The sequence below is a fragment of the Leucobacter sp. GX24907 genome (assembly GCF_053567335.1).
On record NZ_JBSGPD010000006.1, the window covers coordinates 229561 to 278719 of the forward strand.

Annotated in this window: 43 protein-coding genes, 1 tRNA gene and 1 other RNA gene (1 of these 45 cut by a window edge); 20 read left to right on the forward strand and 25 right to left on the reverse strand. The window is 64.7% G+C overall.

Features of this window, described 5'->3' with window-relative positions; translation table 11 throughout:
* Both ACUYV6_RS11075 and ACUYV6_RS11080 read left to right on the forward strand, forming a co-directional pair.
* A protein-coding gene (locus ACUYV6_RS11075) for a PhoH family protein (RefSeq protein ID WP_449278728.1) crosses the window boundary here: on the forward strand, positions 1–377 show its final stretch. Its footprint begins 1006 nt before the window's first position; only the last 377 of its 1383 coding nucleotides appear in the window; its start codon lies off the left edge, out of view; its stop codon occupies positions 375–377.
* Between the two features lie 442 nt (positions 378–819).
* The gene (locus ACUYV6_RS11080; protein WP_449278729.1) at positions 820–3474 is read left to right on the forward strand and encodes an ATP-dependent RNA helicase; all 2655 of its coding nucleotides are present in this window, start codon (positions 820–822) and stop codon (positions 3472–3474) included.
* Positions 3475–3669: 195 nt separating this feature from the next.
* Here ACUYV6_RS11080 and ilvC read toward each other — a convergent pair whose 3' ends face one another.
* The 4 genes from ilvC to ilvD form a co-directional block, all read right to left on the reverse strand.
* On the reverse strand, positions 3670–4686 hold the full coding sequence (ilvC, locus tag ACUYV6_RS11085; protein ID WP_449278778.1) for a ketol-acid reductoisomerase: 1017 nt from the start codon (positions 4684–4686) through the stop codon (positions 3670–3672).
* A 138-nt stretch (positions 4687–4824) separates the two neighbouring features.
* Positions 4825–5334: an acetolactate synthase small subunit gene (gene ilvN, locus ACUYV6_RS11090; RefSeq protein ID WP_449278730.1), complete on the reverse strand. Its 510-nt coding sequence runs from the start codon at positions 5332–5334 to the stop codon at positions 4825–4827.
* Positions 5335–5336: 2 nt separating this feature from the next.
* Positions 5337–7130, reverse strand: a complete 1794-nt coding sequence (locus ACUYV6_RS11095) for an acetolactate synthase large subunit (protein ID WP_449278731.1) — start codon at positions 7128–7130, stop codon at positions 5337–5339.
* A gap of 32 nt (positions 7131–7162) precedes the next feature.
* A complete protein-coding gene (gene ilvD / locus ACUYV6_RS11100) occupies positions 7163–8854 on the reverse strand; it encodes a dihydroxy-acid dehydratase (protein WP_449278732.1) in 1692 nt (563 codons plus the stop codon).
* 114 nt (positions 8855–8968) lie between these two features.
* Between ilvD and ACUYV6_RS11105 the strand changes: the two genes are divergently transcribed.
* The 6 genes from ACUYV6_RS11105 to ACUYV6_RS11130 all read left to right on the forward strand — a co-directional run bounded on the left by ACUYV6_RS11105 (position 8969) and on the right by ACUYV6_RS11130 (position 13031).
* A complete protein-coding gene (locus ACUYV6_RS11105; RefSeq protein WP_449278733.1) occupies positions 8969–9190 on the forward strand; it encodes a hypothetical protein in 222 nt (73 codons plus the stop codon).
* A 134-nt stretch (positions 9191–9324) separates the two neighbouring features.
* Positions 9325–10611 (forward strand): Na+/H+ antiporter NhaA, encoded by a 1287-nt coding sequence (gene nhaA, locus ACUYV6_RS11110; RefSeq protein WP_449278734.1) that lies wholly within the window; start codon positions 9325–9327, stop codon positions 10609–10611.
* Positions 10612–10717: 106 nt separating this feature from the next.
* Positions 10718–10790: transfer RNA gene (locus ACUYV6_RS11115), tRNA-Lys, on the forward strand.
* 95 nt (positions 10791–10885) lie between these two features.
* Positions 10886–11698 (forward strand): inositol monophosphatase family protein, encoded by an 813-nt coding sequence (locus tag ACUYV6_RS11120; RefSeq protein ID WP_449278735.1) that lies wholly within the window; start codon positions 10886–10888, stop codon positions 11696–11698.
* Positions 11699–11755: 57 nt separating this feature from the next.
* Positions 11756–12541 (forward strand): hydrogen peroxide-dependent heme synthase, encoded by a 786-nt coding sequence (gene hemQ / locus ACUYV6_RS11125; protein WP_449278736.1) that lies wholly within the window; start codon positions 11756–11758, stop codon positions 12539–12541.
* 100 nt (positions 12542–12641) lie between these two features.
* Positions 12642–13031: a DUF3054 domain-containing protein gene (locus tag ACUYV6_RS11130; protein ID WP_449278737.1), complete on the forward strand. Its 390-nt coding sequence runs from the start codon at positions 12642–12644 to the stop codon at positions 13029–13031.
* Between the two features lie 29 nt (positions 13032–13060).
* On the opposite strand, the gene ykgO is transcribed toward ACUYV6_RS11130, so the two are convergent.
* Entirely contained in the window at positions 13061–13183 is a 123-nt protein-coding gene (gene ykgO / locus ACUYV6_RS11135) for a type B 50S ribosomal protein L36 (RefSeq protein ID WP_449278738.1), read from the reverse strand.
* A gap of 35 nt (positions 13184–13218) precedes the next feature.
* On the opposite strand from ykgO, the gene ACUYV6_RS11140 reads away from it, so the two are divergent.
* Positions 13219–14289, forward strand: coding sequence for a GTP-binding protein (locus tag ACUYV6_RS11140; RefSeq protein WP_449278739.1), 1071 nt, complete (start codon positions 13219–13221; stop codon positions 14287–14289).
* An 8-nt stretch (positions 14290–14297) separates the two neighbouring features.
* Here ACUYV6_RS11140 and ACUYV6_RS11145 read toward each other — a convergent pair whose 3' ends face one another.
* From ACUYV6_RS11145 to ACUYV6_RS11175, 7 genes are all read right to left on the reverse strand, one after another.
* Positions 14298–14945, reverse strand: coding sequence for a DUF6498-containing protein (locus ACUYV6_RS11145; protein ID WP_449278740.1), 648 nt, complete (start codon positions 14943–14945; stop codon positions 14298–14300).
* A 120-nt stretch (positions 14946–15065) separates the two neighbouring features.
* Positions 15066–15438: a transfer-messenger RNA gene (gene ssrA, locus ACUYV6_RS11150) on the reverse strand.
* Between the two features lie 158 nt (positions 15439–15596).
* On the reverse strand, positions 15597–16073 hold the full coding sequence (gene smpB / locus ACUYV6_RS11155; RefSeq protein ID WP_449278741.1) for an SsrA-binding protein SmpB: 477 nt from the start codon (positions 16071–16073) through the stop codon (positions 15597–15599).
* Positions 16074–16153: 80 nt separating this feature from the next.
* Entirely contained in the window at positions 16154–17068 is a 915-nt protein-coding gene (gene ftsX / locus ACUYV6_RS11160) for a permease-like cell division protein FtsX (protein ID WP_449278742.1), read from the reverse strand.
* Positions 17065–18354 carry a cell division ATP-binding protein FtsE gene (ftsE, locus tag ACUYV6_RS11165; protein WP_449278743.1) on the reverse strand — a complete coding sequence of 430 codons (1290 nt, stop codon included), beginning with the start codon at positions 18352–18354 and terminating at the stop codon, positions 17065–17067. The genes ftsX and ftsE overlap by 4 nt, the downstream gene beginning before the upstream one ends.
* Positions 18355–18440: 86 nt before the next feature.
* Positions 18441–19550: a peptide chain release factor 2 gene (prfB, locus tag ACUYV6_RS11170; protein ID WP_449278744.1), complete on the reverse strand. Its 1110-nt coding sequence runs from the start codon at positions 19548–19550 to the stop codon at positions 18441–18443.
* A 47-nt stretch (positions 19551–19597) separates the two neighbouring features.
* Positions 19598–21043, reverse strand: a complete 1446-nt coding sequence (locus tag ACUYV6_RS11175; RefSeq protein ID WP_449278745.1) for an APC family permease — start codon at positions 21041–21043, stop codon at positions 19598–19600.
* Between the two features lie 300 nt (positions 21044–21343).
* Here ACUYV6_RS11175 and ACUYV6_RS11180 point away from each other — a divergent pair, with 300 nt between their 5' ends.
* The 3 genes from ACUYV6_RS11180 (at position 21344) to ACUYV6_RS11190 (ending at position 23854) form a co-directional block, all read left to right on the forward strand.
* Entirely contained in the window at positions 21344–21835 is a 492-nt protein-coding gene (locus tag ACUYV6_RS11180) for an Lrp/AsnC family transcriptional regulator (protein WP_449278746.1), read from the forward strand.
* Positions 21836–21837: 2 nt separating this feature from the next.
* On the forward strand, positions 21838–23232 hold the full coding sequence (locus tag ACUYV6_RS11185) for an aspartate aminotransferase family protein (protein ID WP_449278747.1): 1395 nt from the start codon (positions 21838–21840) through the stop codon (positions 23230–23232).
* 82 nt (positions 23233–23314) lie between these two features.
* Entirely contained in the window at positions 23315–23854 is a 540-nt protein-coding gene (locus ACUYV6_RS11190; RefSeq protein WP_449278748.1) for a hypothetical protein, read from the forward strand.
* Positions 23855–23952: 98 nt separating this feature from the next.
* Here the strand turns inward: ACUYV6_RS11190 and rpsO are convergent, their stop codons facing one another.
* Positions 23953–24222, reverse strand: a complete 270-nt coding sequence (gene rpsO, locus ACUYV6_RS11195; RefSeq protein ID WP_449278749.1) for a 30S ribosomal protein S15 — start codon at positions 24220–24222, stop codon at positions 23953–23955.
* A 294-nt stretch (positions 24223–24516) separates the two neighbouring features.
* Here rpsO and ACUYV6_RS11200 point away from each other — a divergent pair, with 294 nt between their 5' ends.
* Both ACUYV6_RS11200 and ACUYV6_RS11205 read left to right on the forward strand, forming a co-directional pair.
* On the forward strand, positions 24517–25755 hold the full coding sequence (locus ACUYV6_RS11200; protein ID WP_449278750.1) for an ammonium transporter: 1239 nt from the start codon (positions 24517–24519) through the stop codon (positions 25753–25755).
* A gap of 112 nt (positions 25756–25867) precedes the next feature.
* Positions 25868–26707, forward strand: a complete 840-nt coding sequence (locus tag ACUYV6_RS11205) for an inositol monophosphatase family protein (protein ID WP_449278751.1) — start codon at positions 25868–25870, stop codon at positions 26705–26707.
* A gap of 17 nt (positions 26708–26724) precedes the next feature.
* Here ACUYV6_RS11205 and ACUYV6_RS11210 read toward each other — a convergent pair whose 3' ends face one another.
* Entirely contained in the window at positions 26725–28197 is a 1473-nt protein-coding gene (locus ACUYV6_RS11210) for an NCS2 family permease (RefSeq protein WP_449278752.1), read from the reverse strand.
* Between the two features lie 146 nt (positions 28198–28343).
* Positions 28344–28715, reverse strand: a complete 372-nt coding sequence (locus ACUYV6_RS11215) for an FKBP-type peptidyl-prolyl cis-trans isomerase (RefSeq protein WP_449278753.1) — start codon at positions 28713–28715, stop codon at positions 28344–28346.
* 155 nt (positions 28716–28870) lie between these two features.
* Here ACUYV6_RS11215 and ACUYV6_RS11220 point away from each other — a divergent pair, with 155 nt between their 5' ends.
* Together ACUYV6_RS11220 and ACUYV6_RS11225 are read left to right on the forward strand one after the other, a co-directional pair.
* The gene (locus ACUYV6_RS11220; protein WP_449278754.1) at positions 28871–29740 is read left to right on the forward strand and encodes a fumarylacetoacetate hydrolase family protein; all 870 of its coding nucleotides are present in this window, start codon (positions 28871–28873) and stop codon (positions 29738–29740) included.
* A 162-nt stretch (positions 29741–29902) separates the two neighbouring features.
* A complete protein-coding gene (locus tag ACUYV6_RS11225) occupies positions 29903–31450 on the forward strand; it encodes an FMN-binding glutamate synthase family protein (RefSeq protein ID WP_449278755.1) in 1548 nt (515 codons plus the stop codon).
* Between the two features lie 16 nt (positions 31451–31466).
* Here the strand turns inward: ACUYV6_RS11225 and ACUYV6_RS11230 are convergent, their stop codons facing one another.
* From ACUYV6_RS11230 to glyA, 7 genes are all read right to left on the reverse strand, one after another.
* Positions 31467–32948, reverse strand: a complete 1482-nt coding sequence (locus ACUYV6_RS11230) for an aspartate ammonia-lyase (protein ID WP_449278756.1) — start codon at positions 32946–32948, stop codon at positions 31467–31469.
* A 324-nt stretch (positions 32949–33272) separates the two neighbouring features.
* Positions 33273–34655 (reverse strand): L-serine ammonia-lyase, encoded by a 1383-nt coding sequence (locus ACUYV6_RS11235; RefSeq protein ID WP_449278757.1) that lies wholly within the window; start codon positions 34653–34655, stop codon positions 33273–33275.
* Positions 34655–35296 carry a sarcosine oxidase subunit gamma gene (locus ACUYV6_RS11240; RefSeq protein WP_449278758.1) on the reverse strand — a complete coding sequence of 214 codons (642 nt, stop codon included), beginning with the start codon at positions 35294–35296 and terminating at the stop codon, positions 34655–34657. The genes ACUYV6_RS11235 and ACUYV6_RS11240 overlap by 1 nt, the downstream gene beginning before the upstream one ends.
* Positions 35289–38225: a sarcosine oxidase subunit alpha family protein gene (locus ACUYV6_RS11245; RefSeq protein ID WP_449278759.1), complete on the reverse strand. Its 2937-nt coding sequence runs from the start codon at positions 38223–38225 to the stop codon at positions 35289–35291. The genes ACUYV6_RS11240 and ACUYV6_RS11245 overlap by 8 nt, the downstream gene beginning before the upstream one ends.
* A complete protein-coding gene (locus tag ACUYV6_RS11250) occupies positions 38222–38515 on the reverse strand; it encodes a sarcosine oxidase subunit delta (protein WP_449278760.1) in 294 nt (97 codons plus the stop codon). Before ACUYV6_RS11250 ends, ACUYV6_RS11245 begins: the two co-directional genes overlap by 4 nt.
* A 12-nt stretch (positions 38516–38527) precedes the next feature.
* Entirely contained in the window at positions 38528–39745 is a 1218-nt protein-coding gene (locus ACUYV6_RS11255; RefSeq protein ID WP_449278761.1) for a sarcosine oxidase subunit beta family protein, read from the reverse strand.
* A gap of 3 nt (positions 39746–39748) precedes the next feature.
* Complete coding sequence (glyA, locus tag ACUYV6_RS11260; RefSeq protein ID WP_449278762.1) at positions 39749–41083, reverse strand: serine hydroxymethyltransferase; 1335 nt, start codon at positions 41081–41083, stop codon at positions 39749–39751.
* 131 nt (positions 41084–41214) lie between these two features.
* Between glyA and ACUYV6_RS11265 the strand changes: the two genes are divergently transcribed.
* A complete protein-coding gene (locus ACUYV6_RS11265; RefSeq protein WP_449278763.1) occupies positions 41215–41874 on the forward strand; it encodes a GntR family transcriptional regulator in 660 nt (219 codons plus the stop codon).
* 95 nt (positions 41875–41969) lie between these two features.
* On the opposite strand, the gene ACUYV6_RS11270 is transcribed toward ACUYV6_RS11265, so the two are convergent.
* Together ACUYV6_RS11270 and ACUYV6_RS11275 are read right to left on the reverse strand one after the other, a co-directional pair.
* On the reverse strand, positions 41970–43406 hold the full coding sequence (locus ACUYV6_RS11270; protein ID WP_449278764.1) for a flavin reductase family protein: 1437 nt from the start codon (positions 43404–43406) through the stop codon (positions 41970–41972).
* Complete coding sequence (locus tag ACUYV6_RS11275; RefSeq protein WP_449278765.1) at positions 43403–44704, reverse strand: aromatic ring-hydroxylating oxygenase subunit alpha; 1302 nt, start codon at positions 44702–44704, stop codon at positions 43403–43405. Before ACUYV6_RS11275 ends, ACUYV6_RS11270 begins: the two co-directional genes overlap by 4 nt.
* Positions 44705–44801: 97 nt before the next feature.
* On the opposite strand from ACUYV6_RS11275, the gene ACUYV6_RS11280 reads away from it, so the two are divergent.
* On the forward strand, positions 44802–45731 hold the full coding sequence (locus ACUYV6_RS11280) for a LysR family transcriptional regulator (RefSeq protein WP_449278766.1): 930 nt from the start codon (positions 44802–44804) through the stop codon (positions 45729–45731).
* A 200-nt stretch (positions 45732–45931) separates the two neighbouring features.
* The gene (dddP, locus tag ACUYV6_RS11285) at positions 45932–47269 is read left to right on the forward strand and encodes a dimethylsulfonioproprionate lyase DddP (RefSeq protein WP_449278767.1); all 1338 of its coding nucleotides are present in this window, start codon (positions 45932–45934) and stop codon (positions 47267–47269) included.
* Between the two features lie 101 nt (positions 47270–47370).
* On the opposite strand, the gene ACUYV6_RS11290 is transcribed toward dddP, so the two are convergent.
* Positions 47371–47727 carry a cupin domain-containing protein gene (locus tag ACUYV6_RS11290; RefSeq protein ID WP_449278768.1) on the reverse strand — a complete coding sequence of 119 codons (357 nt, stop codon included), beginning with the start codon at positions 47725–47727 and terminating at the stop codon, positions 47371–47373.
* 456 nt (positions 47728–48183) lie between these two features.
* Between ACUYV6_RS11290 and ACUYV6_RS11295 the strand changes: the two genes are divergently transcribed.
* Complete coding sequence (locus ACUYV6_RS11295; protein WP_449278769.1) at positions 48184–49083, forward strand: glycine betaine ABC transporter substrate-binding protein; 900 nt, start codon at positions 48184–48186, stop codon at positions 49081–49083.
* Positions 49084–49159: the final 76 nt, after the last annotated feature.

A 49159-nucleotide genomic window follows, 5' to 3' on the forward strand; every position in this document is an offset into this window, starting at 1 on the left:
CGGTCTTTGACACGCTCGGCTCGATCGTCTCGCAGAACGTGCTCGACGAGGTGACGGCGCGGGGCCTGGTCGAGGTCTTGCCGCTGACGCACATCCGCGGGCGCTCGCTGCACGATGCCTTCGTCATCGTCGACGAGGCGCAGTCACTCGAACGCGGTGTGCTGCTGACGATGCTGAGTCGTTTGGGGCGAGGCTCGAGGGTCGTGCTCACCCACGACATCGCGCAGCGCGACAATCTGCGCGTCGGGCGTCACGATGGCATCGCCGCGGTCATCGAGCGGTTGAAAGGGAACCGACTCTTCGGTCACGTCACGCTCACGCGCTCGGAGCGGAGCGAGATCGCAGCACTCGTCACCGAGGTGCTCGAAGGGTTCTGAGAGAAACCGCTCCGGCAGACAGGGGTGGACAACTACCCCAGGTCTGGTCATAGAGCGGGATAGCACCGTCCCGGGTGCCCTGCGCCCGGGGAATCACGGCACCGCCGAGCAGGCCCCAGGCTCTTCGCGCCCGAGAACAGGGTGCCTATGTCTCAGAACTTTCAAACTTCCCAGAGAGTCATCGATCCCCTCGACGACTCCGCCGTGCTCGAGCGAAACGGGCTCCCCGGAACTTCGACGAGGTCATTGAGGTGCTGCCCGAGCGAGATGCCGACAGCCGCTCCGCGGGACGCCGTCTCGACGCTACAGTGTTCGGGAGGGAACAGGGAGCTCGATGAGATCGACGGTAGTGCGCTCGCGCAGCTCCGGTACTGAGCGGGCTCCGGGCGTCTCCCAGAGCCCGGGGCAGCGTGCCGCTCGCGCCCCGCTCTAGGCTGGTGACGTGCATCACTTCGATCTCGACCGCATCGGCGCAGGCCTCCCGGTCGCGGCCGCCCGCGCCGAGCTCGAGCACGCGGCGGCCTCTGGAGCTCTGGTCGTCACCGCACCTCCCGGCACTGGGAAGAGCACCTTCGTGCCACCGCTCATTGCGAACCTGTCGAACGCTCGGGTGCTGGTCACCCAACCTCGACGTGTCGCCGTTCGGGCGGTTGCCAATCGTATCTCGACCCTCGACGGGTCCGTGCCCGGCGAAGCCGTGGGGTTCACCGTACGCGGCGAACGAAAGGTGAGCAGCGCGACTCGTATCGAGGCACTCACCCCGGGCGTACTCCTCAGGCGCCTCCTGGCGGATCCTGAGCTCGACGGGGTCGACGCCGTGATCTTGGATGAGGTGCATGAGCGCTCCCTCGAGGGTGACCTGCTCATCGGCATGCTGGCCGAAGCTCGCCAGCTGCGCGAAGATCTGCTCGTCGTGGCGATGTCAGCGACGCTCGATGCGGAGGCGATCGCAGGCGTGCTCGGTCATGAGGAGCACGATGGAAACATGCACCGTGGGAACACACACCGTGGCGGCGCACACTCTGGCGTCTCGCACCACGGCAAAGCTCCCGCTCCGATCGTCGCGGTGCCGGCCGCCCTGCACTCCCTGGAAATCGAGTACGCGCCATTCGACGACCCCCGGATCGACGCTCGCGGAGTCGCCCGCCCCTATCTCGCCCACTTGGCCGAGGTGGCCTCTCGCGCTCACGCAGAGGCTCAGGGCGTCGACGCGGGATGCGACGCGCTGGTCTTCGTGCCCGGCGCTCGCGAGGTTGATGAAACCGTGCGACTGCTGCGAGCGCGGATCGCGCAGTCTGTCGAAGTGCTGCCGCTCCACGGGCGACTGACGCCCCGTGAGCAAGATCGCGCCGTTCGCGGTCGACGCCCGGGCGACCCGTCACGCATCGTGGTGAGTACCGCACTCGCCGAGAGCTCCCTCACCGTGCCGGGCGTACGTTTAGTGATTGACGCGGGTCTCGCGAGGGAAGTGCGCCGTGACCGCGGGCGGGACATGACCGGGCTCGTCACGGTGAGCGCTTCGCGTGCGAGTTGCGAGCAGCGGGCAGGGCGTGCTGCTCGACAGGGGCCCGGGCGAGCAGTCCGCGTCTTCTCCGAGGCGGAGTTCGCACGCATGCAGGCCCATGCCCCGCCAGAGATCGCCTCGGCCGACCTCGTCGATGCCGCAATGCTGCTCGCTGAGTGGGGAACCTCGGCCGGCGAAGGGCTCCCCCTTCTCACCGCTCCCCCGGCCGGCGCGATGCGGAGCGCCGTCGAGGTGCTGCACTCGCTGGAGCTCGTGGACGAGAACGGACGTCCCACCCGGCTCGGCTCGAAGGTGGCGAAGCTGCCCGTGGGAGCTCGCGAGGCGCGTGCTCTGCTCTCCAGCGCTCGAGAGGTGGGTCCGCAGCTCGCGGCCGAGGTGATCGCCGCGATCAGCGACGATCACCGCCACCCGAGCGCCGACCTCGGTATTCTGCTGCGCGAGTTGCGCAGCGGCCGGGCTCCGGGGGCCGGCCGTTGGAAGCAGGAGGCCCGCCGCCTCACTCGCATCGCGTCCGACACTGACGACTCTGGCGCCGGCATCACTGACGCCGTCACCACCGACGCTGCGTATCGGGCACCCGGCATCACCGTCGCCCTGACCCGCCCCGAGTGGATCGCCCGCCGCACCGACAAGAACTCCCGCAGCTACCTTCTCGCGAGCGGCACACGGGCGGCGCTGCCCGAGGGCAGCACCCTCATCGGCGGCGAATGGATCGCAGTGCATGAGGTGCAGCGTGCCGAGGGCCGCACCGCCGACGGAACCGGGGCGGTGATCAGGCTCGCCGCCGCCCTCAGTGAAGAAGCAGCCCTGCGGATCGGCGATCCGCTCATCACCGCTTCCCGTCAGGCCCGCATCGATGACGGCCGCATCCGTGTGCGAGAGGAGCGGAGGCTTGGCACGATCCTGCTCGCCTCACAGCCGGCCCAGCCGACGCACGACGACACCGCGCACGCATTTGCGGCCCACCTGCGCACGCACGGAGCACGGGCCCTGCACTGGTCGGACGCCGCAAGCACGTTGCGATCCCGCCTCGCCCTGCTGCATCGAGAGCTCGGAGACCCCTGGCCTGAAGTTGACGATGCGGCCTTGATCGCCGGGCTCGACACCTGGCTCGGCCCCGACCTTGCCCGGCTCGCCCCCGACGCCTCACTGAGCCGCATCGACGTCGCCGCAGCATTGCGAGCACTGCTGCCGTGGCCAGAGGCTGCACGACTCGACGAGCTCGTGCCCGAACGACTCTCGGTGCCTTCAGGATCAACGGCGCGCATCGACTACCCGGACGCTGCCGCCCCGCTCGCGTCGGACGCACGGCCGATCGTCGCCGTCAATCTGCAGGAACTGTTCGGGCTCGCCGAGACGCCGAGACTCGTCGAGGGGCGAGTCCCGGTGCTCTTCCACCTGCTCTCGCCGGCCCGACGGCCGCTCGCCGTCACCGACGATCTCTCTTCGTTCTGGAACGGCCCGTACGCGCAGGTGCGTCGCGAGATGCGCGGCCGCTACCCGAAGCACCCTTGGCCCGAAGATCCCTGGTCAGCCGAAGCGACGGCTCGCACGAGGCACACGACCCGCTAACGCACTCATGCGCTCACGCGCCGCTCCGCAGCCCGGCGATTCCGCCGCACCGCAAGCCCCGCCGCCGCGCAGAAAGAAGGCGACGTTTCGTCCGACTCCCGGGAGGAGTGAGACGAAACGTCGCCTGTGGTCCGTGCTCGATCTGAGAATCGAAGCGCGGGGTGAACCGGCGCAGAGCCGGTTCACCTGAAGGAATCAGCGCGCGGCGCTGCCGTCGACGTAGTCCTCGTCGGTCTGCTTCCACGAGAAGAGCTTGCGCAGTTCGCGACCGGTGGTCTCGATCGGGTGCTGCTCGCCCTTGGCGCGGAGCTCCTTGAACTCCTTGCCGCCGTTGTCCTGGTCCTCGATGAAGCGCTTCGCGAACGCACCCGACTGGATGTCGGCGAGCACGGCCTTCATATTCTCCTTGACGGAGGGGTCGACGACGCGGGGGCCCGACACGTAGTCGCCGTACTCGGCGGTGTCAGAGACCGACCAGCGCTGCTTGGCGATGCCGCCCTCCCACATGAGGTCGACGATGAGCTTGAGCTCGTGCAGCACCTCGAAATAGGCGATCTCGGGCTGGTAGCCGGCCTCGGTGAGCACCTCGAAGCCGTACTGGACGAGCTGCGAGGTTCCGCCGCAGAGCACTGCCTGCTCGCCGAACAGATCCGACTCGGTCTCTTCGGTGAAGGTCGTCTTGATGACGCCGGCACGGGTGCCGCCGATGGCCTTCGCGTACGAGATGGCCGCGTCCCAGGCGGTGCCCGAAGCGTCGACCTCGACGGCGATGATGTCGGGGATGCCGCGGCCGGCGACGAACTCGCGGCGCACAGTGTGGCCGGGGGCCTTCGGCGCGACGAGGATCACGTCGACGCCTTCGGGAGCCTCGATGTAGCCGAAGCGGATGTTGAAGCCGTGCGCGAAGGCCAGCGTCTTGCCCGGGGTCAGCTTGTCCTTGATCGAATCGGTGAAGATCGAGCGCTGGTGCTGGTCGGGGGCGAGGATCATGATGAGATCGGCCCACTCGGTCGCGTCTGCAACGTTCTTCACGCTGAAGCCGGCTTCTTCGGCCTTCTGGATCGACTTCGACCCATCTTTGAGGGCGATGACGACCTCGACGCCCGAGTCGCGCAGGTTCTGCGCGTGGGCGTGTCCCTGCGAGCCGTAGCCCACGATGGCAACCTTCTTGCCCTGGATGATCGACAGATCTGCATCGTCGTCGTAGTACATCTCAGCCACGTGACTTCTCCTTTGTTCTCAGTCATCCTGCGGAGGCAGGATCTCGTCTGATTCTTGTTCGGTTGGTGTGTTCGGAATCGAGCTCCTGCGCGCAATCGCCGCAGGATGGCGCTGCCCTCGCGGGCCGCGTCAGTTCTTGAAGACGCGCTCCGTGATCGATTTGGATCCGCGCCCCACCGCTATGAGGCCCGACTGCGCGATCTCCTTGATGCCGAAGGGCTCGAGCACTCGGAGGAATGCCTCAATCTTGCCGGTATCGCCGGTGACCTCGATGACGAGCGCATCCGTGACGACATCGACGACGCGGGCACGGAAGAGGTTCACTGCCTCGAGTACCTGCGAACGGTTCTGGTTGTCGACGCGCACCTTGATGAGCATGTGCTCACGCTGCACCGACTGCGCAGGATCGAGCTCCACGATCTTGATGACATTGACCAGCTTGTTCAACTGCTTGGTCACCTGTTCGAGGAGGATGTCGTCTTGATCGACGACCACGGTGATGCGGGAGAGCCCCTGCACCTCCGTTGGTCCGACCGCGAGCGATTCAATGTTGAATCCACGGCGGGCGAAGAGGCCGGCTACGCGGGTCAGCAGACCCGGCTTGTCCTCGACGAGGAGGCTGAGTACGTGGCGGCTCATGATTATTCCTCCTCCCATTCGGGGCTGTTATCGAGGGCGTACTGGATGTCGCTGTTCGAGGTGCCCTGGCGAACCATGGGCCAGACCATCGCGTCGCTCGAGACGACGAACTCGATGAGCACCGGGCGATCGTTCGTCTCAAGTGCGAGCTTGATGGCATCGTCCACCTGATCCTCACGCTCAACCCGAATCGAGAGGCAGCCGTACGCGTCTCCGAGCTTGACGAAGTCGGGGATGCGCGCGCTGCCGTGACCGGTGTTGAGCTCCGAGCTCGAGTATCGGCCTTCGTAGATCAGGGTCTGCCACTGGCGGATCATGCCCAGCGACGAGTTGTTGATGACCGCGACCTTGATCGGGATGTTGTTCACGACGCAGGTCGCGAGCTCCTGATTGGTCATCTGGAAGCAGCCGTCGCCGTCGATCGCCCAGACCACGCGGTCGGGCTCGGCGACCTTGGCGCCCATTGCTGCGGGAACCGCGTATCCCATGGTGCCGGCGCCGCCTGAGTTCAGCCAGGCGTTGGGACGCTCATACTTGATGAACTGGGCAGCCCACATCTGGTGCTGCCCCACGCCCGCGACGTAGATTCCCTCGGGGCCGGTCAGCTCACCGATGCGCTGGATCACGTGCTGCGGAGCGAGCAGGCCATCGCTCGTGGGGTGATATCCCAGGGGAAACTGCTCGCGGAGGCCGTCGAGACGCTCCCACCACGGCGCGAGATCTGCGAACTCGTGGTCGTGCTTCGCTGCGGAGATCGCGGCGATGAGGTCGGTGATGACTTCGCGGGCGTCGCCCACGATGGGCACATCAGCCGCGCGAATCTTGCCGATCTCCGCCGGATCGATATCGGCGTGGATGACCTTGGCCTCGGGAGCGAAGTGCGCAGCGCGTCCGGTCACACGATCATCGAACCGGGCGCCGATCGTGATGAGCAGGTCAGATTCCTGCAGCGCGAGCACCGCGGGGACGGTGCCGTGCATACCCGGCATGCCGAGGTGCTGACGATGCGAGTCGGGAAACACACCGCGCGCCATCAGCGTGGTCACGACCGGAGCACCGACTTGCTCCGCCAACTGCAGCAGCTCTTCCGAGGCACCGGCACGTCCGACGCCACCACCGATGTAGAACACCGGGCGCTGGGACTCGGCGATCAGGTCGGCTGCGGCCTGGATCTGCTTGCTATTGGCCTTTGTGATCGGACGGTAGCCGGCAAGGTCGACGTGCGCGTCCCACGTGAAGTCGACCAGGCCCTCCTGCGCGTCCTTCGTGATGTCGACGAGCACCGGACCCGGTCGGCCTGTCGAGGCGAGGTGGTAGGCAGCAGCGATCGCCGAAGGAACGTCTCCGGCACGCTTCACGAGGAAGGAGTGCTTCGTGATCGGCATCGTGATGCCGGCGATATCGACTTCCTGGAACGCGTCAGACCCCATGAGGTGCGAGAACACCTGGCCGGTGATCGCGAGCAGCGGAACCGAATCCATGTAGGCATCGGCGATCGCCGTCACGAGGTTCGTCGCGCCGGGGCCGGAGGTCGCGACGCAGACGCCGACCTTGCCGGTGGCGGCTGCGAAGCCCTCGGCGGCGTGTCCACCGCCTTGTTCGTGTCGCACGAGGATGTGGTTCAACTCGTGGTCGTTGGTCAGCGCATCGTAGAGCGGCAGGACCGCACCGCCGGGCAGACCGAAGACGTCGGTGACCCCGAGAATCTCGAGGCTGCGGACGACGGCATCGGCTCCGGTCATTCGCACGCCGTTCGGCGCGGGGCGGGTGGGATTCGCACTCGTATCCGAGTTCATCACTTGCTTTCTGTCGACGGTGGGCTTGGGTGTCAGCCGGTGATCGCGCCTTCAGAGGCGGACTGCACGAGCTTGGCGTACTTCGCCAGAACACCACGCGTGTATCGAGGAGGGAGAGGGGCCCAGTTGTCTCGTCGGGCCTCGAGCTCGGAGGGATCCACCAGAAGATCGAGCGTGCGTGCGGCGATGTCGACCCGAATGAGGTCACCGTCGCGAACCAGGGCAATCGGACCTCCGTCCGATGCCTCAGGAGCAATATGGCCGATGCAGAGGCCGGTTGTGCCGCCCGAGAATCGTCCGTCGGTCAACAATAGTACATCCTTGCCGAGACCGGCGCCCTTGATCGCCGCGGTGATGGCGAGCATCTCGCGCATACCCGGCCCGCCCTTCGGGCCCTCGTAGCGGATGACGACAATATCGCCCTTGCCGATCTTGCCCTCGGTGAGGGCGTCCATGGCCTCGCGCTCGCGTTCGAACACGCGGGCGGGCCCTTCGAAGAGTTCGGCGTCGAAACCGGCGGTCTTCACCACGGCGCCTTCCGGCGCGAGCGTGCCGTTGAGAATCGTGAGTCCACCGTTCGCGTGAAGCGGATCATCGAGCTTGCGGATCACCTTGCCGTCGAGCTCGGTGTCGACATCCGCGAGGTTCTCCGCGACCGTCTTGCCGGTCACCGTGAGGGCGTCACCGTGCAGCAGACCTGCGTCGAGCAGCGCCTTCATGATGACGGGCATGCCGCCGACACGATCGAAGTCCTCGGCGACATACTGACCGAAGGGCTTCATATCGGCGAGGTGCGGCGCCTGACGTCCGATACGCGTGAAGTCGTCGAGGGTGAGATCGACCTCCGCTTCACGCGCGATCGCGAGCAGGTGAAGCACGGCATTCGTCGATCCGCCGAGCACCATGGCGACGGTGATCGCGTTCTCGAACGCCTTCTTCGTCAAGATGTCGCGGGAGGTAATGCCGTGGCGCAGCAGATTCACGACTGCCTCACCCGAACGGTGCGCGAAGTAGTCACGGCGACGGTCCGCGCTCGGCGGAGCCGCCGAACCCGGAAGACTCATGCCGAGCGCTTCGGCCACGCAGGCCATGGTGTTCGCGGTGTACATTCCGCCGCAGGCACCCTCACCCGGGGCGATCGCGCACTCGACGCGCTTGAGATCCTCCTCGCTCAGTGTGCCGGCCTTGCATGCACCGACCGCCTCGAAGGCGTCGATGATGGTGACCTGCTTCTCGGTGCCGTCCGAGAGCTTCACCCAACCGGGCGCGATGGATCCGGCGTAGAGGAACACCGAGGCGAGGTCGAGCCGGGCTGCGGCCATGAGCATGCCGGGCAGCGACTTGTCGCAACCGGCCATCACGATCGTGCCGTCGAGGCGCTCTGCCATCACGACCGTCTCGACGGAATCGGCAATCACCTCGCGCGACACGAGAGAGAAGTGCATGCCCTCGTGCCCCATTGAAATGCCGTCGGAGACCGAGATCGTGCCGAACTGCAGCGGGTACCCGCCTCCGGCGTGTACGCCTTCTTTGGCGCCCTGAGCCAGACGGTCCAGGCTGAGGTTGCACGGGGTGACATCGTTCCACGAGCTCGCAATACCGATCTGCGGCTTGTCCCAGTCTTCATCACCCATGCCGACAGCGCGAAGCATGCCTCGCGCTGCGGCCTTCTCGATGCCGTCCGTGACGTCGCGACTGCGCGGTTTGATATCGATCTCTGCCATGCGGCCATTGTATGGCACCGCCCGACTCACGCCGCCATGTCACCGGCGGGCGCTAGTGTTGGGGGCAGACCGAAGCGCTCAGCGCTTCTCACCGCTATCGAGAGGGAGTTCCGCATGTCGATCGGCAAGTACGTGACGAATCCCGGAGTGATCGGCTCGCTCTTCGGGGCCCTGACCACAGCGAAGCGCACGGGTGCCATGCGCAACGACTGGCGCCGATACCTGGTCTGGGGCATTTGGCTGGCCAGCCTCGCCCTCTCGGTCGGCAGTGTCGCGATGCAAGAGCGAGACGAAGACTACGAGGCGGAGCGCCGGCTCGACAAGAAGAGCCGCTGATCGGAAGAACGGACACGTCGGCGAACAATAGCGTCCGGGCGCGTGTAAACTGCTCCACGGCGTGTCGGGAAGTCTGGTCGACGATGACGATCGTCCGTACCCGCTTGAGGCGGATCCAATAGAGGAGCCCCGCAGTGTCTCACCCGCACAGCCCCGCATCCGCGCCCGAGCCGCATGCTCCGGACGCTCCGAGTCAGCGTGCGAGGTCGCGCCGCATCTTCTCGTTGACGAGCAAACGCGAGGCGGCCCGTGTCTCCCGCCTGCTGCGTGCGGAGGTGGTCGGCGGCGTCATCATCATGGTCGCAGCGCTCATCGGCTTCATCGCGGCCAACAGCCCGCTCTCCGAGTGGTACTTCGCGCTGCGTGACACTCGGCTCGGACCCGAGGCACTCCACCTCGACCTGAGCATCGGGCACTGGGCTTCAGACGGGTTGCTCGCCATCTTCTTCTTCATGGTCGGTCTCGAGCTGAAGCGCGAGTTCGTCGAAGGCGCCCTCTCGAAGTTCTCGACTGCGATCGTGCCGGTCGCGGCGGCGTTCGGCGGCGTAGCCGTGCCCGCGCTCATCTACGTCGGCATCAACTTCGGCACTGACACCATGCATGGCTGGGCGATCCCGACCGCCACCGACATTGCCTTTGCCGTGGCCGTGCTCGGCCTCATCGCCCCGCGAGTACCGGTAGCGCTGCGCATGTTCCTGCTCACGCTCGCCGTTGTCGACGACCTCATCGCGATCACCATCATCGCAATCTTCTACACCGACGGTGTGAATCTCATTCCGCTCGCCCTCTCGGCGATTCCGATCGCGCTCTACGCCTTCCTCGCCCGTCGTTTCCCCGAGCAACTGTCTCGCTCGGTCGCCGGTCCCTGGCTGGTCATGCTGCCCATCGGCATCGTCGCTTGGGCGCTCTTCCACGCGTCGGGCATCCATGCGACGATCGCCGGCGTGCTCCTCGCTTTCCTCGTGCCGGTCAAGGGCAAGGGGGGCGCAGCACTGGCCGAGATCTTCGAGCACCGGTTCCGCCCGCTCTCCACCGGCATCGCAGTACCGATCTTCGCGTTCTTCGCCGCCGGCGTGGCGCTGGGAGGGGACTCGCGCTTCCCCTTCGACCCGGTAGCGCTCGGCGTGATCCTCGGCCTCGTGATCGGCAAGCCCATCGGCATCACACTCACGACCTGGTTGATCACTCGCTTCACACGTGCCTCGCTGGATTCCGCCGTGCGATGGGTGCAGGTCATCGGTATAGGTGCACTTGCCGGAGTCGGGTTCACCGTGTCGCTGCTCGTCACCGACCTTAGTTTCACGGATCCCGCAGACGCCGATACCGCACGACTCTCAGTCATGGTGGGATCGGTCATCGCGGTCGGCGTCGCTGCACTGTTCCTCGTCCGTCGCCCCAAGGCCGGAACTCGCACGAACTGACGGCGATCCGAAGCACGACACGCCCACGTCTCGTCACGCGCCTCCCCAATTTGGGTCGTTCCCGACGAGCGTGATAAGCTCTTCTTCGTTGCTCGGCGAGCAGCACGCGCCTTTAGCTCAGTTGGTAGAGCAGCTGACTCTTAATCAGCGGGTCCACGGTTCGAGCCCGTGAGGGCGCACATCGCCGAGAAAAGCCCCTCATTCGACGGGGCTTTTCTTGTATCCGCACTCGCTTCGCCTCGTTCTCGACCCACTCAACGACAGAAGGTTCGCGATGTCCGACATCCAGTCCCCTGCTCCCTCGGCCGACCTCGCCTTCGCGCTCGAGCTCGCCGACCTCGCCGACGCGGTCTCGCTGCCCCGCTTCCGCGCAGCCGACCTGCGCATCGATACCAAACCTGACCGCACCTTCGTGACAGACGCCGATCAGGCGGTCGAGGCAGCGATCCGCACCCGCATTGAAGATGCCCACCCCGACGACAGTTTCTTCGGCGAAGAATCCGGGCGCTCCGAGAAGGGTTCGCGCCGCTGGATCATTGACCCGATCGACGGCACCTCGAACTTTCTGCGCGGTGTGCCGAACTGGGCGACGCTCATCGCACTCGAAGTCGACGGACGACAGACCGTCGGAGTGGTGTCTGCACCGGCGTTCGGCGCACGCTGGTGGGCCGAGACTGGGGCGGGGTCCTGGGGCCAGCAGGCTGATCAGGCGCCTCGCCGCCTCCGTGTGTCAGGCATCGACTCGCTCGAGCACGCGTCGCTCAGTTTCCAATCGATCGCCCAGTGGCGTGATGCCGGGTACCAGGAGTCGCTACTCGCACTCGCGGAACACGTCTGGCGCGACCGGGCCTACGGCGATATGTGGTCGTACATGCTGCTGGCCGAGGGGCTCGTCGACATCGTCGCCGAGTTCGATGTGAAGCCCTACGATCTCGCCGCGCTGGTTCCCATCGTGCGCGAAGCCGGCGGAAGATTCACCGATATTCAGGGCGCCGAAAGCGCCTGGAACGGCAGTTCCCTGGCAACGAACGGTGCGCTGCACGGGGCCGTGATCGACATCGTGCAGCAGGCACGCAAGTCGCGCTGATCCTCACTTTCGCGACTGTGTCTTGCCAGGACCGTCGGAAGCGAGAACGATGGAGGTATGACCTCTCCGCATCACGCAGCCCAGTCCGACGACGTCCCGGCCCGCACCCTTCCTGAGCCGAACGGAGATTCGGCCACGAGTGCCGCAACCGCGAGCGACGGTCTGCACGGGGATCACATCTTCTCGCTCTTCGCGGTCTTCCGCGTGAGTTCGTCGCACCCGATCACGTTCGATGGGCACGACGTGCCCGGGGTTGTGCAAGAGTTCGAAGACGTCGTCGAATCGGTCGCGGGCGAGCACGTCGAACTGCGCGGCTGCTACGACGTCAGCGGCATGCGGGCCGACTCCGACCTCATGCTGTGGCTCCACGGTCGCACCGCCGAAGATCTCCAGTGGGCACTCCGCCAGTTGCGCCGCACCACCCTGCTGCGCCCACTCATTCGGGTGTGGGGTGCCGTCGGTGTGCACCGCGACGCAGAGTTCAATCGTGCTCACGTCCCGGCCTACCTGCGAGGCGTGCAGCCTTCGCAGTGGCTCGCGCTCTACCCGTTCGATCGCTCCTACGACTGGTATCTCTTGGATCCGCAGGAGCGTTCCCGCATGCTGGCGGAGCACGGACGCGCGGGCGCAGATTTCGCCGGAGTGCAGGCCAATACGCTGTCGGCCTTCGCACTCGGCGACTACGAGTGGATCCTTCCGCTCGAGGCGGAGGAGCTGACGGATCTCGTCGACATGATGCGAGTGCTCCGTGGGGTCGATGCCCGCTTGCACGTGCGCGAGGAAACCCCGTTCTTCACCGGTCGACGCATCGAGCCCGCAGAGATCGTCGAAGTACTGCAGTGAGCATCGAAGCACTGCGGTGAGCAGCATCTTCCGAGGCATTCAGCGCATTGCGGAATGCCTCAGATGGCCCGCGCATGCTCTCGGCTCTTAGACTGGTGTGGTGACCGCAGCTTCTCGCCCCCGCCCCGTGCTCGTCGCGCTCGCGGCAGGGCTCGACATCGTGCTCATCGTCGTATTCGCGGCGGCAGGCCGCGGTAGCCATGCACGTGAGTCCACTCTGGAAGGCCTCTGGCAGACCTCCTGGCCGTTCCTGGCAGGCCTCGCCATCGGCTGGCTCGTGCTGCTTGTCTGGAGGCGCCCGATCGCCCCGCTGCGAAGCGGTCTACCGCTCGCTCTCATCACGGTGCTCGGAGGCATGCTGTTGCGCATCGCATCAGGCCAGGGCACCGCACTCCCCTTCGTGCTCGTCGCTGTCGGATCGCTGACCCTGCTGCTCGTCGGGTGGCGTTTGCTCGGCATGCTGGGGCTGTACGTGACCCGTCGTCGGTGAATCCTCGGGGTCGGAGCCTCGGGCGATGTTCACCCCTGCCGCCCTTTGAATCGGGGATTCTTCTTATTGATGACGTAGACCCGGCCCCGCCTACGCACGACCTGTGCACCGGGCTGTTGCTTGAGTGATTTGAGCGATGCTCTGACTTTCATGTCGATCTCCTTGTTGATAGTCATTATCATTACCTATGATAGTAGATCAGCAGCCCGACGCGCTCGGGCACGAATGGAATGAGGTCGCCCGCATGAATGACGTCAACGTGATCGCAGTGGTCGGCATGTGCGGCCCCGAGCGGTCCCGCTACGCCACGAGACTCGCCGCCGTCGCGAACCGCACACTGTTCTCGGCACGACGCCTGGCTCTCTCCCCCGACCCCATCGACGAGACGCTGGCACTCACCCCCTGGACCGACCGACCCGAGGGCGCGGTCGTGGAGTTCCCCTGGGCGACGCCCATCACTGAGATCATCGGCGCATGCGCAACCGATCGCAGCCACATCCGTCTGAACGACATCGTCTGCGTCGCCGACGCCGTGCACCTCATCGACGACCTGCGACGTGACGCGCACGCTTCCGGCCCCGTTCAGCACCTCGATCACGCAGTACTCGCGGTATCACAGCTCGAGTTCGCTTCGATGATCGTCCTCGTGAACTGGGAAGGCCTCTCTACCCGGAACCTCGCGGCGCTCATGGCACTCGTCAGTCACCTCAGCCCGCACGCGCGCCTCCGCCTCGACCACGGCGCGCTCGAGGCGCCCTCGGGGCGCACACCCTACGCAGCCTCACAGGAACGGCCAGGCTGGGTCACCCTGCTGAATGACGATCACGATCCTCACATGACCGACCCCCGTATCTCTTCGATACGTTACGAGCAGCTGAGACCGTTCCACCCCGGGCGGCTGGCGGATGTGCTCGACCGGCTGGTCGGCGGCGGCGAGTTCGGCACCGTGATCCGGTCAGCTGGCTTCTGCAGACTCGCAACTCGCCCCGACGTCATCAGCGCGTGGGATCACGTGGGCAGCATGATCTCGTTCGACCCGCTCACCGTCGCAACTGCCCGTGCGGACGGCGAAGACGAACTGCTCTCGGCTGGACAGGATCTTGCTGTGATCGGCATCGACCTGCATGAGGACGCCCTCCGCAACGCACTCGATTCGGCTTCGCTCACCGATGAGGAGTTCGCTGCAGGGCCGGCAGTGTGGGCCTCGTTTCCCGATCCCTTCCCCACAGGCGAATCGGTGTCGCGGGGGCACGAGTAGGCGGTCGCCTACGCGGAGGCGGTCGCCTCACCGCGCTTCTCGGCCGGATTCCACAGGTCGGTCACGAAATGGAGCGCGACGAGGAGTATCGCCGCGATGGGCGGCCAGTCGAATCTTGCGATGAGCCAAGCGCCGCCCAGGATGGTGACGTGCAGCGCAATGATCCTGCGGTAGGGGCGCCAGAAGAGGGTGCTCACCGATGGCAGCTCAGACCGTGAGGCGAACCCGTCGATGACGATCTGCACAATACTGCCGACACCCCAGACGAGCAGGATCCCGGGCAGATCCAGGCCACCGAGTCCACCCGCCCCGAACCCCTCGGGCCGTCCTCCGAAGAAGCTGAACACCCCGGAGATGATCAGCATCACGAAGACGCCGTGCACGACCGTGAAGAGCCCGTAGTGAAACATGAAGAAGAGGACCAGCATCGGCTTCGCCGTGGTGCTCGTCACCGGCCGACCGTTCACGATCATGGGCTGCTCACCGGGGTCGCTCACACGAACGGTGCGAATCATCGAGATCACGTTGCGAATGCCGACGGTGACGTTCTCGAGCCAGTACAGCAGGATGATGGAGCGCCAGTCCCACCCCAGAAACAGCATTCCCAAGATCGGCAAGGCCACGTAGACGATGAAGGTGGTGATACGGGAAGTCACTCATTCATCGTAGGCGGCTTCCGATGTTCTCGCGGGTCGGTGTGAGCTGGGTACCGGCGTCCTCGACACAGTCGTCGTCCACGCCAACATTCTCGACAACTCAGCGCGTGATGCGAACCCTGGTGGAGCCGCGGGGAATCGAACCCCGGTCCACTTCGATGATTCCGTGCCTTCTACGGGTGTAGTTCGTGAAAGCGTTCTACTCGGCCCCGTCCTGTGTCACGAACACCTAGGACGACAGGCCCAGTCTCAGGAAGAGTCCCGATGCGCCCTGAAACACGACGCACCAGCAAGTCCCCTAAATGACGCCAAGTATCGGGGCGGGGACGAACCCGAACTTGACGGACTCGGTCTCGTGCTTAGGCAGCGAGAGCGAAGTCGGTGCGCTTAGCGTTGGCACCTATGGGTTTGCGAAGGGCGTTAACGAGATAACTTCGCGTCCTCGACCCGCTTCTCACAGTCTCAAATCGACGTGTCGAAACCGATCGGCCCCCAGATCGCGCCAAATGGCGCGTGCACCCAAGGGTGCGGTCTGGAGCATTCGCATCACGCGCTGTGGAGTTATCAAGCCGGGGAATGCCCGGCCCTCCAGGATATCAGGTAAGACGCCCGGATCACACCCGTCGGGGCGTTGAAGTCTCGAGGCGGCCGTTACTCGCCCAACCGGTTCTTGGTACGCATGGCCCGCTCGGCCTCGCGCTTGTCTTGCCGCTCTCGCAGCACCTGCCGCTTGTCGTACTCCTTCTTGCCCTTCGCCAGGGCGATCTCGACCTTTGCGCGGCCGTCGAGGAAGTACAGTCGCAGCGGCACGATCGTCATGCCGCCTTCGCGGGTCTTCTGATAGAGCTTGTCGATCTGCTGCCGGTGCAACAGCAGCTTTCGCTTGCGACGCGGCGAGTGATTCGTCCAAGAACCGTTCAGATACTCCGGGATGTAGGCCGCATCGAGCCAGGCCTCACCGCGTTCGATGAAGACGTAGCCGTCAACGAGCGACGCGCGCCCCATGCGCAGCGATTTGACCTCGCTGCCGGTGAGCACCATTCCGGCCTCGTACGTATCGAGGATGTGGTATTCGTGGCGCGCCTTCTTGTTCGAGGCGATCAGCTTCTCACCTGTCTCTTTCGGCATCGTTCACATCCTCTCGCCCCGCTTGACCGAAGGACCACTCTACCGCAACCGACCCTCGGGCTCGGATGCACGGGACCGCGTCAGACGCGGAGGTATCTCGTGATGGCAACCTTCGCCGCGATCGCGGAAAGTATGACTCCGACTGCCACAAGTATCGGCGGCACCACCAACGATTGCTCGACGGTGATGTAACTCGTGAACGGCACTTCTCGCGTGAGGAAGTCCTGTACGAAGAACTTCACGATCGCGACCGACGCCACACCCGCGAGCACGGCACCGATAAGTGCTGCGATGATGCCCTCCAATATGAAGGGAGTCTGAATGAATCTGTTCGAGGCACCGACGAGGCGCATGATCCCGATCTCCCGTCTGCGGGAGAATGCGGAGAGCCTGATCGTCGTCGAGATGAGCAGCACTGCGGCGACGAGCATGAGACCGGCGATTGCGATCGCCGTGTAGCTCGCGACTCCCAGAAACAAGAAGATCCGGTCGAGCAGGCTTCGCTGATCCGACACACTCTGCACGCCGGGAACTCCGGCGAAGGTCTCTTGCACCACGGCAGATCGAGAGGGATCTTCGAGCTTCACCCAGAACGTCTGATTCAGCTGGTCGGGCCGAGTGATCTCGACGATGGGATTCCCATCGAACTGCTTGGTGAACTCCTGATACGCCTCGTCGTGGTCGACGAAGAAGAAGTCCTCGACGAAGGGTGAGAGCGCATCGTCTTGAAGGGCGTCCTCGACGGCCGCTATCTGCTCCTCCGTGACGTCATTACCGTCACAGGTGGCGCTCTGGTCGTAGTCAGTGCAGAGGTAGATCGCGACCTGGGCACGGTCGTACCAGAAGGTCTTCATCTGCTGCACCTGCAGCTGCATGAGGATCGCGGCGCCCACGAACGTGAGCGACACGAACGTCACGAGGATCACGGAAATCACGACCGAGAGGTTTCGGCGCAGGCCGCTCCAGACTTCTCCGAGAACGAGTCCTACTCTCATCGCACCGGCCCCACATCCGTCTCGTCGTCGTTCTCCGGTCGTCTGAGACCCAGTCGTTCGGCAACGCCCCCGCTCAGCGCCTCACGCACCGGGTCGATCGACTCACCCGGCTCGAGGAACTTCGGGATCCGCCCGTTCTTGGGCTCCTCGGCGCCGTCGGCACCGACACGGATCGTCCGGTCATCGACGAGGTCGTCTTCAGCTTCTGCTGCGCGTTCGTTCTGATCGCTTTCGCTCTGCTCACGCTCGTTCTGCTTCGGGGAGGCATCTTCGACCACGCGACCCTGAGCCGCGCGATCCTCTGAGGCACGGGTCGGGCCAGACTTAGCAGCGGATCCGCCGTCGCCCTCCAATGCCTCGGCGAACAGCTGTTCCACGTCATTCGGTGCGGCTTCAGGGTCAGAGGCTGCACCCGGCTCGTTCTCAGCTACTGCGAATCCCATCGCCGCATCGAAGTCGGCCTCGAGATCAGCTTCGGTCTCGGGGTCGCTCGATTCCGCGCCTGTCGGAGGAACCGGCGCCAGGGTCTTCCGCACGACGTCTTCGCTGGTGCGGAGCGGGCGGAGCCCTGCAGCCTGCAGGTCTTCGATCGGAATCGAGGCTGTCTCGCCGTAACCGCCGCCCTGCTCATCACGCACGACGACGCCACCCGACAGCTCCATGACACGCTGCTGCATGATGTCGACGAAGGTCGCCTCATGGGTGGCCATAACGACGGTCGTGCCCGCAGCGTTGATGGCTCGAAGCAGCTGCATGATGCCCAGGCTGGTGGCCGGGTCAAGGTTGCCTGTGGGCTCATCGGCAAGCAGGATCGCCGGCTTGTTCACGATCGCACGCGCGATCGCGACGCGCTGCTGCTCACCGCCGGAGAGCTCATGCGGGTAGCGCCGCTCCTTGCCCGTAAGTCCGACCATCTCAAGCGTGTCGGGCACAGCCTCCTGAATGAAGCCTCGCGACTTGCCGATGACCTGCAGCGAGAACGCCACGTTGTCGTAGACTGTCTTATTGGTCAACAGCCGGAAGTCTTGGAAGACCATTCCCAGATTCCGTCGGAAGTAGGGCACCTTGCGGGTGGAGATCTTACTGAGGTCCTGGCCGAGCACGTGAACGGTGCCATCGCTCGCCAACTCCTCGCGCAGGATCAGCTGCAGACAGCTCGACTTTCCCGAACCCGAGGCGCCCACGATGAACAGGAACTCGCCGCGGTCGACTTTCAAGTCGACGCCGTCGAGCGCGGGGCGCTGCGTACCGCGGTACTTCTTGGTGACGTTCTCAAACAGGATCATGACTCTCCGAGCGTACGGCTCCTCGCTGAGAACGCGCCCGCGACGCGCTGGGATGTGAGAACCACGCTCGGCGAGCGCAAAGAGCCTCAGTCTTGCTTCGAGAGCGAACGCCAGCGGATACCCGCGGCGATGAATCCGTCGATGTCGCCATCGAAGACGGCGTCGGGTTGCGTCGATTCGTGCCCGGTGCGCAGGTCTTTGACGAGCTGCTGCCCGTAGAGGAAGTACGACCGGATCTGATCGCCCCAACTGGCCGTCACGCTGCCGGCCAGTTCCTTCTTCTTCGCGGCTTCCTGCTCCTGCTGCAGCAGGAGCAGTCTGGTCTGCAGCAGACGCATCGCAGCGGCGCGGTTCTGGATCTGCGACTTCTCGTTCTGCATCGAGATGACAATACCTGTCGGGAGGTGAGTGATGCGCACGGCTGAGTCAGTCGTGTTGACCGATTGGCCGCCCGGACCCGACGAGCGGAACACGTCGACACGGATGTCGTTCTCAGGAATATCGACCTCGGTCGCTTCTTCCAGGAGCGGAATCACCTCGACGCCCGCGAAGCTCGTCTGCCGCTTGTCGGCTGAGCCGAATGGGCTGATGCGCGCGAGACGGTGCGTGCCGGCCTCGACGGACAGCGTACCGAAGGCATAGGGCGCCTCGACTTCGAAGGTCGCCGACTTGATACCGGCACCCTCGGCGTAGGAGGTGTCGAGCACCTTGGTCGCGTAGCCGCGGTGCTCTGCCCAACGCAGGTACATGCGCAGCAGCATCTCCGCGAAGTCGGTCGCGTCGTCGCCGCCTGCCCCCGATCGGATCGTGACCACGGCAGAACGCTCGTCGTACTCCCCCGAGAGCATCGTTTGCACTTCGAGATCTTGCACGAGCGTCTCGAGCTCGGAGAGCTCCTGGGCGGCCTCTGCCGCCGAGTCCTCGTCGTCCGCCTCCTGCGCGAGCTCGACCAGCACATCGAGGTCATTGATGCGCGACTCGACCCCGCGCACCTTCTTCACCCGGGCTTGACGATGGGAAAGCCCACTCGTCACCTTCTGCGCGGCGGAGGGATCGTCCCACAGCCCCGGTTCGGAGGCCTGCTGTTCGAGTTCCGCGATCTCGCGGTCGAGTCGGGGCAGGTCGGTGACCGCCGCAATGTCGGAGTAGGTGGCACGGAGGGCCTTGATACGGGCGCTGAAGTCGAGTTCGAGCATGATGGTCAAGCCTACTCGCTTCGCGCCCGCACCTCGGTGCTCGCGAGCTATGCTTCGGGATCCTCCTCGGCAGCCAAGACCTTGTTGTATCCGGTGACCGGCTGGTTCTCGTCGAAGGAGGCCACACGCCTGCGGAAGCCCTTCGTCAGGAAGAGCAGATAGATGAACCCGAGCGCGGCCCAGGTCAGGCCGCCGACGAGAGAGTAACTCGACAGGAAGGCCCACAAGATGCCGGTCATGATGGTTCCGATTGCGGGCATGACGATGTAGTTGAAAATGTCCTTCGGGGTCTTCCGACGGCCCTTGCGGATCGCGAACCATGCGATTACGGAGAGGTTCACGAAGGTGAACGCGATGAGTGCGCCGAAGTTGATGAAGTCGGCGATCATGTCGAGCGTAAAGGCCGCCGCAAGCATCGAGATCGCACCGGTCAGCACGATATTGAAGGTCGGCGTGTGGGTCTTCGGGTTGATGTGCCCGAACAGCTTCTTCGGCAGCACGTTGTTGCGGCCCATGACGAGCAGCATGCGCGAGACGGAGGCGTGCGAAGCGAGCCCCGAGGCGAGCGTTGCGCAGAAGCCGGCCGCTGTGAGCACCGCCATGAGCAGTCCACCGCCGACCCCCTGGCCGATGAGCGGGAGCGTGGAATCGTCGAGGAACTGCCGCTGCTGTGCTTCGGTATCGCCCGCGACAAGGAAGACCTCCCAGTCGGGGAATCGAAGCTGCGTGAAGTAGGCGGTTACCAGGAAGATGCCGCCGCCGATAAGCACCGTGAGCAGGATGGCCTTCGGCATGATCTTCGGCGACTTCGCCTCCTCCGCGTACATGGTGACCGCATCGAAGCCGATGAAGGAGAAGCACACTACCGTTGCGGCGGAGAGGACCGCCGTCGCCTGCACATCGGAATGGAAGAACGGATTCATTGAGGCGATGGTGCCCATCCCCTCACCAGCTTTGAGCTGGAAGATCACGAGGAAGATGAAGATCAACATCACCACGAGCGAGAACACGAGCAGCAGCATGTTGAGGTTCGAGGTACCCCGCATCGTGAGGTAGATGATGCCGGTCACGCCGATCACGTAGAGCGTCACCCAGACGATCCCGGGAATACCGGGGAACAATGCCTCGAGATAGCTGCGGATGATGAGCGCGTTCACGAGCGGCAGCAGCATGTAGTCGATGAGTGCGACCCACCCCACCATGAAGCCGGCGTTCGGGTGCATCGATTCGCGCACGTAGGTGTAGGCCGAACCTGCGCTCGGGATCGCGCCCGAGATCTTGCCGTAGCTGATGGCCGTGAACGTCATTACCACGAGTGCTACGAGGTACCCGAGAGGAACGACATTGTTCGACTCCTCGGCAACCATGCCGAAGGTGTCGAAGATGACGGTCGGAGTCATGTATCCGAGCCCGAGGCCGACGATGGCCCAGAGCCCGAGGTTGCGCTTGAGCGTCGCGCCTTTGGCGACGCCGGGAACTGCTGTGTTCGTCATGCGAGAGCCTTTCGTATGAGACGGCCCCGACTGAGACGAACGCCCTGCGTCGTCACGGAGCTGATTTAATATCGCACAGCGCCGCTGCAGCGGCAACGCTTTCACTACATTTATTGACAAATCTGCCGATTCCAGCAGAACAAATGTTGCTTTATTGCTGATTTCGAAGGCCGCATATGCCCCGGGAGCCAGCGATGGTCGCAGTTCCCTCACCACCCCAAACACCCACACCACCTCGCACCCGGTGACGAAAATCACTGAACTTTGAGATAACTGACACGAATTCCATTGCTTTCATGGATGAACAGTGTCAGAATCAGTCGCGTGAGCAAGAAGAAGTCCACTCCCGTACTCGACGCGACATCGAAGGCGATCATCGAGCAGTTGCAGATCGATGGCCGCCGTTCGTACGCCGAGATCGGCAAGGCGGTCGGCCTCAGCGAAGCTGCCGTGCGGCAGCGGGTGCAGAAGCTCACGGATGCCGGGGTCATGCAGATCGTTGCGGTGACCGACCCGATGCGACTCGGTTTCGACCGTCTCGCTATGATCGGAGTCCGCGTGACCGGTGACACACGGGTCGTCGCCGACCATCTCGCCGAGATGTCTGAGGTCTCGTACCTCCTCATGAGCGCCGGGTCGTTCGATCTGCTCGTCGAAGTGGTCTGCGAGGACGATGAAGACCTCATCGAACTGCTGAACCAGAAGATTCGCACGATCGATGGAGTCGCCTCCACCGAGACGTTCGTCTACCTGCAACTCAAAAAACAGAAATACGACTGGGGAACACGATAACCATGTCCTTCGATCCGACCGCTGCAGCCGACACCGCTGCCCTTCAGGCCACGGCCTCGAAGCATCTCTGGCCGCACTTCACCTCTCGGAAGGTGCTGAACGACGGCATTCCGGTGATCGCCCGCGCCGAGGGCCATCACATCTACGACGCTGCCGGCAAGCAGTACATCGACGGCCTCGCCGGGCTCTTCGTCGTGAACGCAGGCCACGGCCGCGAGCGCATCGTGCAGGCGGCCGCCAAGCAGATGCAGCAGCTCGACTTCATGCCGCTCTGGTCGTACGCTCACCCGGCGGCAGTCGAACTCGCCGAGCGTCTCGCCTCATATGCCCCCGGCGACATGAACAAGGTCTTCTTCACGACCGGCGGTGGCGAAGCCGTCGAGTCGGCGTTCAAACTGGCGAAGCACTACTGGAAGATCATGGGCAAGCCCATGAAGCACAAGGTGATCTCGCGCTCGGTGGCGTACCACGGCACCCCGCAGGGCGCCCTTGCGATTACCGGCATTCCCGACATGAAGAAGTTCTACGAGCCGCTCACCCCCGGCGGCTTCCGTGTGCCGAACACGAACTTCTACCGCGCTGACGAGATGGGCGGCCCATCCGACGACCTCGAGGCCTTCGGCCGTTGGGCGGCCGACCGTATCGAAGAGCAGATCCTCTTCGAAGGCCCCGAGACCATTGCGGCAGTCTTCCTCGAGCCCGTCCAGAACTCCGGCGGTTGCTTCCCGCCGCCTCCCGGATACTTCGCTCGGGTACGCGAGATCTGCGACCAGTACGATGTGCTGCTCGTCTCAGACGAAGTCATCTGCGCGTACGGCCGCGTAGGCGACTTCTTCGCCTCGAAGGCACTCGGGTACGAGCCCGACATCATCACCTCGGCGAAGGGCATCACATCGGGATACGTTCCGTTGGGCGCGATGATCGTCGCCGATAAGGTCTCGGAGCCCTTCAACTCCGAGGACAACACCTTCTACCACGGCTTCACATTCGCGGGTCACCCGGCCGCCGCGGCCGCGGCTCTCGAAAACCTCGACATCTTCGAGGAGGAGGATCTCAACGGCCGCGTGCGCGAGAACAGTCCCCTCTTCCGTGCCGAGCTCGAGAAGCTGCTCGACATCGACATCGTCGGCGATGTACGCGGCGAGGGCTACTTCTTCGGTATCGAGCTCGTCAAGGACAAGACGACCAAGGAGACGTTCAACGACGAAGAGTCGAACCGCCTCCTGCGCGACTACCTCTCCCCCGCCCTGTGGGATGCAGGCCTCTACTGCCGCGCGGACGATCGCGGAGACCCCGTCATCCAGCTTGCGCCGCCGCTGACGATCGGCCCGGCCGAGTTCGAGGAGATCGGCGGCATCCTGCGAAGCGTGCTGAAGGACGCCTCCTCGAAGATCTAGTCGTTCGAGGCCCGTGGGCCCTGCGATCCAGCTCAGGATCGCAGGGCCCGTCCCATTTCTGCGGCCCGCCTATACTCGCCGTATGAGCACCCAGCAACAGCCCGGCACTCCGGACCACCAGCAACTCACTTCCTTCCCGCAGCAGGGAGGGTTCCAGCAGCAGGGGTTCCAGCAGCCGACGCAGCAACAGGGCCAGATCCCGCAGCAACAGGCTCACCAGCCGCAGCAGGCCTACGCCCAGTACTCGCCGCAGCAGCACGGCTACTACGCGCCGGCTTCAGCGGGATCCTCACCGGTTGCACCGGCGCCGCAGCGACTCAATGTGATGGGGCTCGTCGCACTCGCGATCATGCTGGTGGAGTCGCTGCTCGCACTCGTCTGGCCCTTTGTCTACCGGATTGCCATGGACAACTCGAGCAACTTCAGCACCGTGAGTGTGATCTCATCAATCTCGCATTGGGCACTGGTCATCCCGGCGATCATCCTGGGCGTCGTCGGCGTTCTGCAGAAGCAAGCCCCACGTGCTCGCTGGGCGGCCTTCGCGGCACTCGGAGCCGCCGGCACGGCTGCGATTTCGATGCTCGGTTCGCTGCTCGGCAATTTCCTCGCCTACGCCTTCTGAGACCGCACACGCAGAAGCGCCCGTCACCCTGGGGGTGACGGGCGCTTCGCAGCAGGTCGGGCGATCCACCCGGTCCTGGAAGTCAGTTCTGAAAGAACTTAGCGACGCAGGCCGAGACGCTCGATGAGCGAACGGTACCGGGTGATGTCGACGTTCTGCAGGTATCCCAGCAGACGGCGGCGCTGACCGACGAGCAGCAGAAGTCCACGGCGCGAGTGATGATCGTGCTTGTGGCTCTTCAGGTGCTCGGTCAGATCCTTGATGCGCTGCGACAGCATTGCGACCTGAACCTCAGGGGAACCGGTGTCACCGGGGTGTGTCGCGTACTCGTCGATGATCGACTTCTTGACCTCTGCGTTCAGTGCCATAGAGATCCCCTTTCGTTCGTTGCGCGGCGCCGGCAGCCCTGTGCTGTAGCTCTCTTTATCCGCGGCCGTTAGACGGCAACCTGTACATATTAGCAGGTCTCAGGGATCCGCATCGCATCGTCACGTGCAGCGGCTCGACACGGAGTCGAAACAGATTGGTGATGACCGGGTAATCGTGCGGTGACGGTCCTGAAACACGAGCACTCCATACTGATTCGCACAACGACGTTCACCCCAGCACGGCCCGGCGCCCCTACCGGGTCGCGGTGCGGCGACAGGAAGGCAGATGCAGCCATGGAAGACACCATCACCGAGCCTCAGCTGTGGGAGGTGTGGACGCTCGCGAGCACCGCACTCGTCCTGATCATGACCCCCGGTCTCGCGCTCTTCTACGGCGGTCTCGTGCGAGTACGCTCCGTCGTCAACATGATGCTCTTCAGCGTCAGTGCCATGGGCGTCGTCGGCATCTTGTGGGTGCTCTACGGCTACAGCATGAACTACTACGCCGACGGGGAAGGCGGATTCGCAGGCAATCCCTTCAAGGATTTCGGTCTCATCGGCACCCCCGCGGCGGGCTTCATCGGCGTCGGTTTCGGCGCGGTCTTCGCGATGATCACGACAGCCTTGATCTCCGGCGCCATTGCCGATCGCGTCGGACTCGGCTCCTGGGTACTGTTCGCAGGAGTGTGGGCGACGCTCGTGTACTTCCCAGTCGCGGCTTGGGTATGGGGTGGCGGATGGATCCAGAACCTCGGCGAGACACTCGGCACCGCGTCGGTCATCGACCTCGCGGGCGGCACGGTGATCCACATCAACGCGGGAGCAGCGGCGTTGGCACTGGCACTCGTAGCCGGCAAGCGCATCGGCTTCGCACCAGGGTCGCACAAGCCGCACAGCGTCCCGCTCGTCACGATCGGTGCGGCGCTCCTCTGGTTCGGTTGGATCGGCTTCAACTCGGGGCTCTCCGAGAACGCGGCCGACGCCGGCTTGATCCTGATCAACACTCTCGCAGCTCCCGCCGCCGGCATCATCGGTTGGATTGCCGTCGACGCCTTCCGCGGCAAGAAGCCCGGAGTCGTCGGGGCCGCATCCGGGGCCGTCGCCGGGCTCGTCGCCATCACTCCCTCCGCACTCAACCTTGCACCGCTCTGGGCCCTCCTTCTCGGCGGCATCGCGGGGATGGTCTGCGCCTTCGCGATTGATTGGAAGTTCCGCCTCGGCTACGACGACTCGCTCGACGTGGTCGGCCTGCACCTCGTCGCCGGCGTACTCGGCTCGATCTACCTCGGCTTCTTCGCCTTCGACGACGGCCTCTTCATGGGTGGCGACGCAGGGCTGCTGCTCGTGCAGACGATCTCGGTGATCGTAGTCATGGCGTACTCCTTCCTCGTTACTCTGGTCATCGCCCTCGGGGTCAAAGCGCTGACCGGGCTGCGCGTGCCCGAGGAGGTCGAGACAACGGGCATTGACTCAGCGGTTCACGGTGAGGAGGCCTACGCGCTCGTCGAAGCACCGTCGACTCGGGTTCGCTGAGACTCACGCACCGAGGTCGCTCGCTTGCGCGGGCGTCCATAGGCACGGGGCTTCGAGCAATGGCGCCCGGAGCCCCGTTTCCCCGTCACCGTCCCCGCACTAGGCTCGCAGTATGACGCAACCCGGCATCTCCTCCCCCGACCTCACGACGGCGGACCTCGAGTCCCTGACCGCTATCGCCGCTGATGCGGCGCGGGCCGTCGGCGACCGCATCAAAGAGCTGCGAGACGGAGGCGTCGAAGTAGCGGCGACGAAGTCCAGCTCCACCGACATCGTGACGACCGCTGATCGGGAGTCGGAGCGGCTGCTCGTCGAGGCGATCTCCGCAGCGCGACCCGACGATGCGTTCTTCGGCGAGGAGGGCACCGGCACAACCGGAACCTCGGGCATCACCTGGGTGCTCGACCCGATCGACGGCACCGTCAACTACCTCTACGGGATCCCCGCCTACGTCGTCAGCGTCGCCGCAACCGTCGCCGATCCGCACGCGTTCGCCGATGGCCGCCGTGCCGTCGCCGGAGCCGTATACAACCCGAGCACCGGTGAACTCTTCACCGCGTATCAGGGCGGAGGATCACGCCTGAACGGCTCCATCATCGCCATCACGGGTCACGGCGACCTCGGTACAGCACTCGTTGCGACAGGCTTCGGCTATTCGGTGGAACGGCGCACGGAGCAGGCCGAAGTGGTCGCAAAGCTCATTCCGCAGGTGCGCGATATTCGACGCATCGGTTCTTGCGCATACGATCTGTGCATGGTCGCTTGCGGACGACTCGACGCATACTACGAGCGCGGAGTGCAGCCGTGGGATTACGCAGCCGGCGCGCTCATCGCAAGCGAAGCCGGCGCTGCGCTTCTCGGCAAGGATGATGCCACCCCACCCGGCGAGCCGCTCTTCGTGGCCGCAGCTCCCTCACTCGTGGGAGAGCTGCGGGCGGCACTGCAGGCCTGAGCGGGCGCGATCCCGAATCAGCCGAGCAGCCCCTCGATAGGACCACGCGCGAAGAAGATCACGAAGCCGACGGCGACGATCCAGAGCAGCCAGTGCACCTGCTTCGCCTTGCCGGTCAGTGCGTGGATCAGCACCCACGACACGAAGCCCGCGCCGATGCCATTCGCGATCGAGTAGCTCAGCGGCATGACCGATGCGGTGAGGAACACCGGGAGCAAGACGCGGAAATCTCCGAGGTCGATATTGGAGATCTGCGACATCATCATCGCTCCGACGACCACCAGCGCGGCCGCGGCCACTTCGGTCGGCACGATACTCGTCAACGGCGTGAAGAACATCGCCAGCAAGAAGACCAGGCCCGTGACGACGTTCGCGAAGCCCGTGCGGGCCCCCTCTCCGATACCCGAGCCCGACTCGATGAACACTGTGCTCGACGATGACGAGGTCGCGCCGCCGGCAATCGCACCGATGCCTTCGACCACCAGCGCCGACTTGATGCGGGGGAAGTTGCCCTTGCTATCCGCGAGACCCGCCTCGCGCGAAAGGCCCGTCATAGTGCCCATGGCATCGAAGAAGTTGGTGAACAGCAGCGTAAAGACCAGCATCACGACCGTCACCACGGCGACCCGACCGAAGTCGAAGCTGACCGCGCCGATGAGGCTCAGATCAGGCTGCGCGAACGGAGTGCCGTCGAGCACCGGGACGGTGAGGCCCCACCCCCCGGCGGTGATTGTACCGTCATCGCCGACCTTCGGGCCGATCTTCCAGATGGCCTCGGTGATCACCGCAACGACGGTTCCGACGACGAGGCCGATGAGAATGCCGCCCTTCACCTTCTTGGCGACGAGAATGCCCGTGAGCACCAAGGTGATGACGAAGATCAGGGTCGGCACCGTCGCGATGAAGCCGACGCCTGACGGCCCGAGGCCGACTGGCGGTGACGACTGACCGGTCGCATCGACGAAGCCGGAGTTCACGAAGCCGATGAACGCGATGAAGAAACCGATACCGACGGTGATCGCGAGCTTCAGCTGCACCGGCACGGCGTCGAAGATCATACGGCGCAGACCCGTGGCCGCGAGAATCACGATGAGCGCACCGTTGATGATGACGATCGCCATCGCCTCGGGCCAGGTGACCTCTTGAACCACCGAGAAAGCCAAGAACGCGTTGATACCGAGCCCGGCTGCGAAGGCGAACGGCAGCCGAGAGACCACCCCGAAGAGAATCGTCATCACGCCCGCGGTCAGAGCCGTTGCAGCGCTCACAGCACCGAACGCCAGCTCATTCCCGGCGATATCGGGCTTGCCGGAGAGAATGATCGGGTTCAGGATCACGATGTAGGCCATCGTGACGAAGGTGACGAGACCGCCGCGTATCTCGGTGGGGAAATTCGATCCCCGCTCGGTGATGTGGAAGAAGCGGTCGAGGGCGTGCTTCACGCCGTTCGTCCGATCAGTCCCTGAAGTCTGCTGCTGCGCTTCGGCCACGCCGTGTTCTCCTCGATCCGGTGGGCACCCGCTCGGGTGCCTGCTCACCGCCGAAACATTACCACTTCGAAGCCGCCGCACAGCGCACGGAGGGCCTGCTTGGAATCAGTTCCGAGCAGGCCCTCCGTCAGCGAGGTATTCGCCGATCAGCTGACGCCCAAGAGGTCGATGACGAAGATGAGAGTCTTTCCCGCGAGCGGGTGGCCACCGGCATTGCCGTAAGCGAGCGCCGGGGGCACGACCAGCTTGCGTCGTCCGCCGACCTTCATGCCCGGAATGCCGATCTGCCACCCCTGCACGAGCGCACGGAGCGGGAAGTTGATGCTCTCGCCGCGGCTCCATGACGAATCGAACTCCTCGCCCGACTCGAACTCGACTCCGAGGTAGTGCACGTCGACGGTGGAGCTCGCCTGCGCCTCGGCGCCGGAACCCTCAATGAGATCGACGACCTCCAACTCGGTGGGTGCAGGGCCCTCGGGGAACTCGATCTCGGGCTTGGTCAGCGGTGTGTCAGTCATGGAGTCCATTCTTCCGGTCAGAAGAGGATCTCCCCCCTCCTGTTCGCTCCTAGGGGAAGCGGCCGCGTCTATGATTCCCACACGTGCGAGCCACTGAAACGCGAGCATGCCTACAGCGAGACGGGCTGTCACGCGGAGTCGGCTACCCTGGTGTGGTGAAGTTCGCTCATCTCATTTCTGCGCCCGACGCCCGCCCCGAGCTCGTCGTAGTACGAGAAGGACGCGCGACACCGGTCGGCGAACTGGGCGAGTCCTTCGAGACCCTGCAGCAGCTGATCGAGGCGGGCCCCGAGGCACTCGAGCGTGTTCGGATCGCAGCCGACCGGCTTCCGGCAGACAGCGGGGCGCCCGTCGACGACGCCATCCACGCTCCGGCTGTACTGAACCCGCCGGTCACGCTCGCGGTCGGACTCAACTACGACGAGCACGCGAGCGAGCTCAGCCTCGATAACGACTCCGGCCCCGTGCTGTTCTCGCTCTTCCCGAACTCGCTGAACGGACACGATCAGGAAGTGCCGCTGCCCGGTGACGAGCTCGGCGAAGAGGTGGACTACGAGGGCGAGCTCGGCGTCATCATCGGTCGTGCTGCGAAGAACGTATCGGCAGAAGAAGCGCTCGACTACGTGTTCGGCTATACCGTCATCAACGACATCACGGCCCGAAACATTCAGTTCAAGGAGCCTCAGTGGTCCCGGTGCAAGTCATTCGACGGCTTCACTCCGGTCGGTCCTGTCGTGGTCACCGCTGACGAGATTCCCGACCCGCAGGCTCTGCACCTCGCGACCGACGTCGATGGTCTGCGCGTGCAAGATTCGACGACCGGCTTCATGATCCGTTCGGTGGCACAGCTCGTCGCCTCACTCTCACAGTCGCTGACGTTGCTGCCGGGAACCTTGATCTCTACAGGCTCGCCCGGCGGCGCCGGGCGGTCCCGGAAGCCACCGCTCTACTTGCGTCCCGGCACCGAGGTCACGGTCACGATTGAAGGGATCGGCGCCCTCCGGTCCCATTGCGTGCGCGCTTAAGGAAGCACGCGGCATTCTCCGCAATCGCGCAGCGGCGTTTCACTCATCTTGCTGAAACGCTACTCAAACATCTGAGCACGCGTGTGCTTACGATGGGTTCCGAGACCACCCCGACGGAACCGACGCAGAAGTCGTTCCCTCTCGAGGCGGGGAGGAGCAGACGTGAAGCATAAGAAGCAAGCTGCCCGTGGCACGATCGGAGCTGCGATCGGAACAGCCGCCTTGGGAGCACTGGCCGCCTACGACCTGCTCCAGAAGCAGCGAAGCGTACTCAGGAATTACCCCGTCGTCGGGCATGCCCGCTACCTGCTGAACACGATCCGACCGCAGATTCAGCAGTACTTCATCGAGCGAGACTGGGACGGGCGCCCGTTCAGTCGTACAACACGCGACGTCATCTACGCGCGTTCCAAGAACGAGAAGGGCGAAGAGGCCTTCGGCACTCTCGCAAATGTGAGCCGCCCCGGAAGCGAATGGCTCGTGCACTCAATGGTGCCGCTCGACCCTCCTCTCCAAGCGCCCCGCATCACCGTGGGAGGCCGTGACTGCCGACAACCGTACGACATGTCATTGCTCAACGTATCGGCGATGAGCTTCGGGGCGCTGTCGGCGAACGCGATCCGCGCGCTCAACGGGGGTGCCGCGAAGGGCGGCTTCGCGCACGATACCGGCGAAGGCGGCATCAGCGACTACCATCGTGAGCCTGGCGGCGACCTCATCTGGGAGATCGGGACGGGCTACTTCGGTGCCCGCACCGAGGAAGGCGATTTCGATCCGCATGCCTTTGCGGAGAAATCAGCCGACCCGCAGGTGAAGTGCGTGTCGTTGAAACTCAGCCAGGGCGCCAAACCTGGGCTCGGCGGAGTGCTCCCCGGCCCCAAAGTCACCGAGGAGATCGCTCGGGTACGAGGCGTTCCGGTTGGCGAGAAGTGCGTCAGCCCCGCGCAGCACCGCACCTTCTCGACACCGATCGAGTTGATCGAGTTCATCGCGCGCATGAGAGAGCTGTCTGGCGGGAAGCCCACTGGATTCAAGCTCTGCGTCACCTCCCGTGAAGACGTGCTCGCGATTTGTAAGGCGATCCTGCAGACCGGAACAGCCCCGGACTTCATCATCGTCGACGGCGCAGAAGGCGGCACGGGCGCCGCTCCGGTTGAGTTCGAGGATCACGTGGGGACCCCGCTGACTCAGGGACTCCTGACCGTGCACAACGCGCTCGTCGGGACTGGTTTGCGCTCGGAGATCCGCGTCGCTGCAGCAGGCAAGGTCGCCGAGGGAAATGACATCGTGAAGCGACTCTTGCAGGGCGCCGACTACGTGAATTCGGCCAGGGCGATGATGATGGCCCTCGGCTGCATTCAGTCCCTTCGCTGCGCAACGAATACGTGCCCGGTCGGGGTCGCCACTCAGGATGCACGCAGGCAGCGAGCCCTCGATGTACCGAGCAAATCCGAACGGGTCTACCAGTATCAGAAGAATACGGTGAACGAGGCACTCCGAATCATGGCATCGATGGGAGCGAAGACGGCGGCGGATCTCACGCCGGAGATGCTTCGCCGGAATCTCGGCGACGATCGAAGTGCGTCATACGCCGAGATCTACCAGTGGCTGCGGCCTGGGGAACTGCTCTCGGATCCTCCAGCGGACTGGGCCGACTCCTGGCAGCGCTCCGACGCGGAGCGATTCGGGCTCACTCGCTCCACGTGGTGATGCGCAGCAGCTTCCGCTACCCCTCGCCCTTCACACTGGTCGTATCGGCCTCGTCGCGGAGTTCCGACAGGTCGATTGCCCCGGTCTCGGGCGCGAGGCCCGCGAGCCGTGCGGGGAGCAGCAGCCGGTCGAGCTCATCCTGCTCGAGCAGGCCACGGGAGATCACCATGTCCGACACCTTCGCGTTCGTGGCGAGGGCCTCCTTCGCGAGCTTCGCCGACTCCGCGTACCCGATAACCGGGGCCAACGCGGTGATCACGGTGACCGAGCGCGCGACCGTATCAGCGAGCCGCTCCTCGTTCGCGGTGATCCCCTCGACGCAGTTCACGCGCAGCGTCTGGCAGGCACGCTCGAGCCAGGTGATCGACTGGAACAGGGAGTGCGCAATGATCGGCTCGAAGGCGTTGAGCTGCAACTGGCCCGCCTCGACCGCCATCGACACGGTGACGTCCGAACCCGCGACCGCGTATGCGACCTGAGATACGGCCTCAGGAATCACGGGGTTCACCTTGCCCGGCATGATGGAGGATCCGGCCTGTCGAGCAGGCAGGTTGATTTCACCGAGTCCGGCCTGCGGCCCCGAAGACAGGAGGCGGAGGTCGTTCGAGATCTTCGACAGCTTCAGTCCGCAGCGCTTGAGCGCTCCCGAGAAGGTGACGAACACACCAGTGTCGCTTGTGGATTCCACAAGGTCGCCTGCGGTCTCGAGGTCAAGACCGGTGATGTCGCGCAGATGCCGGATCACGCTTTCCTTGTACCCAACCGGCGCATTGATGCCCGTTCCGATCGCGGTCGCCCCCATGTTGACCTCCCGCAGCAACGAGACGGCCTCGGTCAGGCGATCCACGTCTTCACGCAACGTCACCGAGAAGGCGGTGAACTCCTGTCCGAGCGTCATCGGCACCGCGTCCTGCAACTGGGTGCGCCCGACCTTGATGATGTGCGAGAACTCGCGACCCTTCGCTGCGAAGGCGTCAGCGAGCAGGTCGAGCTCGTCGAGCAGATTGCGTAGCGAGAAGGCGAGTGCGATCTTGATCGCGGTCGGGTACGTATCGTTCGTCGACTGACTCCGGTTGGTGTGATCGTTCGGGTTGATGAAGTCATAGTCGCCCTTGCGACGGCCGGCGAGCTCAAGCGCGCGGTTGGTGATGACCTCGTTCGCGTTCATGTTCGTGGAAGTGCCCGCGCCGCCCTGCACGACGCCGACGACGAACTGGTCGAGCAGCAGCCCCGACTTGACCTCTTCGCAGGCGCGGTCGATGAACGACGCACGAGTGTCATCGAGCGAACCGATCTCATGATTGGCGCGGGCCGCGGCCTGCTTCACACAGGCGAAGGCACGTGCGAACTCGGGATAGACCGAGATCGGCCGCCGTGCGATCGGGAAGTTCTCCTGCGCTCGTGCGGTATGCACCCCCCAGTACGCGTCTGCTGGGATCTCGACGCTGCCGAGCGAATCCGTCTCTGTCCTGGTCTGAGCTGCGAGGTAATCGCTCACGTTGAATCTGACTCCAGTGAGTTGCTGCGCATCGGGATGCCCTGTTCCCGATGCCGTGGAACCGGCTTGTCCGCCGTCGGGCGCCTCTACCCTATCGCCGCATCACCGAAACCTACGAGTGCAATATGGTATAGCACCGCAGATAATTCGGCAGCCTTGATTATCCGCCGCATCCAGGCCGTTTCGTGCGCGTACCGCCGTCACCGAGATGAGGCTTCTTGTTCCTTTCACGCACACCAAGCGACAACACGCCTGATCTCGAAGAAGCAGGGCTCGCCCTCACGCAGCGCCTGCCTTCGACTCCGATGCAAGACGCGCAGCGCCTCAGCACTCGATGACGTTCACGGCCAACCCGCCGAGCGAGGTCTCCTTGTACTTCGTTTTCATGTCTTCACCGGTCTGCCGCATCGTCGTGATCGCCTGGTCGAGCGTGACCCGATGCGACCCGTCCCCCGCCATCGCGAGCCGTGCCGCATTGATCGCCTTCACTGACGCGATCGCGTTGCGCTCGATGCAGGGCACCTGCACGAGCCCGCCGACCGGGTCGCAGGTCAGGCCGAGGTTGTGCTCGAGCCCGATCTCGGCCGCGTTCTCCACCTGCTCAGGGGATCCTCCGAGCACGGCGCACAGGCCTGCAGCAGCCATGGAGCACGCCGAGCCGACCTCGGCCTGGCAACCGAGCTCTGCACCCGAGATCGAAGCGTTGCGCTTCATCAGGGACCCGACCGCGCCGGCGGTCAACAGGAACTCGAAGACTCGATCGTCCGTCGCGGTGCCATCGTCGATGAAGCGAGCGTAGTAGTGCAGCACGGCCGGAATGATTCCCGCCGCACCGTTCGTGGGCGCCGTCACGACCCGCCCGCCCGAGGCGTTCTCTTCGTTCACCGCGAGTGCGTACAGGTTGACCCAGTCCATGGCGAACAGTCCACCGGCATCGCTCTCGGCAGCGGCCTCGAGCCGCCGGAACAGCTCGGGTGCACGACGCTTCACCTCGAGCCCGCCGGGCAGCAACCGCTCGGTGCGGTGGCAGCCGTTGTCGACGCATTCCTGCATGACCGCCCAGATCTGGAGCAGCCCGTCACGCACCTCGGATTCGTCACGACGCACCCGCTCGTTGACGAGCATGACCTCGGCGATCGACAAACCCTGTTCACGGCAGTGCCGCAGCAGTTCATCGGCGTCGGCGAAGGGCAGCGGTTCCGCGACCCCATGGTCGGCCGGCGGAGTGTCGAGTTCCTCCGCCGATAAGACGAACCCGCCACCGATCGAGTAGTAGTCGCGCGAAAGCAGCACTCCGCCCGTACGGTCATAGACCGTGAGCGTCATCCCGTTGGGGTGCCCGGGTAGCCACTTGCGACCGTCGAGCTTGACGTCGGCGTCGTAGTCGAAGCGGACTCGCTGCTCCCCTCCGAGCGCGAGCTCCCGGGACTCCTTGACGCGAGCGATGAGCTCAGGGACGAGGTCGGGATCGAGCGATTCGGGGTCGTACCCGGCAAGACCCACGACGACAGCGGTGTCGGATCCGTGACCGATACCGGTCGCGCCGAGCGAGCCGAAGAGGCCCGCTTCGACGCGGCCGACGCGATCCAGCAGCCCCGCCTGCTCCACCCCGGCGACGAAGCGCCTGGCTGCCCGCATCGGACCCACCGTGTGCGATGAGGAGGGCCCGATGCCGATCGAGAACAGGTCGAGGACGCTGAGGGTCATCAGACCGCTCCGTCTCCGTCGGAGAACTCGTGCATGCCGTCGATCAGCCAGTGCACGACGTAGTCGGCGAACGAGGATCGCGGATAGATGCGGAACTGCTCGTCACCCGCGCGGTGCAAGATCACCGGCACTACGCCGAGCTGTGTCGCGATCGCCGAGCCAACCGGGAATGCTCGGGTGTGCAGATCTGCACGGCACCCCTTTTCGAGCACGTCGCGGGCGCCGGCACCGGCGAGTTCGAGCAGGGTGCGGTTGGCGGAGAGGTCGACGGCCTGACCGGGCAGCCCCTCGAGTGCCGCTTCGCACTCGGCCGAGTCGCCAGGCCGCTGCGTGCGCGACACATCCACCACGTGGAACTCGTCGGGGCTCAGCCAGATGATGTGGAGTCCCTCCGCATCGCCCGTGACCTCGCCGACGTGAGATGGCAGGGCGACTCCGAGTGCTCCTTCGAGTGCCGCCGCTGATTCGCTGCCCTGGATCGCGCGCAGCCCGAGCTGCACCGGGAACGGGATCTCGCGGAGCGAGACTGCCGCAACCGAAGCCGCAGCCATGGTCTCGGCGAGATGGCCCGCGGGCGACACCCGGAGCTCTGCGAGCTGCTGGTCGATGCTGTTGATCTCGGTAGCGCTGTGCTTAGCCATCGCGACGCTTCCCTTCGGGATCGTAGAGAACGGGGGAGGTGATTTCGACGTCGACGAGTTCGACGCCGTTGGCGGTGATGAGCGGGGCCTGTACGACCTCGCCGATACGGTTGCGGCCGCTCTCAACGAGCGCGAGCCCGAAAGTTCGCCCAAGCGCGGGAGACCGGTACGACGAGGTGACGTGTCCGATCATCGGCACGGGGCCCTCCTCAGGAGTGATCGGGGTTCCTGCGGTCACCAGCTGCGCGCCTTCCGGCAGCAGCGTCTCACGGTCGACGGGCAGCACTCCGACGAGATGCTTCCGGTCTTCACGGGAGGTGTCCTGACGCGAGAACGAGCGCTTGCCCACGAAGTCCTTGAGCTTCGAGACGACCCACTCCATACCTGCGTCTTGCGGGGTGACCGTACCGTCGGTGTCTTGTCCGACGATGATGAAGCCCTTCTCGGCGCGCAGCACGTGCATCGTCTCCGTGCCATAGGGGGTGATGCCGAACTCGGCGCCGGCCTCCGCTACGGATTCCCAGACTCGCAGTCCGTAGAAGGCTTCCGTGTGGATCTCGAACGCGAGCTCGCCCGAGAACGAGATGCGGCAGATGCGGGCGGGGATCCCGTTCGCGAGTGTCGTCTCGTGGAAGGCCATGAACGGGAAGGCCTCGTTCGAGACGTCGAGGTCGGGAGCGACCTTCGCGATCACCTCGCGGGACTTCGGCCCGGCAACGGCCACGGCGCTCCACTGCTCCGTTACGGAGGTGAAGAAGACGTCGAGCTCCGGCCATTCGGTCTGGTGCCATTCCTCGAGCCACTCGAGCACGGTCGCGGCCCCACCGGTGGTGGTGGTCATCAGGAAGCGATCCTCGGCGATGCGCAGCGTGACACCGTCGTCGAAGATCATGCCATCGGCCGTGCACATCAGCCCGTAGCGGGCGTGGCCGACTTTGAGCTTTGCGAAGCCGTTGGTGTACACCCGGTTGAGGAACTCGCCGGCATCAGTACCGCGGATTTCGATCTTGCCGAGGGTCGACGCGTCTTGGAAGCCCACGGAATCGCGCACGGCGGCGCACTCGCGCAGCACGGCCTCCTCCATGTTCTCGCCGTTCTGGGGGTAGTACCAGGGGCGCTTCCACTGCCCGACATCCTCGAAAGCAGCACCCCGGTCGACATGCCAGGGGTGGATCGAGGTACGTCGAGCGGGGTCGAACAGATCGCCACGACGGCGCCCAGCCACCGCCGCGAACGACACCGGCGTGTAGGGCGCACGGTGCGACGTGCTGCCGAGCTCGGAGAGGTCGTACTGGTGCAGCGCTGCGGCGATGACACCGATGGCGTTCACGCCGCTCGTCTTGCCCTGGTCGTTCGCGGTCGAGATCGATGTGTAGCGCTTGACGTGCTCGATGCCGCGCATGCCTGCTCCGGTTGCGCGGTACACGTCGGCGACGGTCTGATCGCGCTGCAGGTCGACGAAGTGCTCGCGCCACTGGCCCGGGTCGTCGCCCTCACCGGGTACGAGCCACAGCGGTCGCACCTCACCGAATTCCTCGTCGGGCGCTTCGGGGGTCATCAGCGGAGCGCTGAAGCCGGCGGACTGCGCGGCACGGTGGCCGGCGGTCGTGCCCTCGGCGAGTGCCCCGCCCAGCGTGTAGACGCCGTTCGCGGCGCCGACCACTGCTTGACCGGTGACTGCCTTGGCCGGAACGAAGCCCGCAATCGCGTTGTTCCAGGTGAGCTTGCCCTGCCGTTGAGTATGGAGGTGGATCACCGGTGAGAAACCGCCGGAGACCGCGAGCAGGTCGGCGTCGAGGGTCTCCGTCTCTCCGCGAAGTGCGCCGGTGTCGTCAATGTTCGACACGGTGACCGCGCTCACGCGACCGGCAGTGCCCTCGCCTGAGGTGTTGATCACCGCGGCTCCCTGGATCCCGCGCACACCGGTGCGCTCGAGCACGGCCGCAGCAAGAGCCGATGCTCGCGGACGCGAATCGACAACGGCCGCAACCTCGACGCCTGCGGCGTGCAGGTCGTCGACGAGCGCGTAGGCCGAGTCGTTCGTCGTCTGCACGACGACGCGCGACCCCGCGACCACTCCGTAGCGGTTCAGGTAGCTGCGCACGGCTCCGGCGAGCATGACGCCGGGGCGGTCGTTGTTTGCGAACACGATCGGACGCTCGTGAGCGCCGGTTGCCAGCACCACGCGTGCGGCACGCACGTGCCAGACGCGCTGCTTCGAGACCCCTGGCCGGGGGCGCTCGAGCACCTCGGCGGTGCGATCCTCGACTGCGACGATGTAGTTGGAGTCGTAGCTGCCGATCGCCGTTGTGCGCGGCAGGTACGTGAATTCCTCTGCCTCCGCGAGCCGGGCGAGCGTCGCATCGATCCACTCACGCGCGTCCAGATCGTCGATCGTCTCGCCGCGTCCCGAGAGGAGGGCGCCGCCGGCACGCTCCTGATCATCGATGAGGATCGTCCGAGCGCCACTCTTGGCGGCCTCTCGCGCGGCCGCGACTCCTGCAGGGCCGGCGCCGACGACGAGCACGTCGGTGTGCACGTGTTTGTGGTCGTACGTCGCCTGATCTCCGCGAGGGTCGAGTACGCCGAGACCGCTGAGCGTGACCGCTTCGAGCCCCTCGGTGATCCGGACCGTCGTGGCGGGCAGCATGGACTCATCGATGTCGCCGTCGAAGCGGGCGCGCACCATGACGAGCGCATTCGGCTCCTCGACGCCGGCAGCGAGTACGCCGCGGGGGCGCCCGAGATACATCGAGTTGCCGCAGTCGATGCGTCCGGCGGCGAGCAGTGCGCTCGCGATCGTGTCTCCGGCAAAGCCTCGGTACGTCTCGCCGTCTACCGTGAACGAGACCTCACGCGAACGATCGATCCCGTGACCTGCGCCGCGCTCGGCACGGCGCTGATCAACATCGTGAAGTGCTGAGGTCATCGCTCTTCTCCCTCGGGCAATTCGGGGCGCGGTTCGCCGGCCCGGTAGACGGCTTTGAATTCGTAGGTGACGGTGTCGCGCAGCGCATTGAACCACTTGCGGCAGCCGATGGAGTGGTTCCAGCGCTCGGCGTAGAGACCACGGGGGTTATCGCGGTAGAAGAGGTACTCGGCCCACTCCCGGTCGCTCAGCGCGTTCGGGTCGGCGGGGTAGGCGACGTGGGCCTGCCCGCCGTAGTGGAACTCTGTCTCGTCACGCGGGCCGCAGTTCGGGCATTCGATGAGAAGCATCTTCGTTCCTTCCTAGTGGGCGACGCCAGCGGCGCCGTGCTCGTCGATGAGGTGGCCGGTCTCGAATCGCTCGAGCGCGAAGGGGACGTTCAGCGGGTGCGGCTCATCGTTCGCGATCGTGTGCGCATAGGTGTAGCCGGCTCCGGGAGTTCCCTTGAAGCCGCCGGTGCCCCAGCCGCAGTTCACATAGAGACCTGCGACCTCGGTCTTGGAGACCACGGGTGACGCATCGAGTGTCACATCGACGATGCCGCCCCAGGTGCGCAGCAGGTGCGCACGCGCGAAGATCGGGAAGAGTTCGACCGCTGCCGCCAGCTGGTCTTCGATGACGTGGAAGCCGCCGCGCTGACCGTATCCGTTGTAGGAATCGACGCCGGCGCCCATGACGAGCTCGCCCTTGTGCGCCTGCGAAACGTAGACGTGCACGTGGTTCGACATGACCACCGTCGGGTGGACCGGCTCGAAGAGTTCGGAGACGAGCGCCTGCAACGGGTGCGACTGGATCGGTACTCGGATACCCGCGAGATCCGCGAGCACCGAAGTGTGCCCGGCTGCGGCGAGCGCGACCTTGCCGGCTGCAATACGTCCGCGATTCGTCTCGACCGCGACGACACGGTCACCCTGCTTCTCGATGCCGGTGACTTCGCAGTTCTGGATGATGTCGACGCCCATCTCGTCGCACTTGCGGGCGAAGGCCCAGGCGACGTGGTCGTGCTTCGCGATACCCGCACGCGGCTGATACGTCGCCCCCATGATCGGGTAGCGGATGTCATCGTTGGTGTTGACGATCGGGCAGAGTTCCTTGACCTGGTCGGGCGTGAGCCACTCCGCGTCGATGCCGTTGAGCTTGTTCGCGTTCACGCGGCGCTGCGACTCGCGCACGTCGCCGAGCGTGTGCGCGAGGTTCATGACACCGCGCTGCGAGAACAGGAAATCGTACTCGAGCTCCTCGGGCAGCCCTTCCCAGAGCTTCATCGAGTGCTCGTAGATGTGCGACGACTCGTCCCACAGGTAGTTCGAACGGATGATCGTGGTGTTGCGGGCCATGTTTCCCCCCGCGAGCCAGCCTCGTTCGAGCACGGCGACGTTCGTGATGCCGTGATTCTTCGCAAGGTAGTAGGCAGTGGCGAGACCGTGGCCACCGCCGCCTACGATCACGACGTCGTAGCTCGACTTGGGGTCGGGATTGCGCCAGAGGAAGTCAGGGTGTTCCGGCAGCAGTTCGGCCATGGGCTACGCTCCGATCGGGTCGAGGTTCGGGTACAGGGGGTGCGCTGCGGCGAGCGCGGTCACACGGGCTCGCAGGCCTTCGATGACCGAAGCGTCGGCGCCGCCATCCGCGGTACCTGCGATGAGTGCCTCGGCGATGATGTCGGCGACCTCAGCGAACGCTTCGGATCCGAAACCGCGGGTCGCGAGCGCCGGGGTGCCGATGCGCAGACCGCTGGTCACCATCGGCGGGCGAGGATCGAACGGCACCGCGTTGCGGTTCACGGTGATGTCGACTGCGGCGAGCAGATCCTCACCGGCCTGACCGTCGAGCACGGAGTGCCGCAGGTCGACGAGCACCAGGTGCACATCGGTGCCTCCGGTCAGCACGCTGATGCCCCGTTCGGCGACGTCAGGCTGCGAGAGGCGGTCGGCCAGGATCTCGGCCCCGGCGAGGGTGCGCCGCTGCCGCTCCTTGAAGCCCTCGGTCGCCGCGATCTTGAAGGCGACAGCCTTGCCTGCGATGACGTGCTCGAGCGGACCGCCCTGTTGCCCCGGGAAGACTGCGGAGTTCAGCTTCTTCGCGATGTCGGCGTCATTCGTGAGAATGATGCCGCCACGGGGTCCGCCGAGGGTCTTGTGCGTCGTCGAGGTCGTGACGTGCGCGTGAGGCACGGGACTCGGGTGGAGGCCCGCTGCGACGAGACCGGCGAAGTGGGCCATGTCGACCATGAGGTACGCGCCGACCTCGTCAGCGATGCGCCGGAACTCGGCGAAGTCGAGGGTACGGGGGTACGCCGACCAGCCGGCGATGATGAGCTGCGGCTTGTGCTCCTTGGCGAGGCGCTCGACCTCGGCCATGTCGACCTGGTGGGTCTCTTCGTCGACGCCGTAGGGCACGATGTTGTAGAGGCGGCCCGAGAAGTTGATCTTCATCCCGTGGGTGAGGTGTCCGCCGTGGGCCAGGTTGAGGCCGAGCACGGTGTCGCCGGGGCGAATCAGCGCGTGCATGGTCGAAGCGTTGGCCTGCGCACCCGAGTGGGGCTGCACGTTCGCGAATTCTGCCCCGAAGAGCGCCTTGATACGGTCGATCGCGATCGTCTCGATCTCGTCCACGAACTCGCATCCGCCGTAGTAGCGCTTGCCCGGGTAGCCCTCGGCGTACTTGTTCGTCAGCACGGAGCCCTGCGCTTGCATCACCGCGGTCGCAGTGTGGTTTTCCGAGGCGATCATCTCGAGCCCGTCCCGCTGACGGGTGAGCTCGTCGTCAATGAATCCGGCGATCTCAGGGTCGAGCTGGGCGATACTTTCGCTGAGCTCTTCCGGAGCGATGCTGTCGAATGCGGGCGGTTGCGTCATCGGAACTCCTCGGCTGGGTCATCGTCGACTGTGGGTGCGCAATACGCGCGAACTTTGTTGTCGACAACTAATATACCAAGAATATCCCTATAAGCTAGGCCCGCTGACAAAATATTCGAGAAGGGGAGTCGATGACCCAAGCTGCATCGCCGCAGCTCGCGGAAGAGTCCAAGGCAGAACGAGCCTACCGGGCGCTGCGCCATCGACTTGTGATGCTCGACATCGCTCCAGGCGAAGCCATCAATGAGAGCGCGATCACGTTGGAACTCGGGCTCGGCCGCACTCCGGTCCGGGAAGCGCTCAAGCGCCTCGAGAACGACCACCTCGTTGTTTCGTTCCCCAGGCGGGGTACCTTTGCCACCAATGTCGACATCACGGAACTGGCTGCAATCTCTGAGATGCGGGAGGCACTGGAGCCGCTCGCGGCGCGCAAGGCTGCCGGAGCATGCCGTGAGCCGTTGCGCTCCGAGTTCATCGCCACGATCGCCGACCTCGAACGCCTCGATCCCTCTGGAGACCAGCGGTTGATGCTCGAGCACGACCTCCGAGTGCACCGACTCATCTACCAGGCCTGCGACAACCATCATCTCGCCGAGACCCTCACGCGACTCGACGACCTCGCCACACGCGTGTGGCGGCTTGTGCACGACCGTCTCCCCCACATTTCCGGACACATCCGGGAGCACATCGATCTGCTGCAGGCCGTACTCGACGGCGACGAGGATCGCGCGGCGCGGCTGGCCCACGAGCACATCCGCAGCTTCGAGAAGACGGTGCGCGCCGCGCTGTAGGTCTGCACGGCGGAAGGGGCGACGACGGGGAAGAGGCCGGGACAGGGAGGGGCCGGTCGCGATGCGACCGGCCCCTCCCTCATTCCGGCGCGCGGTCAGGCGTCGACGACCACGTCCGAGAGCGGCTTCGAGCAGCACGGTAGGAATTTGCCAGCCTCGATCTCGCGGGCGCGGATGCCCCCCTGATGATGCATGTCGACCTCGCCCTCGAGCTTGACCGACTTGCACGTGCCGCACATGCCTTCCTGGCAGTTCATCTGGATGCGCACGCCGTGCTTTCGGGCGACCGCCAGGATGTGGTCTTCACCGGTCATCCTGACGTTCAGCTTCGACTTCATGAAGGAGACCTGGAACTCGCCCTCGCCGACAGTATTGAAACCGGTCGTGTCGTACGCCGATCCGCCGTCCGACTTGGCCGCGGGAGCCGTCTCCGCCGCAGCTTCCGCCGCGCCCGCTTCCTCGGCCGACTTCGCCGGGATCGCCCGCGCCGCAACGGCGGCTTCGGCCGACGGACGCACCTCGACCACCTCGGGATCGGGTGTACGGAACATATCGAGCTCGGGCAGCTGCTGAGCGAAGTACTCGTCACCCGCAGCTGCAACCTCTTCGGCGATCTCCCCGGCAGCGGCGACCTCTTCGGCGTACTCCTCCTCGACCTCGCGGTCGCCCGAGAAGTACTCCATGTGCACGTTCGCATCATCGACCCCGAGCTCACCGAGCATCTTCTCGACGGAGTTGAGATATCCCTCAGGACCGCAGGCGTAGACCTGCCGCCCGCTCACGTCGGGAGCGACCTCCTCGATCGCCTCTTTCGACAGGCGACCCGACATCCAGGCCCACTGCTCGGGCACTCCTCGATCGCCGAGCGAGTAGAACACCTTGAGCCGCGAATCGATCTGCGCCAGGTGCTCGAGCTCACGGGAGAAGGCGAAACCTCCGGCCTCCGCGGCGTGGTAGAGCAGCACGGCATCCGCCTTGCCCGGGAGTCGGTAGATCGTGCGCATCATCGACATGATCGGCGTGATACCCGCCCCCGCCGCGAGGAAGAGATACCGTGCTCGACGATCGACATCAGGCAGGTGGAAGGAACCCACCGGACCGAGCACATCGAGCACCATACCGGGACGAATGTTCTGGTGCGCCCACGACGACACCAGCCCATCGACATCGCGCTTGATCGTGATGTCGAAGGTCCACGGCTGCATCGGGGAGCTCGACAGCGAGTAGCTGCGGTCCACCGGTTCCGCGTTCTTCCCGTTCAGCGGGAAGGAGATATTCAGATACTGCCCCGGCCGGAAGGCGAGCGGGGCACCGTCCACGCGCCGGAACGAGAACGTCATCATGTCACCCGAATGCGGGAAGACCTCCACGCATTCCACCAGAAACTCTTCCGGCAACCACGGGCCGAGGGCCCGTGCCGCACCGGCCGCGGCATCGGACGCCGAGGCCGAGGCGCGAAGCACCCGGTTCCACGGCATCTCGAACCCGCGGATGCGCTGCGGCTCGGGCCTCGAACTCGTGCTGATCGTCATGCGACGTGCTCCCGCATGCGCTGCACGTACCAGTCGATGAAGGCTTCGACCATCCACTCGCTCTTCATGTAGGGGCCTTGCTCGTAGGCCGGGCTCGAGGCCCCCGCCTGGCAGAGTTCGACGAACTCGCGGTCCTGGATGTTGGTGTTCTTCCAGGTGTTGGTCAGCGCGTCGAGGTCGTAATCCACACCCTCGACGGCGTCCTCGGCGACATGCCAGATCGTGCGCACGAGGGTCTGATTCTCGCTGATCGGGAACACCGCGAAGGTGATGGCGTGGTCGCCGAGCCAGTGGCTCCAGCCGTTGGGCTGGGTGTGCATGCCGCAGCGGCCCAGCTTGAACTCCGGGATCTCGCCGATGAGCTTCTTCACGAGCCGGCTGCCATCAGGAGAGAAAGACTCGCCCGCTCCGTCGAGCGCGGTGCAATCGATGCGGTAACCGGTGGTACGGCCGAGCTTGCCCTCGACATTGTCGTAGCGGTAGCCGTGACGCTCGCGCTTCGAGAACATCTCCACCTCGGCCGCGCGCTCGCGATCGTACTGGTCCCAGTAGTGCGGCGGCAGATCCTCCTTCTCCTGCCCCTGAGTCGGGAACAGCGCGCACGCGAGCTCGGGGTGCCCGTCGCAGTGGTAGCACTCGCGGTTGTTCTCCATCACGAGCTTCCAGTTGGCGTTCTCGATGATGTCTTGCTGGTAGGCGATCTTCGTGTGCTCGAGCTCGTAGGGCTCGAAGAACTCCTCGAAGTCCTGCGCCATCTCGTCGAAATCCTCGGGCGGGTTCTCCGCCAAGCACACGTACACGAGGCCGGCGACGATGCGGACGTGGGCCTTCTTCAGTCCGAAGCAGTCCTTGTCGAAGTTGTCGCCGGTCGCGGCGGCGTGCAGGAGGGTACCGTCGGGGGCGTAGGTCCAGGAGTGGTAGCCGCACACGAGGTTGCCCGTCGTGCCCGACTTCTCTCGCAGCACCTTCGCGCCGCGGTGACGGCACACATTGTGCAGCGCGTTCACGCCGCCCTCGTCGTTGCGCACGAGCACGAGCGCGTACGGGCCGAACTCGACGGTGACGTAGTCGCCGGGCTCCGGGATCTCGGCGAGCGAAGCCGCGAAGAGCCAGTACTTCTCGAAGATGCCCTCCATGTCGGCTCGGAAGATCCCGCTGTCCGTGTAGAAGGGCGCCTCGAGGGAGAAGTTGACCTTACGTCGCTCGAGCAGTTCTCTGAGCGCTTCTGTCGTCTCCTCCGAGACCGCGGATCCGACTCCGCGAGTGGCCGTGGGGGCAAGATTGACTGCTGGTGCCATTTTCATCTCCATCGACGAGGGCTTGGGTAGTGATGCCCAAGCTACCCCTCCACGAAGTAAGTGCAAACTATTTCATCATTTCATGCACAATGGACGCATGATCGACCCTCGACTCACCACCCTCAGAACCTTCGCCGAATGCGGCACCATCTCCGCGACAGCAGACCTCACCGGCTACTCTCCGTCGGCCGTTTCCGCTCAGCTCCGCGAGCTGCAGCGGGCACTCGACATGAAGCTCTTGGTCAAAGACGGGCGCGGACTCCGACTAACCGCAACCGGGCGTTATCTCGTCCAGCGCTCAGACGCACTCGTCACAGAATGGGAACGGATCCGCGCCGAGGCCCTGGCCGAGGGCAAACAGACGCAGACCAACTTCGGGCTCGGCGGCTTCTCGACGGCGGCTTCCAATCTGCTCGTCCCACTCGCCGCGCGCCTGCGCACCACGCATCCATCAGTTCGTGCAAGTGTCACGGAGGCGAGCCCGGCGGAATGCTACGAGCTGCTCATCGCCGAGCAACTCGATCTCGCCGTAGTGATCGCCATGCAGTCCGAATCGCACGACGACGATCCGCGCTTCGAACAGATCACGCTGCTCGACGACCCGCTCGACGTGATGATGCCGTCGCACCACCGCTTCGCAAACCGCGAATCGGTATCGCTCGCCGAGCTCGCGGGAGAGGAATGGTTCACTGACACCCCCGGATCCCCCTACCATGCGCTCTTCACTGCAGCATTCACCGCCGCGGGAATCACCCCGCGCATCTCCCACCGCACCTCGGAATGGGAGACGGGCATCGCCATGGCGGGCGCGGGCGTCGGTCTCGGCCTGATTCCCCGTCTCGTGAGCCTCGGCTATCACACGAACGTGGCCCGCGTGCGAATCACCGGGGCAGGCCGACCAGTGCGCCGTATCATCGCCGTGGTGCGCAACGGCAGCAAGGAATCGCCGTTGATTCGCGAATCGCTCGAGACGCTCCGAGAACTCGCCAAGCACATTCTGGAACAGCGGTTGCTCGAGGAGATCTGATCCCCGCGACGCTCCCGAGCCTCCGCCGCAGTCACCCCATCATGCAAGATTCCTGTGCAATATCGATGCAGATGATTCGATAATCTTTCTCGCCCGAATTCGCATACTGGAGGAGAGGCCGCCCCCACCGGTCCGGGATCCGCCGTGTTGCAACGGTCACGGACGCCCGCTGCACGTGAGCGCGAAGGAGCGCATATTCGATGTCGTCTTTCTCTATCAGCAACCGCAAGATCGACCCCTCCCGGCGACGCCCGCAAGGAGCGGTGAAGCCGGACGGCACTCCTGACGTCAACGACCGAGTCGAGATCGGCCCCACCGACCTCGCCTTCGAGGAATGGGCCGCGCTCGGTCTCACCGCCCCCAATCTCGAACGCATGCGCAAGACCCGGCTCGACCGCATCATCGAGAAGGTCCACGAGCGCGAGGTCGCTGGCGTCCTGCTCTTCGACCCCTTGAACATCCGCTACGCGACCGACTCGATGAACATGCAGATCTGGACCATGCATAATCCATCGCGAGCAGCATTCATCGGCGCCGACGGGTACGTCGTGCTGTGGGATTTCCATGGCTGCGGCCACCTCACCGAGCACCTCCCTCTGCTCAATGAACTGCGTGAGGGTGGTGCCGGGTTCTTCTATTTCGTCGCGGGCGACAAAGAAGACGACGTCGCACGGGCCTTCGCGGCCCAGATCGACGACCTCGTCCGGGAACACGGGGGCGGCAACCGGCGGCTCGCCGTCGACAAGATCGAACTGCCCGGCGTGCGCGCGCTCGATGCACTCGGACTCGACGTGGCCAGTGGCATGCCACTCATGGAGCATGCCCGGTCGGTCAAGGGCATCGACGAGATCAACGCGATGCGATGCTCAATCGCGACCGCCGAGATCGCGATGGCAGAGATGCGCAAGGAACTGCGGCCCGGCATCGCGGAGACCGAGCTCTGGGCGGTGCTGCACGCGGAGAATATCGCCCGTGGTGGGGAATGGATCGAGACCCGCATCTTGAACTCGGGGCCGCGCACGAACCCCTGGATGCAAGAAGCCGGCCCGAGACTCATCGAATCCGGCGACCTCGTTGCCTTCGACACCGATCTCGTCGGCCCGTACGGGATGTGCGCCGACGTCTCACGCACCTGGTTCTGCGGCGACGGAGAGCCCACTGCCGAGCAGAAGCGACTCCATGCGGTCGCCCTCGAACACATCACGACGAACATGGAGCTGCTGAAGCCGGGGGTCACGTTCACCGAGATCACCCAGCGCGGGCACCGACTGCCCGAGGAATTCGTCGAGCAGCGGTACAGCATCATGATGCACGGCATCGGCCTGTGCGACGAGTTCCCGGGCATCCCCTATCCGCAGGACTTCGTGCCCGGTGCCCTCGACTACGCTCTCGAACCCGGGATGACGCTGTGTGTCGAGGCCTACATCGGTGCCGTAGGCGGACGCGATGGGGTCAAGCTCGAGGATCAGGTACTCATCACCGACACCGGGTACGAGAAGCTCTCCCACGCACCCTTCGACGAGAAACTCCTCGGATAACACGTCGCCCGGGAGGCGCACCATCGCCCCAGCGCTGCAGTAGCGGCGCTGGGGCGATTCACGTCACAAGACCTTTGCAAGTAACACTCGATAGCGCGACATCAAGCCGCCGCCATCATGACGAACACCGTCGCGCCTTCCTCACTCACCGTCGAATGAGACGTGCGCGGATTCCGCACGATGTAATCGCCTGGACCGTACGTGCCGTAGCCATCCGAGAATGACCCGCTCACGACGAACAGATGCTCGACCGTTCCGTGAGAATGGATCGGTGCGTCTCCGCCGGGCTCGATACGCATGAGCGAAACGCTCACATTGGACGTATCTCCGGAATAGAGCGCGCGTTCGAACATGCCCGTGGCTCCCGCCGATGCGATCCACCCTTCTGCTTCACCCGTACGGATCACCTGAGGAGCTTCCTCTTTTGCACCTTCGCTGAGGTCAATGATGTCGGCCATGCGTATTTCTCCCAAGCTTATGGATCCCGACTCTCGCCGAACCCGTTGCAATTAGTTCATTCATTAAACATCTTGTTCAATGAATACACACAGGCTAAGCAACATCCGATTACACGTCAAGACCAATAATCCGCAGCAGAGAGCAAGAGTCGAGCCAAAAGAACCCACGCCAGACCAGCTTGAGATACCACCGATGTTCACTAGATAATTTTTGACGGCATTTATTGAACTTCTTCGTGATCACAGGTAGCTTGATGGCGGACGCTCGAAGGCGAGCGGCCCGGACGAACCCCGAGGGGAGTCGAGGATGACCTTTCGAACCTGTGTTTCACCCGCCGGAACGCCCGCGACCATGCGCATGCCCCTGGGCGGCCTGCTGCACCGCGCAGTACCGTCGCGACCACGGCACGGGTTCACCCCACGGAGTTCTTCCGCAGCTGCGACGGAGGAAACCCCATGAAGAAGACCTATACCGGCGTGATCGCGATCGCCGCTGCCACGCTGCTCGGCCTCACCGCCTGCTCCGGAAGCGGAGCGAATGGCGCCGGCGGAGATTCTGGTGACGAAGACCGCGTCATCAGCCTGAGTTACACACCTGGATGGTCGGACGGCAAGAGTATGACCTTCCTGCTCAAGGATCAGCTTGAGAAGCTCGACTACACAGTCGAAGTCGAAGAGATCGGAGACCTCGGCCCGAACTATGCGGCCGTCGCGAACGGAGACGTCGACATCCACTCTTCAGCGTGGCCGGAAGTGACCCAGGCCACGTACATGGAGGAATTCGGGGACGACATCGAGTCTCTCGGGGTCTGGTACGACGAAGCAGAACTCTTCATGGCCGTGCCGTCGTACTCGCAGGTGAACTCTCTCGACGAGCTCGCCGATAACGCAGACCTCTTCGATCACGAGATCATCGGCATGGAGCCCGGAGCAGGCCTCACGACAGTAGTGCAGGACTCGATGATGCCCGCCTACGGTCTCGATGACTGGGACCTGCGCACCTCTTCGACACAGTCCATGCTGACGGTGCTGGGCGACAAGATCGATAACAAAGAAGAAGTGATCGTGAATCTGTGGAGCCCCTTCTGGGCGAACACGGCATATGACATCAAGCCTCTCGAAGATCCAGAAGACGCGATGGGAGTGCCCGAAGGATTGCACGTCAACGCCACTCGAGGTTTCGGAGCCGAGCACGCCGACGCGGCAGAGCTCATCGCCGGGCTGAAGCTCGACGACGAGAGCTATGGCGAGCTCGAGGCGCTCATCATCAGTGAGGATTACGAAGACGACCCGGAAACCGCAGTCGATATCTGGATCGAGGAGCACCCGGAAGCATTCCCGACACTGATCTCATAAGACGACGAAACAACCAGGGGCGGGGGGGGGGGGGGGGGGGGGGGGGGGGGGGGGGGGGGGGAGGGGGGGGGGGGGG

Excerpts from the sequence above, each read along its gene's own strand:
- ilvC (WP_449278778.1), bottom strand. The coding sequence starts at position 4,686 with ATGTACTACGACGACGATGCAGATCTGTCGATCATCCAGGGCAAGAAG.
- ilvN (WP_449278730.1), bottom strand. The coding sequence starts at position 5,334 with ATGAGCCGCCACGTACTCAGCCTCCTCGTCGAGGACAAGCCGGGTCTG.
- ACUYV6_RS11095 (WP_449278731.1), bottom strand. The coding sequence starts at position 7,130 with ATGAACTCGGATACGAGTGCGAATCCCACCCGCCCCGCGCCGAACGGC.
- ilvD (WP_449278732.1), bottom strand. The coding sequence starts at position 8,854 with ATGGCAGAGATCGATATCAAACCGCGCAGTCGCGACGTCACGGACGGC.
- ACUYV6_RS11105 (WP_449278733.1), top strand. The coding sequence starts at position 8,969 with ATGTCGATCGGCAAGTACGTGACGAATCCCGGAGTGATCGGCTCGCTC.
- ACUYV6_RS11120 (WP_449278735.1), top strand. The coding sequence starts at position 10,886 with ATGTCCGACATCCAGTCCCCTGCTCCCTCGGCCGACCTCGCCTTCGCG.
- hemQ (WP_449278736.1), top strand. The coding sequence starts at position 11,756 with ATGACCTCTCCGCATCACGCAGCCCAGTCCGACGACGTCCCGGCCCGC.
- ykgO (WP_449278738.1), bottom strand. The coding sequence starts at position 13,183 with ATGAAAGTCAGAGCATCGCTCAAATCACTCAAGCAACAGCCCGGTGCA.
- ACUYV6_RS11140 (WP_449278739.1), top strand. The coding sequence starts at position 13,219 with ATGATAGTAGATCAGCAGCCCGACGCGCTCGGGCACGAATGGAATGAG.
- smpB (WP_449278741.1), bottom strand. The coding sequence starts at position 16,073 with ATGCCGAAAGAGACAGGTGAGAAGCTGATCGCCTCGAACAAGAAGGCG.
- ftsX (WP_449278742.1), bottom strand. The coding sequence starts at position 17,068 with ATGAGAGTAGGACTCGTTCTCGGAGAAGTCTGGAGCGGCCTGCGCCGA.
- ftsE (WP_449278743.1), bottom strand. The coding sequence starts at position 18,354 with ATGATCCTGTTTGAGAACGTCACCAAGAAGTACCGCGGTACGCAGCGC.
- prfB (WP_449278744.1), bottom strand. The coding sequence starts at position 19,550 with ATGCTCGAACTCGACTTCAGCGCCCGTATCAAGGCCCTCCGTGCCACC.
- ACUYV6_RS11175 (WP_449278745.1), bottom strand. The coding sequence starts at position 21,043 with ATGACGAACACAGCAGTTCCCGGCGTCGCCAAAGGCGCGACGCTCAAG.
- ACUYV6_RS11180 (WP_449278746.1), top strand. The coding sequence starts at position 21,344 with ATGAACAGTGTCAGAATCAGTCGCGTGAGCAAGAAGAAGTCCACTCCC.
- ACUYV6_RS11185 (WP_449278747.1), top strand. The coding sequence starts at position 21,838 with ATGTCCTTCGATCCGACCGCTGCAGCCGACACCGCTGCCCTTCAGGCC.
- ACUYV6_RS11190 (WP_449278748.1), top strand. The coding sequence starts at position 23,315 with ATGAGCACCCAGCAACAGCCCGGCACTCCGGACCACCAGCAACTCACT.
- rpsO (WP_449278749.1), bottom strand. The coding sequence starts at position 24,222 with ATGGCACTGAACGCAGAGGTCAAGAAGTCGATCATCGACGAGTACGCG.
- ACUYV6_RS11200 (WP_449278750.1), top strand. The coding sequence starts at position 24,517 with ATGGAAGACACCATCACCGAGCCTCAGCTGTGGGAGGTGTGGACGCTC.
- ACUYV6_RS11205 (WP_449278751.1), top strand. The coding sequence starts at position 25,868 with ATGACGCAACCCGGCATCTCCTCCCCCGACCTCACGACGGCGGACCTC.
- ACUYV6_RS11215 (WP_449278753.1), bottom strand. The coding sequence starts at position 28,715 with ATGACTGACACACCGCTGACCAAGCCCGAGATCGAGTTCCCCGAGGGC.
- ACUYV6_RS11235 (WP_449278757.1), bottom strand. The coding sequence starts at position 34,655 with ATGACCCTCAGCGTCCTCGACCTGTTCTCGATCGGCATCGGGCCCTCC.
- ACUYV6_RS11240 (WP_449278758.1), bottom strand. The coding sequence starts at position 35,296 with ATGGCTAAGCACAGCGCTACCGAGATCAACAGCATCGACCAGCAGCTC.
- ACUYV6_RS11245 (WP_449278759.1), bottom strand. The coding sequence starts at position 38,225 with ATGACCTCAGCACTTCACGATGTTGATCAGCGCCGTGCCGAGCGCGGC.
- ACUYV6_RS11250 (WP_449278760.1), bottom strand. The coding sequence starts at position 38,515 with ATGCTTCTCATCGAATGCCCGAACTGCGGCCCGCGTGACGAGACAGAG.
- ACUYV6_RS11255 (WP_449278761.1), bottom strand. The coding sequence starts at position 39,745 with ATGGCCGAACTGCTGCCGGAACACCCTGACTTCCTCTGGCGCAATCCC.
- glyA (WP_449278762.1), bottom strand. The coding sequence starts at position 41,083 with ATGACGCAACCGCCCGCATTCGACAGCATCGCTCCGGAAGAGCTCAGC.
- ACUYV6_RS11265 (WP_449278763.1), top strand. The coding sequence starts at position 41,215 with ATGACCCAAGCTGCATCGCCGCAGCTCGCGGAAGAGTCCAAGGCAGAA.
- ACUYV6_RS11270 (WP_449278764.1), bottom strand. The coding sequence starts at position 43,406 with ATGACGATCAGCACGAGTTCGAGGCCCGAGCCGCAGCGCATCCGCGGG.
- ACUYV6_RS11275 (WP_449278765.1), bottom strand. The coding sequence starts at position 44,704 with ATGGCACCAGCAGTCAATCTTGCCCCCACGGCCACTCGCGGAGTCGGA.
- ACUYV6_RS11280 (WP_449278766.1), top strand. The coding sequence starts at position 44,802 with ATGATCGACCCTCGACTCACCACCCTCAGAACCTTCGCCGAATGCGGC.
- dddP (WP_449278767.1), top strand. The coding sequence starts at position 45,932 with ATGTCGTCTTTCTCTATCAGCAACCGCAAGATCGACCCCTCCCGGCGA.
- ACUYV6_RS11290 (WP_449278768.1), bottom strand. The coding sequence starts at position 47,727 with ATGGCCGACATCATTGACCTCAGCGAAGGTGCAAAAGAGGAAGCTCCT.
- ACUYV6_RS11295 (WP_449278769.1), top strand. The coding sequence starts at position 48,184 with ATGAAGAAGACCTATACCGGCGTGATCGCGATCGCCGCTGCCACGCTG.